This is a genomic window from Rodentibacter ratti, from assembly GCF_002000485.1.
Taxonomy (GTDB): Bacteria; Pseudomonadota; Gammaproteobacteria; order Enterobacterales; family Pasteurellaceae; genus Rodentibacter; species Rodentibacter ratti.
Genome location: NZ_MLAJ01000007.1, coordinates 57,672 through 115,342, shown reverse-complemented (window position 1 = coordinate 115,342; position 57,671 = coordinate 57,672). Strand labels below are relative to the sequence as shown.

56 protein-coding genes, 1 tRNA gene, 2 pseudogenes and 1 riboswitch (2 of these 60 cut by a window edge) are annotated in these 57,671 nt (G+C 40.5%); of the genes and pseudogenes, 33 read left to right on the top strand and 26 right to left on the bottom strand.

Annotated features, from left to right (window positions below):
- Both BKG94_RS07660 and BKG94_RS07655 read right to left on the bottom strand, forming a co-directional pair.
- On the bottom strand, positions 1-738 hold the 5' portion of the coding sequence (locus tag BKG94_RS07660) for an ABC transporter permease (RefSeq protein ID WP_077435896.1). 15 nt of this gene lie to the left of the window's left edge; 738 of the gene's 753 nt are visible here — the first part of the coding sequence; the start codon lies at positions 736-738; its stop codon lies off the left edge, out of view.
- Complete coding sequence (locus BKG94_RS07655; RefSeq protein ID WP_077435894.1) at positions 735-1,466, bottom strand: ABC transporter ATP-binding protein; 732 nt, start codon at positions 1,464-1,466, stop codon at positions 735-737. The genes BKG94_RS07660 and BKG94_RS07655 overlap by 4 nt, the downstream gene beginning before the upstream one ends.
- Before the next feature lie 79 nt (positions 1,467-1,545).
- Positions 1,546-1,636, bottom strand: a riboswitch (TPP riboswitch).
- 164 nt (positions 1,637-1,800) lie between these two features.
- Here BKG94_RS07655 and BKG94_RS07650 point away from each other — a divergent pair.
- From BKG94_RS07650 to BKG94_RS07640, 3 genes are all read left to right on the top strand, one after another.
- Positions 1,801-3,981: a TonB-dependent receptor gene (locus BKG94_RS07650; RefSeq protein ID WP_077435892.1), complete on the top strand. Its 2,181-nt coding sequence runs from the start codon at positions 1,801-1,803 to the stop codon at positions 3,979-3,981.
- 57 nt (positions 3,982-4,038) lie between these two features.
- Positions 4,039-5,799: an ABC transporter ATP-binding protein/permease gene (locus BKG94_RS07645; protein ID WP_077435890.1), complete on the top strand. Its 1,761-nt coding sequence runs from the start codon at positions 4,039-4,041 to the stop codon at positions 5,797-5,799.
- Between the two features lie 265 nt (positions 5,800-6,064).
- Complete coding sequence (locus tag BKG94_RS07640) at positions 6,065-6,505, top strand: nuclear transport factor 2 family protein (protein ID WP_077435888.1); 441 nt, start codon at positions 6,065-6,067, stop codon at positions 6,503-6,505.
- Positions 6,506-6,588: 83 nt separating this feature from the next.
- On the opposite strand, the gene BKG94_RS07635 is transcribed toward BKG94_RS07640, so the two are convergent.
- The 7 genes from BKG94_RS07635 to BKG94_RS07605 all read right to left on the bottom strand — a co-directional run bounded on the left by BKG94_RS07635 (position 6,589) and on the right by BKG94_RS07605 (position 15,153).
- Positions 6,589-7,077 carry an RHS repeat domain-containing protein gene (locus BKG94_RS07635; RefSeq protein WP_077435886.1) on the bottom strand — a complete coding sequence of 163 codons (489 nt, stop codon included), beginning with the start codon at positions 7,075-7,077 and terminating at the stop codon, positions 6,589-6,591.
- 109 nt (positions 7,078-7,186) lie between these two features.
- The gene (locus BKG94_RS07630; RefSeq protein WP_077435884.1) at positions 7,187-8,530 is read right to left on the bottom strand and encodes a replication-associated recombination protein A; all 1,344 of its coding nucleotides are present in this window, start codon (positions 8,528-8,530) and stop codon (positions 7,187-7,189) included.
- Positions 8,531-8,593: 63 nt separating this feature from the next.
- Complete coding sequence (lolA, locus tag BKG94_RS07625; protein WP_077435924.1) at positions 8,594-9,205, bottom strand: outer membrane lipoprotein periplasmic chaperone LolA; 612 nt, start codon at positions 9,203-9,205, stop codon at positions 8,594-8,596.
- A 117-nt stretch (positions 9,206-9,322) separates the two neighbouring features.
- Entirely contained in the window at positions 9,323-12,115 is a 2,793-nt protein-coding gene (locus BKG94_RS07620) for a DNA translocase FtsK (RefSeq protein WP_077435882.1), read from the bottom strand.
- A gap of 2 nt (positions 12,116-12,117) precedes the next feature.
- A complete protein-coding gene (lrp, locus tag BKG94_RS07615; protein ID WP_077435880.1) occupies positions 12,118-12,597 on the bottom strand; it encodes a leucine-responsive transcriptional regulator Lrp in 480 nt (159 codons plus the stop codon).
- 73 nt (positions 12,598-12,670) lie between these two features.
- Positions 12,671-14,047 carry a DNA repair protein RadA gene (gene radA, locus BKG94_RS07610; protein ID WP_077435878.1) on the bottom strand — a complete coding sequence of 459 codons (1,377 nt, stop codon included), beginning with the start codon at positions 14,045-14,047 and terminating at the stop codon, positions 12,671-12,673.
- Positions 14,048-14,079: 32 nt separating this feature from the next.
- The gene (locus tag BKG94_RS07605; RefSeq protein WP_077435876.1) at positions 14,080-15,153 is read right to left on the bottom strand and encodes a CYTH domain-containing protein; all 1,074 of its coding nucleotides are present in this window, start codon (positions 15,151-15,153) and stop codon (positions 14,080-14,082) included.
- A 346-nt stretch (positions 15,154-15,499) separates the two neighbouring features.
- Here BKG94_RS07605 and BKG94_RS07600 point away from each other — a divergent pair, with 346 nt between their 5' ends.
- The 16 genes from BKG94_RS07600 (at position 15,500) to BKG94_RS07525 (ending at position 30,976) form a co-directional block, all read left to right on the top strand.
- Complete coding sequence (locus tag BKG94_RS07600; RefSeq protein WP_077414975.1) at positions 15,500-16,180, top strand: TIGR00153 family protein; 681 nt, start codon at positions 15,500-15,502, stop codon at positions 16,178-16,180.
- 24 nt (positions 16,181-16,204) lie between these two features.
- Positions 16,205-17,467, top strand: coding sequence for an inorganic phosphate transporter (locus BKG94_RS07595; RefSeq protein ID WP_077435874.1), 1,263 nt, complete (start codon positions 16,205-16,207; stop codon positions 17,465-17,467).
- Positions 17,468-17,561: 94 nt separating this feature from the next.
- A complete protein-coding gene (locus BKG94_RS07590) occupies positions 17,562-18,173 on the top strand; it encodes a TIGR04211 family SH3 domain-containing protein (RefSeq protein ID WP_077435872.1) in 612 nt (203 codons plus the stop codon).
- Between the two features lie 49 nt (positions 18,174-18,222).
- Positions 18,223-19,473: a multifunctional CCA addition/repair protein gene (locus BKG94_RS07585; RefSeq protein WP_077435870.1), complete on the top strand. Its 1,251-nt coding sequence runs from the start codon at positions 18,223-18,225 to the stop codon at positions 19,471-19,473.
- A gap of 66 nt (positions 19,474-19,539) precedes the next feature.
- The gene (gene lolB / locus BKG94_RS07580) at positions 19,540-20,160 is read left to right on the top strand and encodes a lipoprotein insertase outer membrane protein LolB (protein WP_077435868.1); all 621 of its coding nucleotides are present in this window, start codon (positions 19,540-19,542) and stop codon (positions 20,158-20,160) included.
- Positions 20,160-21,077 carry a 4-(cytidine 5'-diphospho)-2-C-methyl-D-erythritol kinase gene (gene ispE, locus BKG94_RS07575; protein ID WP_077435866.1) on the top strand — a complete coding sequence of 306 codons (918 nt, stop codon included), beginning with the start codon at positions 20,160-20,162 and terminating at the stop codon, positions 21,075-21,077. The genes lolB and ispE overlap by 1 nt, the downstream gene beginning before the upstream one ends.
- A gap of 17 nt (positions 21,078-21,094) precedes the next feature.
- Positions 21,095-22,042 (top strand): ribose-phosphate pyrophosphokinase, encoded by a 948-nt coding sequence (locus BKG94_RS07570; protein ID WP_077435864.1) that lies wholly within the window; start codon positions 21,095-21,097, stop codon positions 22,040-22,042.
- Positions 22,043-22,203: 161 nt separating this feature from the next.
- On the top strand, positions 22,204-24,120 hold the full coding sequence (locus tag BKG94_RS07565; protein ID WP_077435862.1) for an FTR1 family iron permease: 1,917 nt from the start codon (positions 22,204-22,206) through the stop codon (positions 24,118-24,120).
- Position 24,121: 1 nt separating this feature from the next.
- Entirely contained in the window at positions 24,122-24,640 is a 519-nt protein-coding gene (locus tag BKG94_RS07560) for an iron transporter (RefSeq protein ID WP_077435860.1), read from the top strand.
- A gap of 229 nt (positions 24,641-24,869) precedes the next feature.
- Entirely contained in the window at positions 24,870-26,276 is a 1,407-nt protein-coding gene (locus tag BKG94_RS07555) for a Fe-S-containing protein (protein WP_077435858.1), read from the top strand.
- A gap of 2 nt (positions 26,277-26,278) precedes the next feature.
- On the top strand, positions 26,279-27,610 hold the full coding sequence (locus BKG94_RS07550) for an ABC transporter permease (RefSeq protein ID WP_077435856.1): 1,332 nt from the start codon (positions 26,279-26,281) through the stop codon (positions 27,608-27,610).
- A complete protein-coding gene (locus BKG94_RS07545; protein WP_077435854.1) occupies positions 27,597-28,730 on the top strand; it encodes an ABC transporter permease in 1,134 nt (377 codons plus the stop codon). The genes BKG94_RS07550 and BKG94_RS07545 overlap by 14 nt, the downstream gene beginning before the upstream one ends.
- A 47-nt stretch (positions 28,731-28,777) precedes the next feature.
- Positions 28,778-29,449: an ABC transporter ATP-binding protein gene (locus BKG94_RS07540; protein WP_077435852.1), complete on the top strand. Its 672-nt coding sequence runs from the start codon at positions 28,778-28,780 to the stop codon at positions 29,447-29,449.
- Positions 29,439-29,921, top strand: a complete 483-nt coding sequence (locus tag BKG94_RS07535) for a TlpA family protein disulfide reductase (protein ID WP_077435850.1) — start codon at positions 29,439-29,441, stop codon at positions 29,919-29,921. Before BKG94_RS07540 ends, BKG94_RS07535 begins: the two co-directional genes overlap by 11 nt.
- A 17-nt stretch (positions 29,922-29,938) precedes the next feature.
- Positions 29,939-30,247 carry a c-type cytochrome gene (locus BKG94_RS07530; RefSeq protein WP_077435849.1) on the top strand — a complete coding sequence of 103 codons (309 nt, stop codon included), beginning with the start codon at positions 29,939-29,941 and terminating at the stop codon, positions 30,245-30,247.
- A 105-nt stretch (positions 30,248-30,352) separates the two neighbouring features.
- Positions 30,353-30,976, top strand: coding sequence for a lipoprotein HlpB (locus BKG94_RS07525; protein WP_077435847.1), 624 nt, complete (start codon positions 30,353-30,355; stop codon positions 30,974-30,976).
- Between the two features lie 44 nt (positions 30,977-31,020).
- Here BKG94_RS07525 and BKG94_RS07520 read toward each other — a convergent pair whose 3' ends face one another.
- The 5 genes from BKG94_RS07520 to BKG94_RS07500 are packed head-to-tail and all read right to left on the bottom strand — an operon-like array spanning position 31,021 to position 35,815.
- Positions 31,021-32,127: a lytic murein transglycosylase gene (locus BKG94_RS07520; protein ID WP_077435845.1), complete on the bottom strand. Its 1,107-nt coding sequence runs from the start codon at positions 32,125-32,127 to the stop codon at positions 31,021-31,023.
- 25 nt (positions 32,128-32,152) lie between these two features.
- Complete coding sequence (locus BKG94_RS07515) at positions 32,153-32,956, bottom strand: glycosyltransferase family 2 protein (RefSeq protein WP_077435843.1); 804 nt, start codon at positions 32,954-32,956, stop codon at positions 32,153-32,155.
- A 14-nt stretch (positions 32,957-32,970) separates the two neighbouring features.
- Positions 32,971-33,852: a glycosyltransferase family 2 protein gene (locus tag BKG94_RS07510; RefSeq protein ID WP_077435792.1), complete on the bottom strand. Its 882-nt coding sequence runs from the start codon at positions 33,850-33,852 to the stop codon at positions 32,971-32,973.
- Positions 33,845-35,044: a hypothetical protein gene (locus BKG94_RS07505; protein ID WP_077435790.1), complete on the bottom strand. Its 1,200-nt coding sequence runs from the start codon at positions 35,042-35,044 to the stop codon at positions 33,845-33,847. Before BKG94_RS07505 ends, BKG94_RS07510 begins: the two co-directional genes overlap by 8 nt.
- Positions 35,045-35,815, bottom strand: coding sequence for a glycosyltransferase family 25 protein (locus BKG94_RS07500; RefSeq protein ID WP_077435788.1), 771 nt, complete (start codon positions 35,813-35,815; stop codon positions 35,045-35,047).
- Positions 35,816-35,942: 127 nt separating this feature from the next.
- Here BKG94_RS07500 and BKG94_RS07495 point away from each other — a divergent pair, with 127 nt between their 5' ends.
- The 12 genes and pseudogenes from BKG94_RS07495 (at position 35,943) to BKG94_RS07435 (ending at position 46,264) form a co-directional block, all read left to right on the top strand.
- Positions 35,943-37,466, top strand: a complete 1,524-nt coding sequence (locus BKG94_RS07495) for an MATE family efflux transporter (protein WP_077435786.1) — start codon at positions 35,943-35,945, stop codon at positions 37,464-37,466.
- Entirely contained in the window at positions 37,463-38,422 is a 960-nt protein-coding gene (locus BKG94_RS07490; RefSeq protein ID WP_077435784.1) for a polysaccharide pyruvyl transferase family protein, read from the top strand. Before BKG94_RS07495 ends, BKG94_RS07490 begins: the two co-directional genes overlap by 4 nt.
- On the top strand, positions 38,419-39,171 hold the full coding sequence (locus BKG94_RS07485; protein ID WP_077435782.1) for a YdcF family protein: 753 nt from the start codon (positions 38,419-38,421) through the stop codon (positions 39,169-39,171). The genes BKG94_RS07490 and BKG94_RS07485 overlap by 4 nt, the downstream gene beginning before the upstream one ends.
- 269 nt (positions 39,172-39,440) lie before the next feature.
- Positions 39,441-40,385: an RHS repeat domain-containing protein gene (locus BKG94_RS10125; RefSeq protein ID WP_341860670.1), complete on the top strand. Its 945-nt coding sequence runs from the start codon at positions 39,441-39,443 to the stop codon at positions 40,383-40,385.
- A 12-nt stretch (positions 40,386-40,397) separates the two neighbouring features.
- Positions 40,398-40,844: a tetratricopeptide repeat protein gene (locus BKG94_RS07470; protein ID WP_077435778.1), complete on the top strand. Its 447-nt coding sequence runs from the start codon at positions 40,398-40,400 to the stop codon at positions 40,842-40,844.
- 123 nt (positions 40,845-40,967) lie between these two features.
- On the top strand, positions 40,968-41,474 hold the full coding sequence (locus BKG94_RS07465) for a hypothetical protein (RefSeq protein WP_077435776.1): 507 nt from the start codon (positions 40,968-40,970) through the stop codon (positions 41,472-41,474).
- A gap of 26 nt (positions 41,475-41,500) precedes the next feature.
- Complete coding sequence (locus tag BKG94_RS10105; RefSeq protein WP_077435774.1) at positions 41,501-42,373, top strand: RHS repeat domain-containing protein; 873 nt, start codon at positions 41,501-41,503, stop codon at positions 42,371-42,373.
- A gap of 37 nt (positions 42,374-42,410) precedes the next feature.
- A complete protein-coding gene (locus BKG94_RS07455) occupies positions 42,411-42,737 on the top strand; it encodes a hypothetical protein (protein ID WP_077435772.1) in 327 nt (108 codons plus the stop codon).
- A gap of 469 nt (positions 42,738-43,206) precedes the next feature.
- Positions 43,207-43,728 (top strand): hypothetical protein, encoded by a 522-nt coding sequence (locus BKG94_RS07450; RefSeq protein WP_077435770.1) that lies wholly within the window; start codon positions 43,207-43,209, stop codon positions 43,726-43,728.
- 218 nt (positions 43,729-43,946) lie between these two features.
- Positions 43,947-45,272: an RHS repeat domain-containing protein gene (locus tag BKG94_RS07445; protein ID WP_077435768.1), complete on the top strand. Its 1,326-nt coding sequence runs from the start codon at positions 43,947-43,949 to the stop codon at positions 45,270-45,272.
- An 18-nt stretch (positions 45,273-45,290) separates the two neighbouring features.
- Positions 45,291-45,842, top strand: a pseudogene (locus tag BKG94_RS10135) (RHS repeat-associated core domain-containing protein); the annotation flags it as partial.
- Positions 45,843-45,850: 8 nt separating this feature from the next.
- Complete coding sequence (locus BKG94_RS07435; RefSeq protein ID WP_077435764.1) at positions 45,851-46,264, top strand: hypothetical protein; 414 nt, start codon at positions 45,851-45,853, stop codon at positions 46,262-46,264.
- A 271-nt stretch (positions 46,265-46,535) separates the two neighbouring features.
- Here BKG94_RS07435 and pgi read toward each other — a convergent pair whose 3' ends face one another.
- From pgi to pyk, 4 genes are all read right to left on the bottom strand, one after another.
- Entirely contained in the window at positions 46,536-48,185 is a 1,650-nt protein-coding gene (gene pgi, locus BKG94_RS07430) for a glucose-6-phosphate isomerase (RefSeq protein WP_077435762.1), read from the bottom strand.
- Between the two features lie 25 nt (positions 48,186-48,210).
- On the bottom strand, positions 48,211-49,293 hold the full coding sequence (alr, locus tag BKG94_RS07425) for an alanine racemase (RefSeq protein ID WP_077435760.1): 1,083 nt from the start codon (positions 49,291-49,293) through the stop codon (positions 48,211-48,213).
- Between the two features lie 9 nt (positions 49,294-49,302).
- The gene (locus tag BKG94_RS07420; RefSeq protein WP_077435758.1) at positions 49,303-50,709 is read right to left on the bottom strand and encodes a replicative DNA helicase; all 1,407 of its coding nucleotides are present in this window, start codon (positions 50,707-50,709) and stop codon (positions 49,303-49,305) included.
- Between the two features lie 252 nt (positions 50,710-50,961).
- Positions 50,962-52,398: a pyruvate kinase gene (gene pyk, locus BKG94_RS07415; protein ID WP_077435756.1), complete on the bottom strand. Its 1,437-nt coding sequence runs from the start codon at positions 52,396-52,398 to the stop codon at positions 50,962-50,964.
- A gap of 226 nt (positions 52,399-52,624) precedes the next feature.
- On the opposite strand from pyk, the gene BKG94_RS07410 reads away from it, so the two are divergent.
- Positions 52,625-52,701, top strand: a tRNA-Val gene (locus BKG94_RS07410).
- A gap of 191 nt (positions 52,702-52,892) precedes the next feature.
- Positions 52,893-54,111 (top strand): annotated as a pseudogene (locus BKG94_RS07405) (integrase arm-type DNA-binding domain-containing protein).
- A gap of 166 nt (positions 54,112-54,277) precedes the next feature.
- On the opposite strand, the gene BKG94_RS07400 reads toward BKG94_RS07405, so the two are convergent.
- The 8 genes in view from BKG94_RS07400 to BKG94_RS07365 are tightly spaced (at most 10 nt apart) and all read right to left on the bottom strand, a layout consistent with a single transcriptional unit that may run on beyond the window.
- The gene (locus BKG94_RS07400) at positions 54,278-56,053 is read right to left on the bottom strand and encodes a DNA primase family protein (RefSeq protein WP_077435754.1); all 1,776 of its coding nucleotides are present in this window, start codon (positions 56,051-56,053) and stop codon (positions 54,278-54,280) included.
- A complete protein-coding gene (locus BKG94_RS07395) occupies positions 56,037-56,456 on the bottom strand; it encodes a hypothetical protein (protein WP_077435752.1) in 420 nt (139 codons plus the stop codon). The genes BKG94_RS07400 and BKG94_RS07395 overlap by 17 nt, the downstream gene beginning before the upstream one ends.
- The gene (locus BKG94_RS07390) at positions 56,437-56,661 is read right to left on the bottom strand and encodes a hypothetical protein (protein ID WP_077435750.1); all 225 of its coding nucleotides are present in this window, start codon (positions 56,659-56,661) and stop codon (positions 56,437-56,439) included. Before BKG94_RS07390 ends, BKG94_RS07395 begins: the two co-directional genes overlap by 20 nt.
- The gene (locus BKG94_RS07385) at positions 56,658-56,873 is read right to left on the bottom strand and encodes a hypothetical protein (RefSeq protein ID WP_077435748.1); all 216 of its coding nucleotides are present in this window, start codon (positions 56,871-56,873) and stop codon (positions 56,658-56,660) included. The genes BKG94_RS07390 and BKG94_RS07385 overlap by 4 nt, the downstream gene beginning before the upstream one ends.
- Complete coding sequence (locus tag BKG94_RS07380; protein WP_077435746.1) at positions 56,860-57,039, bottom strand: hypothetical protein; 180 nt, start codon at positions 57,037-57,039, stop codon at positions 56,860-56,862. The genes BKG94_RS07385 and BKG94_RS07380 overlap by 14 nt, the downstream gene beginning before the upstream one ends.
- A gap of 10 nt (positions 57,040-57,049) precedes the next feature.
- Complete coding sequence (locus BKG94_RS07375; protein ID WP_077435744.1) at positions 57,050-57,232, bottom strand: hypothetical protein; 183 nt, start codon at positions 57,230-57,232, stop codon at positions 57,050-57,052.
- Positions 57,225-57,446, bottom strand: coding sequence for a hypothetical protein (locus tag BKG94_RS07370; RefSeq protein WP_077435742.1), 222 nt, complete (start codon positions 57,444-57,446; stop codon positions 57,225-57,227). Before BKG94_RS07370 ends, BKG94_RS07375 begins: the two co-directional genes overlap by 8 nt.
- A protein-coding gene (locus tag BKG94_RS07365) for an ash family protein (protein WP_077435740.1) crosses the window boundary here: on the bottom strand, positions 57,439-57,671 show its 3' portion. Its footprint extends 286 nt past the window's final position; the window shows 233 of its 519 coding nt (coding positions 287-519); the start codon falls outside the window, past its right edge; its stop codon occupies positions 57,439-57,441. The genes BKG94_RS07370 and BKG94_RS07365 overlap by 8 nt, the downstream gene beginning before the upstream one ends.

Sequence of the window (57,671 nt, the reverse complement as noted above, 5' to 3'; positions counted from 1 at the left end):
AGCGTTTCCCCAAGGAATAAATCGGCGTAATAGCCAATCAATACCAAAATACAAACAGAGGGATATGCCGACTAGAATCAGTAATGCCGCAAACATTAAATCGACCTGCATGCGCGCATTAGCATGAATCATTAAATAGCCCAAACCTTGTGAAGAGCCGATCCACTCTCCAACAACTGCTCCAATAGGCGCAACAGAAACGGCGATGCGAAATCCTGAGGCAAAAGCGGGTAATGCGGCAGGGAGCCGAACTTTAAGTAACAAGCGCAAGGGAGAAAGTTGGAAAGTATTGGCTAAATCCAGCCAAGTTTGTGGTGTATTGCGCAAACCATCGTAGCAGGCAGCGGTAACTGGAAAGTAAATAATCAATACGGACATCACAATTTTCGATGCCATTCCATAGCCAAACCACAACACCAACAATGGCGCAATAGCAAAAACGGGAATGGCTTGTGAAATCACCAAAATCGGTAACAATAACGTAGAAATTTTTCTTGAATATGCCAGCAGTAATGCCGAACTTAAACCACAAAAAAATCCCCCAAATAAACCTAACCCGATTTCAAGTAGTGTTATTTTTGTGTGTTGCCATAATAAATTAAGGTTAGAAATCAGTTGCAGCCCAACTGCTTGGGGTGAGGGTAAAACATAGTGGGGGAACGTGCCGATTACCACAATTAGTTGCCAGATCGATAACATAGCGATGCTAATCAGCATAGGTTTAAAGAGGCTTTTCATCTCTCCCCCTTAGCTGATAATGCTTGCAATAATTGTTGTTGCAATTCCCATAAATTTGCGTGATCAAATTCACGCGGTGCTTTTCCTGTGGGAATAAGCAGTTCAGACAAAGTTGCTGGCTGGTTCGGTTGTAATGAGCGTAAAACCAAAATACGCTGACTTAATCGTAAGGCTTCTTGTGGATCATGAGTAACCAACAACACCGTTTTTTCTTGCAACAATTCATACGCTAAATTTTGTAATTGATGGCGGTTAATAGCATCTAAGGCGGAAAAAGGTTCATCAAGTAAAATGAGATCGGCATTTTGCATTAAGGTACGTGCAAGTGCTACGCGTTGACGCTGCCCCCCCGAGAGCTGTGAACAAGCCTTATGCCGATGAGAAAACATTCCTACCTTATCTAGCAATAATTTGGCTTGTTCGGTCGTTTTTGCAGATTTTTGCCCAAATAAGACCGCGTGTAACTGCACGTTATCAACGATCGACAACCAAGGATAAAGTGTGTCTTTTTGTGGTAACCACGCTATGCGAACATTAGATTCAACATTGATCTGTCCTTGAGCCGAACCTTGAACATCAATACCAGCAATCAAACGCAACAACGTTGATTTACCCACGCCCGATGATCCCAATAAACTGACCCACTCTTTTTTATGAAGGGATAAATTAAGCCATTCAAATAATGTCTGATCACCAAAATTAAGGCTTAAATTCTGGATATGGAGCATCATTGCACCTCTCAAGCATTAACCAGAGATTTGCGCAGACAAAAATAAAAGAGAGAAAATAGAATGAGAAATGAAAGGATATTTTGGCATATTAGTTTCCTACGTCAGTGCTAACTGTTTCAGGTTCACGGGTATCATCTCAGCCACATGTGGCACCCCGACTAAATTTGATGAAAGTCTATACTGCTCTGGGAGAAAAAACAAGCAAAAGTGCGGTTATTTTTTGCAAAATCCCATTCAATGCCAAATGCAAATTATTTCTATTGAGCAAGGTAATTATTTTCGGTTATACTTGCGACTCTTTTTTATTATATTAATCTTAAGGAAAGCAAATATGATGTTTAGACACAACATTCTTTACACTGCGTTGTTTACTGGTGTATCTTTTTCAGCGTTGTCTGAAACGCAACCACAAACTGATGTCAGTTCTAATCCTACCGTTGTATTAGATCAAGTAAATGTTGTTACCGAGTTAGAAAAAGCCAAAGCCGCAGGTGAAAAACAAAAAGAAATTGTCAACCTTAGTTTGCTTGGTCGCCAAATCGCATTTACCGCGCCTATCTCAGTGGTTAATTACGATGAAAAAGCATTTGAAGATAAATCACCACGTAATGTTGTTGATGCTATTTCTAAAATCGATCCTTCGGTGATGAATTTTGGTGGTGAAACAAATACGCTTTCCGGTTTATATGTAAGAAATTTACAACTTGATATGCGTCAGGTTAGTGTGAATGGATTAGCCGGTTTATACTCAACTTATAACTCCCCGACTGCCGCTGTTTCTTCTGCCCAGTTAATTAAAGGCGCGTCTACAGCAACAACAGGAATGGATCCTGAAGGTTCTGCCGGAGCTTCAATGAATATCGAGACCAAGCGAGCAACTGATGATGCAATCAATAAGTTGGGTTTTGCTTGGTATAGTAACAATCGTTTAGAAGAAACTTTCGATTTCGGTCGCCGATTTGGTACGAATAACGAATGGGGTGTTCGAATAAATGGAAAATATCGTGATGGTGATACCCCACGTAGAGATTATGATGAACGTAATAAAGAATTTGCCATTGGTGCGGATTATCGCGGCGACAAACTACGGGTTGGCATAGATTATATGTATAGCAAACGGTCAACCCATGGTGGACGTGCACGTTTACAAGATATGCAAAACTTAACGTATAACATACCAAGTGCTCCTAGTGGTAAAACGAATTTAAATCCCCACTGGATTGGTCAAACCACCGAAGACCAAACTATCATGGGAACGTTTGAATATGACCTCCCTTACAATATGATGCTATCCGGTGGAATCGGTTATATGGAATCCCAATATTCAGGTGCTTTTGGTCAAATTACTCGAATTCAATCTAACGGTGATTTTGATATCACAGGTATCCGTGGAATTGATTTTCTCTCTCGTACAACGAGTGGTAACTTGAAATTACAAGGTGAATTAGAAACCGGCCCATTATTACATTCTTGGAATTTGGCATTTGATAATGTTATACGTGAACGAGATCATCATCAAAGCAGTCGCACAAACGGTAGAATATCAGGTGGGTCAATCTATCAACCTAGTTTTGGTGCATTGTCACCAAATAATCTCGATCTTACGGCAAATACCCAAGGAACGAATAATAAACTTACCGCTCGTAGCTTGGCTGTTTCCGATACCATGAGCATTTTTGATAATACTGTTCGTTTAACAATTGGTGGACGTTTCCAATGGATTAAACAATTAGATAAAACGACGGGAACAGAACTTAAATCGGATCGTTTCAGCCCAATGCTCGCATTAGCCTATGTGCCAAATCCAAATTTAGTCATTTACGGTAACTACTTGGAAGATCTTGAGCCGGGCAAAGCCGATCCAGATACCGGAGAAATGAATAGCCCTCGTGTGAGCCGCCAACTTGAATTAGGGGTTCGCAAAAATTGGAGCGAATTGCTAACCACCACATTAAGTATTTATGAAATCCGTCGTCCCGGCATTGTCCGTGGTCAAAAAAATTCGGCATTGGAAGCTATGTCCGGGAAAGAACAAGGTAAAGAACGCAACCGCGGTATTGAGTTCAATGCTTACGCAAACCTACTTGAAGGCACCTTACGACCATCACTTGGTTTCACCTATAACCAAGCAAAACTCATTAATTTTCCGACTTATGCGGACAAAATTGTCAACGGAATTCAGGTTACGAGTCCTCGCTGGATTGCAAAAGCTGCAATTGAATGGGATACCCCTTTCATTAAAAATTTAACACTAAATAGTGCTATTCAATACTATGGTAAGTCTTATCAGGATACTGCCGCAAACTACCGTTTACCTTCCTATACAACCGTGGACTTTGGTGCAAAATATATAGTGAAAGTCGGGGAAAAACAAAATGTAACCTTGCGAGCGGGTATTGAAAATGCCTTTAATAAACACTATTGGCAAGTACAACGTGGATTATATGATCGTAGCTTTGCGGTATTAGGTATGCCACGTACTTATTGGTTAAAAGCGGAATATTCATTCTAATTTACTACATATTATCAGGGCGAAACCATTTCGCCCTTTTTTCGTTTATGGAAATTTATGAACTGGCAAACCGAACTCAATAATAGTTTAAGCTGGATTTTGACCGCACTTTTCTGGGTGGTGATCTGTTTTACCCTCACGATGCTGGCACTCAAGCAAACCGCTTTCGGTAAGAAATTTTGGCGAATTACGGCACCGTCTATCACCAAGAAAAATCGAATTAAACTGATCGCCATACTGCTGTTGCTTTTCCTGATGATTTTGCTTGAAGTGCGTTTTAGTGTCCTAAATTCCTTTTTTTACAATGGCTTGTATAGCTCAATGCAAGAGCTGAATGCGGATAAATTTTGGTTCTTTGCGAAACTCAATGCCCTTTTAGTGCTTATTCAAGTATTACATGCCATTATTGATTATTTTTTGCGCCAAGTATTTGAAATTCGTTGGTTAGAAAGTCTTAATGGAATTTTAATCAAAGGTTGGCTGAAAAATAAAAACTATTACCGCCTCAAATACGAACGGGAACTCCCCGATAATATCGATCAGCGTATTGAACAAGATGCTCGGGAATTTATTACCAGCACCGTACAAATTGTGCGGGGAATGATAAATTCTGTGCTGACCACCATTGAATTTACCATTATTCTTTGGTCGCTTTCCGGTGTGTTAAACATCTTTGGCTTGAATATTGAAAAGGGCGTCGTGTTCTTTATTTATGCCTTTATTATTTTTGCCACCCTGATGTCCGTTTGGATTGGCTACCCACTGATAAAACTCAATTTTAACAAAGAAAAACTCCATGGTGATTATCGTTATTCCTTAATTCGTGTGCGTGATAATGCAGAAAGTATCGCCTTTTATCATGGCGAACCCAAAGAGCAAATTTTACTTAAAGGTAAATTCGCTCAAATTATTCATAACCGTTGGGCAATTGTACTCAAAATGCTGGGGTTAGATGGCTTTAATAACGGTGTAACCCGTTTTGCCAAACTCTTCCCCTTAATGCTACAAGCTCCACGCTTTTTTACTGGACAAATTAAACTGGGTGATATGCACCAAACGGTCCAAGCCTTTAATCGACTGATGACTGCTCTCTCTTTCTTCCGCTTGTTTTATGAAGAATTTACCCTCTACCAAGCACGCCTTAATCGTTTATATGGGTTTATCACAAAACTGGATGAATTAGATCACACCGAAATCAGCCAACCCTACCGATGTTCAAACCATGTGGCACTGAAAGATTTTGGTATAAAAGATGAACAAGGGCGTATTTTACTCAATAATATTAATATCACCCTAAAAAATGGTGATGCGTTGCTTATTCAAGGGGCATCAGGTACGGGTAAAACAACCCTACTCAAAGCCATTGCAGGAATCTATCCTTTCGAAACCATTGGCATTGCGGAACATCCTTGCATGGGAAGTCTATTCCTACCACAGCGACCTTATATGCCACAAGGTTCGTTACGTGAAGCCATTTGCTATCCGAATATTAATCCTCACCATTCTGAGCTGATTTCAACGATGACTGATTGCTGCTTAGAAAAATACATCAATGCCCTTGATGTAGAAAATGATTGGCAAGCGATTTTATCCCCCGGTGAATTACAACGTGTTGCATTCATTCGTATCCTGCTGACAAAACCCGATGTGGTGTTTTTAGATGAAACCACTTCGGCACTTGATGAAGACACTGAATATCAGCTTTATAAAACCATTAAAGAACGCTTGCCGAATATGATTATCCTCAGTATCGGACATCGCAACACCCTTCAACAATTCCACAATAAACAATTGAAATTGGAGGTTTGTATTGTATAGAGAAAAGTGCGGTTAAAATTGAAGATGTTTTAAAACATAAGCAAAATTAACCGCACTTACGCGTATAAAAAATTAAAAGGCACTCAATATGAATTAATCCGCCAACTCCATCATCTTTTGACGAATCCCCAACTCCCTTCAAATCCATTTCCAGCCTTTTATTATTTCACAATAAGAAAAAGTCTATTTCCAAATAACAGCCTAGTTTTAAGATATGGTTTCATTATAATGCAAAGCCTTTTTAATAGGATATGAAGGAATTTTTATGAAAAAAGCCATTTTAACAACCGCACTTTTCGCCTTTTCAACTACTTTATTTGCCTCAACACCGGAGCAAAACAAAGCGGCAGCACTTGATTTCTATGAAATGGTGTTTAACCAACATAAATTACAAGAAGCCAGTGATAAATATATCGGCAAAGAATATTTACAGCACAATCCAACCGTAGCAGATGGTAAACAAGCCTTTATTGACGCTTTTGCACCTTTTTTAAAAGCTCATCCAAAATCAAAAGCAACCGTAAAACGTGTATTGACTGACGGCGATCTGGTTGCCCTGCATGTGCATAGTCAGTTAAATGATGAAGATAGTGGTGAGGCGGTTGTAGATATTTTCCGTTTTGATAAAGAAGGCAAAATTGTGGAACATTGGGATGTGATTCAAGCCGTGCCGGAAAAAACGGAGAGCGGACGGAGTATGTTTTAAGAAAAATGCCTGGAGAGACAATCGCCCCTATCGCAAATTCTGTGTAAACACCTATTTCAACTTAACGGTGATCGTCTAGGCGATCACCAAAGCCAATCATAAATCGATTCATTGCCTATTTTATGCTCTATTTCCTGCACTAAATGCGAGCCGTCCCAAATAAATTCAACTTGGCTGTCCGCTAAAATCTTGCCATTTTCTAACCGCACTTTTGATGTTCGTCTGCCTAGAACATCATATTGATATTGCCATTCCTCTTTCATTTGATTTGGCTTTTGGATGATGGCTTTGATAAGTTGGTCCTTCACATCGTAGCGGTACGTCTGTATTTCCCCATTCTCCAATCTCCGTTCACTTAAATTGCCAAATTCATCATAGCGATAATGATTGCCTTGATATTCCGTGAGTTGGTTGTTTTCAATCCGTTGTGTTTCTTTCTCAATAAGGTTATGTGCCGGGTCAAAGTGGAATAATTCCTGTCCTGCAAGCTGTATTTGACCCAACTTGTCATAACGATAAGATGTTTTCCCTGTGCGTAAATCTTCGGTTTCAGTCAGGTTGCCTACCCGCATTTGATAAATACGTAGAACACCGGGATGTGATTCAAGCTATCCCAGAAAAAACAGAAAGTGGACGGAGTATGTTTTAAGAAAAATGCGTGGAAAACCAACCACACATTTTCTATTTATACCGTTTTTTCACCGCACTTTTATCTGCCTCACGCAATCGTTCCAGTTTTTCTTTAATTTGAATTTCCATTCCCCGATTTGTTGGGAAATAATACTGCGTATCCTTCAATTCTTCAGGGAAATAATTTTCACCGGCGGCATAAGCATTGGGTTCATCATGGGCATAACGATATTGTGCACCAAACCCAAGCTCTTTCATCAGATGAGTCGGTGCGTTGCGTAAATGAAGCGGCACATCGTAATCAGGCAAACTTTTGGCTTGTGCTTTTGCGGTATTGAACGCGGTATAAACCGCATTACTTTTAGGGGCAACGGCAAGATAAATAATGGCTTGAGCAATGGCACGCTCCCCTTCATAAGCCCCTACTCGGGTAAAACAATCCCAAGCCGCCAGTGCTACTTGCATGGCTCGGGGATCGGCATTTCCAATATCTTCCGAGGCAATGGCTAATAGCCGTCTTGCCACATAAAGCGGATCACCCCCTGCTGTTAAAATACGGGCGTACCAATACAATGCGGCATCCGGTGCTGATCCTCGGACAGACTTATGCAAGGCGGAAATCAGATCATAAAAGCGATCGCCCTGTTTATCAAAACGGGCTTGACGCTCGCCCAGTACGGTTTTGAGTAAAGTGCGGTCAATTTTCTTGCCGTTTTCCGTTTCATCTGCCATATCCACCATGAGTTCGAGGCAATTTAAAGCGAAACGGGCATCACCATTGGCATATTCGGCGAGAACCTGTAATAAATTCTCTTCTAAAATTAACCGCTCTTTTGCCAACCCTCGCAGCGGATCTTGTAATGCTTGCTTGAGCACTGATTCAATTTCATCAACGGTTAAAGATTTCAATACATACACCCTAGCACGGGAAAGCAAGGCGTTATTGAGTTCAAAAGAGGGATTCTCCGTTGTCGCACCGATAAAAATAATAGTGCCGTCTTCAATATGAGGGAGAAAGGCATCTTGCTGACTTTTGTTGAAGCGGTGAACTTCATCCACAAATAAAATAGTTTTTCGGGCAGCGAGACGATTTTGTTTGGCACGATCAATGGCATCACGTATTTCTTTTATTCCACCGGTCACCGCTGAAATACGTTCGACATCCGCATTAATTTGATTGGCTATAATTTCTGCTAATGTGGTTTTACCGGTACCGGGCGGCCCCCAAAAAATCATAGAATGAATATGCCCTGCTTGAATCACTTTGCGTAGCGGTTTACCTTCACCGATAAGATGTGATTGACCAAAATATTGATCGAGATTCGTCGGACGCATTCTGGCTGCAAGAGGACGAAAATCATTTTCCGAAAAATCAAAATCAAGATTATTAGCCATAAGTGGATTCCATTAGCGAATTTTAAAATAAAAATTGAGGGCGTAATCAATACGCCCTAAGCATTACTTTTTACGTTGATCGTCTAACTCAACGCCTTTTGGAGGACTAAATTGGAACAAATTATTCGGCAAACTTTGGTTGGTAATATTACGTAATACATAAAGGTTGGTTTGCCCGTCTTTTTCTGTGGTGCTGAAATTTCGCAATACACCATTGGCATCCACACGAATATCAAATTGTTTAATATTACTTTTTGTCGATTTAGGCTTTAATACAAAAGTATCTGCCTGTTGGCTCACCGAATATTGATTCCAATGGCTTTTATCATCACTGGTTAACAAAACAAAAGGCGTGTTATTTACCGCATCTTTCACCCATTGTGCCGTCACTTGTTGTACAAATGGATCGTAATACCAAAGGGTTTTGCCGTCTGCAATAATCTGGGTTTCTTGTGGCGATTTGGTATCCATTCTGAATAAATTCGGGCGTTTAATTTGAATTTTGCCGCTGCCCTGTTGAACATTTTTTCCCCCTGCCGAGGTGACGGTCTGGGAAAAATCGGCACTTAATACATTCACTTGGCTTAAACGTGATTGTAACTCGCTTGCTGCATCGGCAAACGCCGTATTGCTAAAGCCAATTAACCCCAATCCAAGTGCGGTCACAAAAAACATTGTTTTTTGAACGTTGGCTTTGCCAACGGCCTCATGAGAGGTGAACAAACGAGCGAGCGAGTTTGTGAATAATTTTAACGATGTTTTTTTCATTTTACTTTCCTTTTAAAGTAGAAATTAATAATCCGGTCGGCGTGCAAGAATTTCACGTTTACCATTTTGCATGGCACTTACAATGCCTTGTTCTTCCATTTGATCCATAATTCTGGCGGCGCGATTAAAGCCTACGCTAAATTTCCGTTGCAGGGCTGAAACGGAAGTCGTCCCGGTGGTTAATACAAATTCCATCACTTCATCAAACAATGGATCCAATTCTCCGCTGCTTCCGGCGGATTTTTCTGCATTTTCCTCTTCATCAGCGCCTTCCAAAATACCATCAATATAATCCGGTTTTCCACGGGCACGCCAATCATCGGCAATACGCACCACTTCATCATCACTCATAAATGCACCATGTACACGAATCAGATCAGATGATCCTTGCCCTGAATAAAGCATATCACCACGCCCTAATAAGGCTTCGGCACCACCCTGATCCAAAATCGTACGGGAATCAATTTTACTTGCCACGGTAAAGGCAATACGGCTCGGCACATTGGCTTTAATAAGACCGGTAATCACGTCAACAGACGGACGTTGGGTCGCTAAGATCAAATGAATCCCAATCGCCCGTGCTTTTTGAGCAAGGCGGGCAATAAATTCTTCGATTTGTTTCCCTGCCACCATCATGAGATCGGCAAATTCATCCACGATCACCACAATATAGCTTAATTTTTGCAATGCCGGCGGCATTTGATCCATGGTATCGCCCGGTTTCCAAATCGGATTCGGAATCGGCATCCCCATCTTTTCATACTCATCAATTTTTTCGTTAAACCCTTCAATATTCCGTACACGAAGAGCAGAAAGTAGCTGATAACGGCGTTCCATTTCATCCACACACCAACGTAACGCATTCGCCGCTTTTTTCATATCGGTGACAACCGGTGTGAGCAAATGCGGAATATCGTTATAAACGGAAAGCTCTACAACTTTCGGGTCGATCATAATAAATTTCACTTCTTCCGGTTGAACACGGAAAAGCAAACTAAGAATCATGGTATTCACGCCCACGGATTTACCGGAACCTGTTGAACCCGCCACCAGTAAATGAGGCATTTTTGCCAAATCCACCACAACAGGTTTACCGCTAATGTCTTTCCCCAATGCCATAGGTAAAAGTGCTTGAGAATCACGGAATTCATTACTGTCCAACACATCACGTAACGGCACAATTTGACGATGTGCATTCGGTGTTTCAATACCGATGTAAGGTTTGCCCGGGATCACTTCCGCCACACGAATAGAGCGGAACATCAAGGCACGAGCCAAATCCGTGTCAATATTTGTCACTTTTGAGGCTTTTACCCCTGGTTGTAATTCCAGTTCATAACGAGTGACCACCGGCCCCACAAGAACATCTTTTACTGTGGCTTTGACATTAAAATTACGAAGCTGTTGCTCAATGCGCTGTGAGGTTTCATGAATTTCCTCTCGGGTAATCTCTTGCGCTTGAGTCGGACGATATTCCAATAACGCCAAACTTGGTAATGGCGTGCTTGGTTTCTCACGTTTTGTGCTCGGTTGCTGGAATGCCGGATGAATCAGTGAATCACCATAAGGTTTATAAATCGGTGCCGCCTCTTTCTTCTCTTGAATGTCTTGAACGACTGTTTGCGGCTCTGTCAAAATAACTTTTAGTGCGTCTTCCGCATTTAAGGCTTTCGCTCGGGCTTCCATTTCTGCAAGACGCTGTTGCTCTTGTTCGGCAAATTGACGTGCCAAGTCATCCATGTCATCGTCTGTCTCGTCAGAAAGCACGGTCGATTTTTGCGAGGCAAGGGTTACTGTTGGCATTGTCGGTTCGTTTAATTCGGAAACAGTAGAAAAATCAACCGCACTTTGCTGTTCTTTAATATGATTTTGTTGGCGTGCCCCCTCCCAAGCCGGAATGCTTGTGTGAGTTGAAGTTTCGCCGTAAGTAGCAATGCTGACTTTTGGTAATTCATCGAAGGTTTCTGTTTTGAACGTATCAAAATTTTTGTTAAATTCAGATAGCGTTTGTTGACTATCTGAAGGCTTCTTCACCGATGGTGATAAACCACTGATATTGATCAGGGTTTCAGGTTGAACAAGAGGATTTGCAACTTCTTCATTTGTTGTTGAATGTATCTCTTCATTTTGAACCGATTCTTTCGTGCTATCCTTTTCCTTCATTACTAAAGGTTGCGGTTTTTGGATTACTATTTGTTCGAGATCTTCAACAGACTCTGTGGATTCTTCTATCTCTTGTTGAGCATCATTTTTCATAGTGAGCCAATTGTAAAAACGCATAATTAATCGAATCAGCGAGGCTCCCGAGCAGAAAATAAAACCAATAATAGCTAATCCCAAACCTGCAAGAATGCAACCGAACTTTCCTAAAGTCGGATAAAGAGAAATCACCAGGCTGCCGCCCAGTACACCACCGGATAAATAGTAATTGGTATTAGAAAGCAGCAAAGTTGCCATGATGCTTAGGCCAATTAATAATGTAATAAAGCCAAAACTACGCAAGGCAACTTTAGTTAGGGATAGAGAACGAACCGCTTTTGTTTTTAATAAAAATATAGGAACGAGAAAAATCAGAAAAGGCAGTAAATGTCCCACATATCCCAAAAAAACAAAGAAAGCATCAATTATCCATGCACCTAAAGCGCCGGCTTTATTAATCGTTTCACTTTGAAAACTGGCCGTTGACCAAGAATTATCTAAAGGTGTGTAACTAGACCATGCGACAATCAGGTATAGCCCCAAAAGTGTCGTTAAAGCTAAAATTAATTCACCGAGATATTGTTTCGGTGTAAATCGTTCAGTAATTCGTTTAATCATTTTTATTTTAAAACAAGATAATTGGTTTGTTTGACTTCTTCCATCACAACGTAGGTGCGCGTATCATTCACGCCGGGTAAACGTAGCAACGTTGTTCCTAAGAGTTTTCGATAAGCCGCCATATCCGCCACTCGGGTTTTCAATAAATAATCAAAATCACCGGAAACAAGGTGGCATTCTTGAATTTCATCAAGAGCCTGAATCGCCGCATTAAATTCTTCAAATACATCGGGTTTTCCACGCACAAGGGTAATTTCAACAATCACTAAAAGCGGCGCATCAAGTAACTCAGGATTAAGTAAGGCACGATACCCCATAATCACGCCTTGCTTTTCCAAACGTTTTACCCGTTCTAAACAAGGCGTTGGTGATAAACCGACTTTTTTGGAAAGATCAATATTTGAAATTTTACCATTACGTTGTAATTCATTCAGAATTTTAATATCAATCGCATCCAAGGCTTTATTTAATTTCTTTTCCATTTTATTCGCTGTCCTTTTTACACTGACATATTTTAGCGAATTTTGCCGAAGTTTTCAGTATGACAAAAAATTTCTAAAAATTATCCAAAACATCCAATGCGTCTGCTAATTTTTTCACCGTAAAAACCTGCATATTTTCAACCGCACTTTTCGGTTTATTGCCAAAGGGGACAATGGCACGTTTAAAACCATGTTTTGCCGCTTCGCTAATCCGTTCTTGCCCACTCGGTACAGGACGAATTTCACCGGCAAGCCCTACCTCACCAAAGATCACTAAATCTTGTGGCAAAGGACGATTACGAAAACTGGAAATCAGCGCCAGCAATAAAGCAAGATCCGCACTGGTTTCGGTGACTTTCACGCCACCCACCACATTGACAAATACATCTTGATCCGCCATTTGCAACCCACCATGACGATGTAACACCGCCAGCAATAATGCCAAACGGTTTTGTTCCAACCCCACTGCCACACGGCGTGGGTTTGATAGCATCGAATAATCCACCAAGGCTTGAATTTCCACTAAAAGCGGGCGTGTGCCTTCCCATAGCACCATCACCGAGCTGCCCGAGGTTTGCTCATCGCCACGGCTGAGAAAGATGGCGGAGGGATTTTTCACCTCACGCAAACCTTGTTCCGTCATTCCAAATACCCCTAATTCATTCACAGCGCCAAAGCGATTTTTATGGCTACGTAGGGTACGATAACGAGAGTCTGCCTCCCCCTCTAAAAGCAAGGAACAGTCAATGGCGTGCTCTAATACTTTAGGACCAGCAAGCGTGCCGTCTTTAGTAACATGCCCTACCATAATAATCGCCACTTGACGGGTTTTCGCATAACGTGTTAGGAAAGAAGCACATTCCCGCACTTGTGCGACACTCCCCGGGGAAGATTGAATATCCGCTAAATGCATCACTTGAATAGAGTCAATCACAATAATTTGTGGCTTTAACTGATCCGCAAGATTACAAATCTGCTCTACCGACGTTTCAGAAAGCATATTGAGTTGATCGTTCGGCAACCCCAGACGATTTGCCCGCATCGCAACCTGTTGTAAGGATTCTTCCCCTGTCACATAAAGTGCGGTCATTTTTTGTGCCAAACCACACATCACTTGCAATAATAAGGTACTTTTTCCTGCACCGGGATGACCGCCGATCAAAATTGCACTTCCCGGTACAATTCCCCCACCTAACACGCGATCAAGCTCTTTAAATCCACTGGTAAAGCGTGGCGTTTCTTGCAAACTGATTTCCGATAAGGTCTGAATTTTTGCTTGTGTTTCACCGGCATAACCACTGAAACGATCATTTTTGCTTTTTACCGCAGAAATCAATCGCACTTCGCTAATCGTATTCCAAGCCTTACAAGCGGAACATTGCCCTTGCCAACGGGAGAATTCCGCACCACAATCGTTACATACATAAGCCGTTTTAGGGGCTTTCGCCATGTTATTTCTCCATAAAATAAAATTGTTTCAAACTAATGATATACGCTTGATTTGTCTGATACCGCTAAACGCATTAATTTAATCATTCGTTCAAAATACAAACGTGTCGTAAAAAGTGCGGTTAATTTTTCAATGGTTTTTTCATTGTCTTTGGTTTCACTGTGAAAGCGAATCAATGCCTGAATTTTATTAAGAAAAGTTTGATTGCTTTCGAGCAATTGCGGCAATATGTCATCTCCTATTGCGCTTCCGCTTCTCTGTTCCAGAATCTGCTCAAACAATGCCTTATTTTCATCATAATAATGATACAAATTGAAAAATGCCCCGACCCTTTCCACGGTTTTCATAAAATCCTGACTAAAAAGCGAACTTGGCAAAGAGAGGGTTTCTTCCACCAATGCTTGCTCCATTTTTAAAATTCTATGAAATTTTGCGTTAAAATCTACCGCACTTTCTTCTCGATCTTTGTTCAAGAAATCACGCCATTTATTTAGCCAATCCGTTAAAACTACGGGGCGACTAAGTTGATAGCCACGCTGCGCCTTGCTTGCACTGCTAAAATAAATATCGGTCAAAACGGGCAATTCTTCCACAAAACAGAAAAGATCGCTGACTTTCCCTTCCTTTAATTCAAACTCAATTTCACAAATAGGCTGTGAACGCTCGCCGCTCACAATCTCCCCTTGATCAAAGGCAACTTCAATTTTGGCATCTCGAAATTTAACTAACCCAAAAGTGCGGTTAAAATCCGTGGAGAAAATTGATTTTAGCGGTGTCATCGGCAATTGCTCAAAAGGATATAAAGCGCGTAATTGCTCGTTCGTCGGCACGTCTTTTTTATCTAGCGGTAAATGATATTCAGGTCGATGATGCAAGCCGCCAACGACTTCTCCATTCGTTTTTAGGGTTAAGGTAAACGTTTGATTTTCTTGACGAATACGCAAGCCCATTTTTTGCTTGGCGAGAAAATGATCGGGATAATCATAATAAGTATTACCCAAACAAATGCTTTTACACTCTAAAGGGTTGAATTGTTGGAGGTGCTTTTCAAGTAAGTGGAATGTTTCCGGTGAAACGGCAAGTTTGAGTTCGATTTCATTGATCATGGGATAAATCCTTATTAATTCAACTGGTTAAATATACAAGTAAATACAAATAAATCAAGGTTTTTGTGCTTTGTCACTTTTTTAAACAAAAGATGATAAGATTTATAAAGGCTAACTAACTTTTTGATTTATTGAGTAAATAATAAATTTTTCTCCCATTACCAATCATTCCACATATTCATCCGGGAAACTAAGCGTGACTGTATTTTTGCCGAACTACAATCGTATAAGAATTAAGCTTTAAGAGGTAACACTATAGTTGTTATCAGCAAAATTAATTCTATTCCGAGTAAAAATCAGGTAATATGCGCACGAATTTTAACCCCTTATATGGAGTAAATGAGATATGGCAATGAATAATATCCTTGGATTATTTGCCCACTCGCCTTTAAAGCCCTTGCAAAAGCATTCCGACAAAGTCACTGAATGTTGCGATCTTTTAATTCCTTTTTTTGAAAAAACCTTCTCAAAGGATTGGGAAAATGCGGAAAATATGCGTTTAGAAATTTCCCAGCGCGAGCGTGAAGCAGATAGCCTTAAACGTGAAATTCGTTTGAAATTGCCACGCGGTTTATTCTTACCAATCGACCGCACCGATTTACTTGAATTGGTGACACAACAAGACAAACTCGCCAACTTCGCCAAAGATATTGCCGGTCGTATGATTGGCCGTCAGTTTGGTATCCCTGAAGAAATGCAGGAAGATTTTTTAAGCTATGTTCGCCGCAGTTTAGATTCCATTCATCAAGCGCATTTAGTCATTGCGGAAATGGATAAACTTTTGGAAACCGGTTTTAAAGGCCGTGAATTACAATTAGTGAATAATATGATTCAAGAATTGGACAGCATTGAAGACGATACGGATCAAATGCAAATTAAGTTGCGTAAAATGCTTTACACCATTGAAAGCCGTTACAACCCAATTGATGTGATGTTCTTATATAAAATCATTGAATGGGTGGGCGTCCTTGCCGACCAAGCACAACGTGTCGGTTCACGTATTGAGTTAATGTTAGCGCGTTCATAAAACAAATACACATAGGAAAATACTATGGAAATAATTAATCAATATGGTACATGGTTGGTATTGATCACCGCTGTGTTCGGTTTTTTTATGGCGTTTGGTATTGGCGCCAATGATGTGTCAAATTCTATGGGAACCTCTGTGGGCTCGGGCACTATTACAGTAAAACAAGCAATTATTATCGCATTAATTTTTGAATCTGCCGGTGCTTATCTTGCCGGGGGGGAAGTTACGGAAACCATTAAAAGTGGTGTCATCGATCCAATGCAGTTTGTCGATACACCGGAAATTCTCGCTCTCGGGATGATTTCAGCACTTTTTGCTTCTGGTGTTTGGTTATTTATCGCCACTAAAATGGGCTGGCCAGTTTCCGGTACGCATACCATTATCGGTGCGATTGTTGGCTTTGCCTGTGTGACTATCGGCCCAGGTTCGGTGGACTGGTCAACAATTGGTAGCATTGTAGGAAGCTGGTTTGTGACCCCGGTGATTGCAGGGATTCTAGCTTACGCTATTTTTGCCAGCACACAAAAACTCATTTTTGATACCGATCAGCCTCTTAAAAATTCACAAAAATACGGTCCTTACTACATGGGCATCACTATTTTTGTGCTTTGTATCGTAACCATGAAAAAAGGTTTGAAACACGTTGGACTGCACCTTTCTAACGCTGAAACTCTATCAATTTCATTAGCTATCAGCCTTGTTGGTATGATTTTCTTCCATTTTTACTTCCGCAGCAAAACTTTCGCTCAATCAGCAACAAAAGGCACTTTTGGTGCAGTGGAAAAAGTATTTAGTATTTTAATGCTTTTAACCGCTTGTGCGATGGCATTTGCTCACGGATCTAACGATGTAGCCAATGCGATTGGTCCGCTTTCAGCAGTAGTATCTATTGTTGATGAAGGGGGAAAAATTGTTGCGGGCGGCACATTAGCTTGGTGGATTCTCCCATTGGGTGCATTAGGTATTGCAGTGGGATTAATCAGTATGGGAAAAAAAGTGATGGCAACAGTGGGATCCGGTATCACCGATTTAACGCCAAGCCGTGGTTTCGCTGCGCAATTTGCTACGGCAATGACCGTGGTTGTGGCTTCCGGTACCGGTTTACCGATCTCCACTACGCAAACGCTTGTCGGTGCGATTTTAGGTATCGGCTTTGCACGTGGTATCGCCGCCCTAAATTTAACGGTAATCCGCAACATCATTAGTTCGTGGATCGTCACGCTACCGGCCGGAGCGTTCTTTGCCATCATCATTTTTTATATCTTGCGAGCAATTTTTCATTAATTAAAAAATGCGGTTAAATTTAACCGCACTTTCTTTCTAAATTGAGGTCTGTTAATAGGATCTAAAAAATTAAGAGCGAATTATGCCAAAGACTATGTTAAAACTTATCAAGCTTTTATTCCCTAGTGTTTTACTCGTTTCAACAGCCAACATCGCTTATGCAGAAACCCAATACGTGACAGAAAACCTCAATACTTATCTTCGTCGCGGTGCGGGTGACCAATTTAAAATTGCCGGCGCAATTCAAGCAGGTGATCAAGTGAATGTGTTGGAGCGACAAGGTAAGTACAGTCTCATTCGTGACAGTAAAAACCGTGAAGCTTGGATTTTAACTTCTGAGCTGAGTAATACACCAAGCAGTAAGCTAGAAAATCCTAAATTAAAAGCACAAATTCAGGAATTGACATTAAAACTCAATCATTTAGACAGCGATTGGCAGCAACGCACAGTAGAAATGCAGCGTCGTACCAAACAGTCTGAACAACAAAGTAGCGAATTATTGGAACAGAATTCCCAGCTCAAACGCGAGTTAGAAATTACTAAAAATAAAAATCGCGACTTAGAAGCCATGCTTGATGTCAGCAAACGTGAAATTGCGATCCAATGGTTTATTTACGGCGGTTCGGTACTGGGTGTCGGATTGTTACTTGGCTTAATTATTCCGCATATTTTACCAAGACGTAAACGCCGTGACGGCTGGGCATAATCAAATTACACCGAGCAAATGTTCGGTGTTTCTTTTTTAAGGAAGAACCATGGAAATTTATTTGGTTGGCGGAGCGGTGCGAGATCAATTATTAGGGTTACCGGTAAAAGATCGCGACTGGGTTGTTGTTGGAGCAGACGCTGAAAGTCTATTGTCTAAAGGCTATCAACAAGTCGGCAAAGATTTTCCTGTTTTTCTTAGCCCCAATACCAAAGAAGAATATGCTCTCGCCCGTACAGAACGTAAATCCGGCAAGGGTTATACAGGTTTCATTTGTGATTTTTCTCCAAACATTACATTAGAACAAGATCTTATTCGTCGTGATCTCACAATCAATGCCATGGCTATTGATGATCAAGGTAATCTTCAAGATCCCTATCATGGTAAAAGGGATTTAGATAATCGAATTTTACGCCATGTATCCCCTGCTTTTTCAGAAGATCCCTTACGGGTTCTACGGGTTGCCCGTTTTGCCGCCCGTTTCCATCATTTGGGATTTAACATCGCACCGGAAACCCTTCAATTAATGAAAAATCTGACACAAAGCGGCGAACTCTCACATTTAACGGCAGAACGGGTCTGGCTTGAAACGGAAAAAGCGTTAAATGAAAAACACCCTGAAATTTATTTTGAGGTGCTACGTCAAACTGATGCCTTGAAAATCCTTTTTCCGGAGCTTGATGCCCTTTACGGCGTGCCAAATCCTCCACAACATCATCCGGAAATTGATAGCTTTGTGCATACCATGTTGGTGTTGCAACAAGCGGTTAAACTCACAGAACATCATCCCGAACTCAATCAAAGTGCGGTACGTTTTGCTGCAATTTGTCATGATCTTGGCAAAGCCCTCACACCCAAGGAAATTCTTCCCCATCATTATGGGCATGAACAAGCGGGCATAAAACCGACCCGCCATCTTTGTAAACGCTTAAAAGTACCGAGTTATTATCAAGAATTGGCTGAACTCACCTGTGAATACCACACCCATATTCACAAAGCCTTTGAACTTCGTCCGGAAACCGTGATGAAACTCTTTAACCGCTTCGACGTATGGCGCAAACCGAAACGTTTCCAAGAATTTTTGTTAGTTTGCCTTGCCGATACACGAGGGAGAACCGGTTTTGAGATGCGGGAATACCCACAACGGGATTATATCAACGCCTTATTAAAAGCCGCTGAAAAAGCGGATGTTCAACAAGTCATCGCAGAGGGATTTGAAAAACAAGCGATTCGGGACGAGTTAAATCGTCGTAGAATCAAGTTAATCAGTGAGATGAAAAAAGCCTATCAAGCTCAATGAAAACAAGCTTTACTAAATAGAGGCGAGCTCTTACAATAACCGCAATTTTTTGGCTAGGCATAACCTATGAAAACATTAAAATTTTTAACCGCACTTTTTATTACGGCTGTTCTTACCGCCTGTACATTGGATGCAGATCGTCCAACCAATGTGCAATACCTTGATAAAACCGATGCCGCTTGGCAGCAACATTTGAAAAAAATTGAAAAAATCCAGCAATATCGTGCCAAAGGGCAAATCGGTTACATAAGCCCGACAGAGCGTTTTTCCAGCCGTTTTGAATGGCAATATCAAAATCCACAATCTTATACGCTTAAACTCTATTCTCTTATCAGTAAATCCACCTTACTGATTGAAATGCAGCCACAAGGTATGACGATTTCAGATAACAATGGGAATCGACAGTCTGCACGCAATGCAAAATTATTGCTACAAGAGATGATTGGTATGGATATTCCCTTAGAACATCTTGCTTATTGGCTGAAAGGGCAACCAGCGGTCAATTCTGATTATAAAGTCGGAATGAATCATTTACTCGGCACCTTCAATTATCCCCTTGAGGGTTCAACTTGGACGGCGGATTATTTAACTTATCACGTAGAAAATTCCATGCCGGAAAATATTTTACTGAAAAACCAAAACACCGCCCAAACCCTAAAAATCCGCGTGGATGAGTGGGTATTTTAATGAAAACACATCAATTTTCGACCGCACTTTCTTCACCGCTTTTACTTGGAAAACCTCATCGTTTTCCAAGTCCTGCAAAACTTAATTTATTCCTTTATATCAATGGAAAATTGCCAAACGGCTACCATGAATTACAAACGCTCTTCCAATTTCTTGATTTTGGCGATTGGCTTGATATTGAAGTTTGTGAACAAAACAGTGACATTATTATCACACCGGAGATTCCCCATTTAAAACCCGAAGATAATTTAATTTACCGGGCAGCAAAACGTTTACAAGAAGAAGCTGGCATCACAAAGGGTGCCACTATTCATTTAGATAAAATTCTTCCGATGGGAGGCGGTGTCGGCGGTGGTTCTTCCAATGCAGCAACCACACTGGTTGCCTTAAATTATCTTTGGGGTGCCAATTTATCCCTTGATGAACTGGCTGAAATAGGATTGAACTTGGGGGCAGATGTGCCTATTTTTGTCCATGGTCACGCCGCTTTTGCTGAAGGCGTAGGAGAAAAAATCACTTACTGTGCCCCGGCAGAAAAATGGTTTGTGGTATTAAAACCGGAAAGTTCAATTCCTACCGCGGTCATTTTTAGTGATCCGGATCTACCGCGTAACACGCCAAAAAAAACATTAGATCAGCTACTTCACTCGCCTTACGAAAACGATTGCCAAAAAATTGTGCTAAATCATTATTCAGACGTTGAAAAAGCCCTAAACTGGTTGCTACAATATGCGCCGGCAAGATTAACCGGAACCGGTGCTTGCGTCTTTGCAGAATTTGATAACGAAGCAAATGCCCAAGCATGCTTTCAACAAAAACCCAAAGAATTATTCGGTTTTGTTGCAAAAGGACTTAATGTTTCGCCTTTACACCAACTGTTGAAACGCCACAATCTCCCTAATTCATCTACAATCTAACCTGAGGTTATAAACTAATGCCAGACATTAAACTCTTCGCGGGAAATGCAACACCTGAACTTGCAAAACGTATTTCCGAACGTTTATATATTTCCCTTGGTGATGCGACAGTAGGTCGTTTCAGTGATGGTGAAATTCAAGTTCAAATTAACGAAAATGTACGTGGTGCAGATGTATTTATTATTCAATCTACCTGTGCACCAACTAACGATAACCTAATGGAATTAGTCGTTATGGTGGATGCTTTACGCCGTGCATCAGCCGGTCGTATTACCGCCGTGATTCCTTATTTCGGCTATGCACGCCAAGATCGCCGCGTACGTTCCGCCCGTGTACCAATCACCGCTAAAGTCGTTGCCGATATGCTTTCCACCGTAGGTATCGATCGCGTCCTCACCTGCGATTTACACGCAGAACAAATCCAAGGTTTCTTTGATGTCCCGGTAGATAACGTATTCGGTTCACCGGTACTCATTCACGATATTTTGAAAAAAACCGATCTTGAAAATCCGATTGTTGTCTCTCCGGATATCGGCGGTGTAGTACGTGCTCGTGCAGTAGCAAAATTATTAAACGACACCGATATGGCGATTATTGATAAACGCCGCCCACACGCCAATGTGGCACAAGTTATGCATATTATTGGTGATGTTGCAGGACGTGATTGTATTCTTGTTGATGATATGATCGACACTGGCGGCACATTATGCAAAGCAGCAGAAGCCCTAAAAGAGCGTGGCGCAAAACGTGTATTTGCTTACGCAACCCATGCGGTTTTCTCCGGTGCGGCAGCAAAAAACCTTGCAAGCAACTCAATTGATGAAATTGTAGTCACTGATACGATTCCTCTTTCAGCCGAAATGAAAGCGCTTGGCAAAGTGCGTATCCTTACTCTTTCTTCTATGTTAGCCGAATCTATTCGCCGTATCAGTAACGAAGAATCTATTTCTGCAATGTTTAACTAATTATCTATTTAAAGTGCGGTCAAATTTGACCGCATTTTTTTTCGCTTTCCTTTTCCCCCAAAACTTGACCTACATCACAAAATAATAAACTCACAGTTGAGATTTTTTCTCATTAGAGGATAATACGCAGAAATAAGAATAAATTGCATTTGGAGAGTTCAATGTTGCGTATTGTGCGTTATGGCGCAGTATTATTTGCTTTTTTCTTTTCTCAACTCGTTTTAGCACAAGATAACTATCAACAATGGGTCGCAGATATTACAACAAGGTTAGACAAAACCACCTCACTCCTTCAACAAAATAATCCTGATGATGCCCGCACTGAAGTGCAGATGGCATATTTTGAAGTCTTTGAGAATTTAGAAGGTCCTATCCGTATTAATTTTTCAGCACAAAAAAGCTATCAAATGGAAGCAACCTTTGGTGAAATCCGTAAGATGATTGGGGAAGGAAGATCCCTTGATGAAATTCAAGCCAAAATTAATGGCTTAAAACAGGCATTACAAGACGTATTGCCTGCCTTAAAAGAAGGTCATCAACTCAATGCGGACGGGCAACACAGCGTCTATCAAAATGATCAAATTTTACCTTACTGGCAACAAAGTTTTAAAACCATTGATGATTTAGTGGCACAAGCCATTGAGGCTTATGAGCAAGGAGATTTTGCCAAAGCCAAGCAATCATTCCAACAAGCACAATATGACGGCTATAAAAATTCAGAAATGGAAATGGCAGTGCGTACTCACCGTTCCTCCGAACAATCCGCCGCCATCAATCAACAATTCTACAATTTAATTCGCTTAAGCGAACAAGCGGATCAAATGACGGAAATCGCCTATCAAAGTACCAATCTTCTACAAGATATTGAGGAATTATTACCGGCATTACCAACCACCCGTGAAGAACAAAATCAACAAAATGCTACGGCGCAATCGGTGGAAAATAGACAACAAGATTGGCAAAACATTGCCGATCAAGTCAATCAAGGCATTCAACAAGCCATTTCACTTTATGAGAAAGGCAAACAGAAAAAAGCTATTCTTGCCGTGCAAGACACCTATTTTGATGTGTTTGAAAACAGTGGCATGGAAAATAAAATCGGCTCTCGTGATAGTAACTTCAAAGCAGAAATTGAAGGCTATTTCACCCGAATGGTCAGCCTGATGAAAGCCAACCAAGGGGAGCAATTACAAGCTCAAGCGGAAGGATTAGCCCAGAATTTATCAAAAGCCGTCGGAATGTTACAGGGTGGTGAACAAAGTGATTGGTCGCTGTTCTTATACAGTTTATTAATCATTCTACGGGAAGGCTTGGAAGCCTTACTCATTGTTGCCGCCATTGTGGCATATCTTGTTAAAAATAATCATCAAGATAAATTGCCAACCATTCGTCAATCTGTTTATGTCGCCTTGGTGGCAAGTGTGATCACCGCCTTTATTTTCCAACTGATTTTTGAAAATTCCGGTCAGAATCGAGAATTGTTGGAAGGGTTCACTATGATAATTGCCGTTGTCATGCTTTTTATGATGAGTTACTGGCTGCTTTCAAAAGTGGAAGCACAAAATTGGAAACGTTATTTAGAAGGCAAACTCTCCACAGCATTAACCGCAGGCTCTTTAGCCGGGCTATGGCTCACCAGTTTTTTAGCGGTTTATCGTGAAGGGGCAGAAACCGTCTTGTTCTATTATGCACTGGCAAGTGATGCCAAAAGTGCGGTCGGTTTGGCTTATCTTTTTGCCGGTTTTGTTGTCGGCGTATTGCTATTGGCGATTTGCTACTTCATTATGCGATATAGTGTAGTGAAACTGCCTCTTAAACCATTTTTTATGTTCACTGGCACCTTTATGTATGTCATGGCATTTGTCTTTGCCGGTAAATCCGTCTTGGAACTGATTGAAGGAAAATTATTTGAACCAACCTTAATTAACGGCATACCGGAAATTTCGTGGCTGGGGGTTTACCCTTATCTGGAAACACTCGTTCCACAAGGCATTTTAATCATCGCTGCCCTTTTTGCTTTAGCCGTGATGAAATATCAAAGCAAAAAACAGCATTACCTTAAATCTCAGGAGATCTAATATGAAAAAAGCACTTATTGCGACCGCACTTAGCGCCGGTTTATTCGCCGCAAGCGCACAAGCCTTTACCGAATACCCGATCGGCGAAGCCGTGACGATGAATGATATGGAAATTGCCGCCGTTTATCTGAAACCCATTGATATGGAACCTCGTGGTATGGGTTTACCGGCAGCCAAATCCGACATTCACCTAGAAGCGGATATTCACGCAGTGAAAGGCAATAAAAATGGCTTTGGCGATGGCGAATGGATGCCTTACCTCACCATCAATTACACCTTAGTCAATACCGATACCGGCGAAAAACAAGAAGGCACATTTATGCCAATGGTCGCCGGTGACGGTCCGCATTATGGTGCAAACGTAAAAATGATGGGCGTGGGTAACTACAAATTAACCTATCATATCGATCCGCCATCAAAAGCAGGTTTACACCGTCATACTGATGAAGAAACCGGCGTTGGTCGTTGGTGGAAACCTTTTGATGTAAACTATGAATTCAAATTCACCGGAATTAAATAATGCTTTACAATGTGTGTGAATACATTGGATTCAAGCACAAAATTTAGGGTTTATTTGTAGGGACACACTGAGTGTGTCCGTTTTCCACATATTGAAATAATTTATTTTTACGGCGGACACACGCAGTGTGTCCCTACTTTTGTGTATTTGCTACATAATATCGGCGTAAACGCTTAACAAAACAACATATTGTGCCAATATATGTTATCACGATGATATTTTTTGACTTATGACTTACTTTTTCGTTTTTCTGCTTCAATCGCTCTTACCCATTTCAATTTTACTCGGTGCCTCTTGGGCAATAAAACCAACGCCCCCCTCTGTAAAAACGATCATTTGGCTGAGTCTTTTCGGATTAATAAGCGGCGTTATACTGCGTCTTGGGTTGCCAAATAGCCAAGTGGCAAATCTTGTTCTTACCCTCATTTTTCTAAGCGCATTTTTACTTTTTGCCCTCAGTCTATGGACAAGATCCACCCAGTTAGCCCTATTTTGGCAATTTATTTTAATGCTCATTGCCGGGGCGACTTGGGCGAAAGATCCCAATATCACCGCCCTCACTAACACGGATATTATTAATACCGATTTTATTTTGAATCTCAGTGCGGTCATTTTTGGTGTCATTTTATGTTTTGCCGTATCAATATGGCTCTACTTTTTAATGAAACAACAGCAAAAAACAAGCGGAAAATCGACCGCACTTTTTGCCCTAACATCGCTACTTTGGTTCATTTTAGTGATACCGCTTGTGGGCGAATTATTCCTTATTTTGATGAAATTACAGCTCATTGAACTCACCAAAGTGCGGTTAAGTTTTGTGGCAAAATCGGGGGCGATGACCCGTTGGCTCAATATCATCTGCCTTGCGGTGATGTTCATCAATTTAGGGATTTTCACCTTTCAAACGCACCTTAAACGCACGTTACAAGCCAAAGCCGAACAAGATCCTATCGAAAAACGCAAAAAATTAGCCTCGGTGCAAATCTCAAAACGTCTGATTAATTGGGGTGCATTGGCAATGATTTTTATTGGTGCAAGCCAACTTTACTGGGAACAGGTTGCTTCACGCCCGCCACAACTGTCGGAAGCCATTCCCGTTACACTTGATCAAGGACAGCAAGTGCGTATTCCTATTGAGCAAGTGAAAAACGGAAAACTCCATCGTTTTGTCTGGATTGCCGATGACGGCAAAGCCGTACGCTTTTTTATTATTAATCGTCAACCGAATAAACTCAGTCTTGCCGCAGTCTTTGATGCGTGCTTATTATGTGGTGATCAAGGCTATGTGATGCAAGGAAATCAAGTGGTTTGCGTGGGTTGCGGTGTCCATATGTTTATTCCGTCCATTGGCAAACCGGGTGGCTGTAATCCTGTGCCGATTGAAGATTGGCAACAAACCCCAAATGAGCTGATTATTCCCCGCAATTCGTTGGAGGACGGACTGAATTTATTCAGCACCATTGTGGAAATTGAGGTGCAAGATCCTATTAGCGGTAAAAAATTAAAAAACACTCAAACAGAGCATAAATACAGCTTTGAGAACCGCACTTATTTCTTTGAAAATGAAGCAAACCTTGAACAATTCCGCAATGATCCTGAAAAATATTTGAACCGCGGAAATGAAAAAGAGGAATAACAATGTTAGCGAGAATGTTATTTCAATCTTGGCGTTTTGGTATCAAACGTAAATTATTAGCCATTGTGACCATTTTTTTGGCAGCTGGTCTGGTTTCCGCCTTGCTTGCGGTTTCCATTGACATTGGCGATAAAATGGCAAAAGAACTGAAATCTTATGGCGCTAACATTTTGATTGAACCGGCAAGTAATGCGGCATTACCCGATGAACTCAATACGAATATTTCCCTTTCCGGTCAAGATTTTATTGATGAAAAAGAGCTCCCCAATATTAAAGATATTTTCTGGCGTAATAATATTGTCGGCTTTGCCCCCCAATTAACGGCAAAAGTCAATGTGACCAAAACTTCAGAAAAAACAACCGCTCTTCCGCAATCCGTCACGATTTTGGGGACATTTTTCGATCATCGCATCGCGATCCCCGATGAAGAAGATTATCACACCGGACAACGCATTATCAGCCCCTATTGGCAGGTGCAAGGTGATTGGGTGAATGATGAAAATGACCAGTGGGGGGAAGAGATTCCCGTGCTTGTAGGGGCGCAACTTGCCAAACTGAACGGCTGGAAAATTGGCGATACACTCAATTTAAGCCATCAAGACAAGGATTTTTCCGCTCAAAGTGCGGTCAAAATTCAAGGTATTTTAACCACCGGTGGCACAGAAGATAATCAGATTGTGATGCCGTTAAGTGCAGCCCAAGCCTTATTGGGTTTGGAAGGCAAAGTGCAATCGGTAAAAGTATCCGCACTAACCGTGCCGGAAAATGCCCTCTCCCGTAAAGCACGAAGTAATACCGATGCCCTTGATGCGGAAGAATACGACCGCTGGTATTGCACCGCCTATGTATCTTCAATATCACACCAACTGGAAGAAGCCATTTCCGGTGCCATTGTGCGCCCTATTTGGCAAGTTGCCGCCTCTGAAGGGGTGGTCATCAGCAAAATTCAATTATTACTCTCGGTCGTTACCGTAGCTGCACTCATTGCAGCGGCAATGGGCATCGCCTCGCTCATGAGTTCCAGCATCATTGAACGAAGCAAAGAAATCGGCTTAATGAAAGCATTGGGGGCTTATCAATGGCAGATCGTTTTGCTGTTCTATTGCGAAGCCCTATTGAGTGCATTAATTGGTGGGATATTAGGCTGTTTAGCCGGCTGGGGCTTGGCAAAATTTATTGGCATGACCCTTTTTGGTACTGCTCTCAGTTTTGCTTGGATTGTCGTTCCTTGCGTGCTTATGCTTTCAATCCTGATTGCCCTGATTGGCACTTGGTTCCCGGCTCATCGCATTGCCAAACTTTATCCTGTTGAGGTGCTGTATGGCAGACAATAAAAGTATGTTTTGGCGACTTATTTTCCTTGCGCTCCGTCTGCGTTTACAACGGGTGATGATTATTTTCACAGCTTTAACGGTGGGGGCAAGCATTGTTACCGCTATGGCGGCAGTCTATTTCGACATTAACACTAAAATGAGCCAAGAACTTCGTACCTTTGGTGCCAATTTCTATATTGGTTCGAGCACAGGCGAAATGATTTCAGTCAGCCAAGTTGATGAGATTTTACAACAAGCCCCTGAGGGATTAATCACTGCCGCCAGTCCCTATCTTTATGGCGTTGCACGCAGCGAATTGGAAAAAATCGTCATTATGGGCGTTCGTTTTGCTGATATGCGGGTTTTAGCGCCCTATTGGCAAATTAGTGGCTCGGCGATTAATGTGAATTTTGATGATCGCAATGCAATGATTGGTAAAACCCTTGCCGAACGCCTCAATTTAAAAATCGGCGATAAACTTCAGCTCTCCAAAAATGCCGTGGAAAAACACCAATTTACCATTAAAGCCATAGTAGAAGCCGGTGATGCCACCGACAATATGCTCATCGTTAATTTTGATTTTGCACAGAATTGGTTGGAAAAAGAAGGGCTTGCCAACAATGCGTTACTCAATGTCAGAAATGAACTGGGTCTGGTGGATCAGTTCGCTGAAAAGATTATGCAGCAATATCCGGATCTCACCGCCCACCCTATTCGTAAAGTTTCCGCTTCTGAAGGACAAATTTTAGACAAAATAAAAGGATTAATGGGATTAATTTCGTTGGTGATTTTAGTATTAGCCACCCTTTGTGTGAATACTACCTTGATCGCCATCGTCGGTGAACGAGCCAAAGAATTTGCCCTACAAAAAGCATTAGGAGCAAAACAATCGGATATTATTAAACAAATTTGTACAGAAATTCTGATTATCGCAGTTTGTGCAATTTTAGTCGGATTTGTACTGGGCTACTTACTTGCACAGGTTTTAGGTTTAACCGTATTTAAATCTTATATTGATATGCGTTTACCGGTCTTCCCGATCACCCTCGTGCTCTCCTTGTTGGTCGCATTTGTCGCCGTCGTTATTCCAACACGTCGAGCATTAAATATTCAAACGGCGAATGTATTAAAAGGTGAATAAATATCGTAAATCAAGCCCAATCCGCTTAGAAAATAAAAGAGAAAGTTATGACTCAATTTGTTATCGAAACAGAACACTTATACAAACGATTCGGTCAAGTCACCGCACTTGAAGACATTAATATTCAAATTAAACAAGGCGAATTTGTTGCCATTATGGGGGCATCCGGCTCAGGAAAAACCACCTTGATGAATATTCTCACCGGTCTGGATACCGCCAGTGAAGGAAAAGTCATTTTAGACGGGATTGATGCCGCTCAATTGGATGAAGTCGGCCGACAACGTTTTCGTGCGGAAAAAATCGGTTTAGTGTTCCAGCAATTCCACTTAATCCCCTATTTAACCGCCCTTGAAAATGTCATGCTCGCTCAACATTATCACAGCGTCATTGATGAAACGGCGGCAAAAGGCGTATTAGAACAAGTGGGATTAGGACATCGTATCGATCACCGCCCAAGCCAGCTTTCCGGCGGAGAACAACAGCGTGTTTGTATTGCTCGCGCCCTTGTCAATCAGCCTCCTGTGATTTTCGCCGATGAACCCACCGGGAATTTAGATGAAAAAAATGAGGCATTAATCTTAGATTTATTGCAACAATTAAACCACCAAGGGAGAACCATTGTGATGGTGACTCATAATCCGGAATTGGGCGAACTCACCGATCGCACCATTTATCTTCAACACGGTAAATTTTTAAGAGAAGAACGAAATGAACATTAAACTTTTACTCAAATCACTCTGCTTAAGTGCGGTCATTTTTAGCACCGTTTCCTGCAAAGAAGAAAAAGCGACACTCGGTCATATTGCCCCGGAACTCGCTGCCTATGATCTGCAAGGCAAACAAGTGAACTTAAAAGATTGGCAAGGCACCCGATTGCTCACCTTTTGGTCGGAAACCTGCGGTCATTGTATGGCGGAGCTCAAAACTTTTGAACAACTGAATGAAGCTTATCCAAATAAGGTTCGGCTTATTGCCATTAATGTTGATGGTGAAAACATGGACACCAACGCCGTCGTAGCCAAACATCAACTCACCCAATCGGTGATTAAAGATCAAATGAAAATCACCGCCGAGCGCTATCAATTAGTGGGTACGCCCACCTCTTTTATTATTGATGACAAGGGCTATATTCAAGCGAAATTTGAAGGTAAAATTCCGCAGCAAGAATTAGAGAAATTATTTACAAAGTAAATCATTAAGGATCCTCAATGAAAGCATTGCGTTTATTTCTTGGCTGCCTATTTTGTCTTCCTGTTTTGACTCAGGCTGAAAATTCTGACTTCATCAAAGCAGAAAAGATTTACAAACGTTCCTGTGCCACTTGTCACGGAAAGAAAGGTGAAAAACCGGCAATGGGTGAATCAAAAATCATTAATCAATTAAAAACAGAAGAAATTTCAACCGCACTTTTTGAGCGTAAAAAGGGAAATATTGTCAGTGCCGGTAATCCTGCCAAACAACGTTTAACCGAAGAGGAAATCAAAGCCTTGTCTGAGTTCGTGCCAACATTAAAATAAATTTCTTGCAAAAATTTTAAACTAATCTGAAAATAGGCGGTCTCAGGGAAACGTGGATTTAATCGTCCAAGAAGTACTTTTTAATTTCAACTTAAAGGATTATTCATGAACAAATTGACAAAAATTACTGCAACTGCATTATTTACTTTATTCTTAACTGCTTGCGATAAAGCGGCAGACAAAACGGCAGATGCGGCTAAACCTGAAACAACCCAACAGTCTGAAGCAGCTAAACCGGCTGAAACAGCAGCTCCGGCAATGACAGCAGAGGCACAAGAAAAAGCAGATTACGAAAAATTAATCGCTTGGAATCAAGAACAAGGTGCGGTGCAAGCTCAAAATCAGCAAAAATTACAGCAAGCATTAAATTCTGCAATGGAAGCAAAAGACGAAAATAAAGTAAAAGCAGCGGTTGAAGAATTTAATAAAAATGTTCAAACCAGTATTGCAAGTTTAGATGCACTTGATGTGAAATCTGATTTAATCGGCAATGCGAAGAACAAAACAAAAGAAGTACTAACCCTTGCAAGTGAATTATTAGTTGCTCAAGCCAACCTGAAAACGGAAGAAGATCAAAAAGCTTACGCTGAGAAAGCAATGAAATTACAAGGTGAAATGCAATCTTTAGCTGAACTTGGTGCACAAATTGAAGCTAAATTTAACCCTGCTCCAGCTCAATCAGCTACCCCTAGCACAGAACAACCGGCTCAAGCACCGGCTGCAAAATAATTTAATTCATCGAACAAAAAAAGCGGTCATTTGACCGCTTTTTTTTATAATCCCACCCGTTCCTTAATTCGGTCGGCAAACATTCCGATACTCACGGCAAAATAATTAGATTTATTCCAATCTAAAATCGTGCGGAAATTATTGGATACTAAAAATGCTCTCCCAACCTGTTTATCCGGGCGTACAAGCCAAAGATCAGCATGAGAAAGTGCGGTCAATTTTTCTTGATCTTGCGCACTAAAACCCAATGGCATCACCCCTTGGGCTTGCCAATCACGTAAAGAACGGGCTTTATTTTTCTCAATACCGGAAAGGGATAAATCAAGAGACTGGGTTAGTGTCACTTCGATACCCCAAGGCAATTTGTTGTCCCAGCCGACAGTATGTAAATAGTTCGCAATAGAGGCAAAAGCATCGAACTGGTTTGTCCAAATATCTTTCACGCCATCACCATTACCATCCGCTGCATAATTTAAGAATGCACTTGGCATAAATTGGGTTTGCCCCATTGCGCCTGCCCAAGATCCCAACATTCTAGGACGTTGAATATGATCACGTTCCAACATCTTCATTGCATTAACGAATTCTTTGCTAAACAAGGCTTCACGTCTGCCGTCAAAGGCAAGGGTCGCCAAGGCGGATAATACATCATAACTCCCTTGGTAATGCCCGAAACTACTTTCCATACCCCATAGCGCAAGAATATATTCTTGTTGTACGCCATAACGCTGACTTGCCTTTTGAAGCGGTACTTGAACTTCCCAATAACGATCCTCTGCCACATTCACTTTATTATTGGTGAGGACTTTATTGAGATAATTGGTTGTGCCGTTTGGATTCAATACAGGAGGTTGGCTTGGATCACGTTTAACCGCTCTTCCTGCCTGTGCCCGATCTAAAGCAACGGCTTTTTCTACATAACGAATATTATGTTGTGCATTTAAAGTCGCAAGAGAAACGCCTTCCGCGGCGGCTTTGCCTTTTAAAAATTGCACATAATCATGAAAGTTATCCAATGTACGGGGTTTGGAATAAACCGCATTACGGCTAACTGTCGGGATCTTATTCGCTGATGCGGTTTGACTGTTGCCTGAACAGCCTGCCAGTAAACAAGATAAAAGTGCGGTTGATAATAAAGAGATTTTTTTCATTTACTTTCCTTCTTTTAACATGATTTTATTTTCTTAAAAATTGATGATAAGCCGTCTTTAACAATGAAGTCGGCAATAAACGGGAAGCCGAACGCAAAATAAAAATCAGCATTCCCGATCCAAAACTTTGTATGCCTAAACGATATTTGAGTTTGAATAACCGCCACTCCGCTTTAGCCTGATTCAAACCACGTCGCCGCCCGACCATGCCATTGCCAACCCGGGCATAAACCAAAATATCCGGTAAATTTGCCACCGCTTGACCTTGTGCCACCAGTTTAATCCATAAGTAATAATCTTCTTGCAGATCTTCATAACCGCCGCAATTTATCACCGCAGTTTTCTGATACGCCACCGTCATATGGTTAAAAGGACAACGTTTTTGGGTAAATTTCACAATATCCGCCGCTTCTGTCGGCACACGACGATAGGCGACAATATCATTGACGTTCTCGCCAAACTCGGCAATTTGTCCACCAAAAATAATGGTGTCGGGGTGTTGTTCAATAAATGCCACTTGTTTGGCAAAACGCTCCGGTACGCAAATATCATCGGTATCCATACGGAAAACCCACTGGTGAGTACAGTGTTTTAGTCCTTCATTTAAGGCATTTCCTAATCCCCGATTTTGCGGTAATTTCACTAATTTTAGCGGTAACTGTGTTTCAAACTCCGCCACTACCGCTTCTAATTCTTCGGTAACCGCACCATCAAATATCAATACGATTTCATCCGCCTGATGGGTTTGTGCCACTAAGCTTTCAAAACATTCCCGTAAAAATTGTGGATTTTCCTTAATATATAAAGACATTAAAACTGAAAATTTCATTATAACCCTTTTTATTAGATAAACCGTTTCAAATTCAGTGCCAGTTTCGGCGAAATCAGCACAACTATCGCAATCACAAATTGTTTAATACTTTTGGTTTGTTTAAAAATATCAAAATAATAATACGCCGCCTTGCGTGATAAATTCATGATGTGTGGATAAGCCAAAATATAGCTGGCGTTAATGTTGAAATTATGTGCTTGCTCTTGTGTTTCCACATAATGCTCACGAATATAATCAATGGCTTTTTCCGTATTAGTAGTATCCGTTGACACACTGGAACGTTTGGTATGGAAAGTGCAATAGGTCAAAGGCTCATCCATTCTATAAGGTTTAAAAGTAGGATCTTTAATTAATTTCAACAAAAAATCATAGTCTTCTAAGGAACGAAGTGCGGTCGATAATCCGCCAATTTTTAAGAAAAGATCTTTTTTCACTGCCACCATCGGCATACCGCCAATTTTATTGGCAAGCAAAATCCGTTCCACACTAATTTCTTGTGGTGGAATCGGTTTGGTCACATAGCTGAACCCTTCATTCACCATTTCGCATTTGGCGGGGTGGTAAATAAAATTAATATCGGGATGTTGGTTAATCACCTCTGCCAATCGCTCGCATTTATTCTCAGCAAAACGATCATCATCATCTAAAAATAGCAACCACTCGCCCAATGCCGCACACGCACCGACATTTCGACTTTCCGCTGCCCCTTGATTGGCTTCATTACGAATCACGTTCACCTTAAAGGGATAAGGCTTCTCCACCACAACAGGCTCTTTCGAGTGATCATCAACAATCACTACCTCAAACCCTTTGTAGGTTTGCTGAGTTAAACTTTCCAATAAAGCGAGAATTTCCGATTTTCGATTGTAAGACGGAACAATAATACTAAACATTTTTTCCCTCATTCTGTGCTAAGAAAATGCGTTGTTTGCCGTGAGAGCCAAATAATGACAAAAACATTAACATCACAAACATAATGCCCGGAAAGGCAAAGGTATCGGCTTTAATATTGCAAGCAGCAAGAATGACAAAAGCGGAAAGAATGAATTTCCAACTGCCATCAAACCAATTTAATGCCACTTTGCGAACAAAATAAAAGGTGACGAAGAAACAAACCAACATATACGCCACACCACCGTATAAAATCTGGCGTAAAAAACCGGAGTCCGTATTGCCATAATAACGTCCTGTTTCTAACTGCCCTGTCATATACATACCATCACCGCTGATAAATTGTTTCAAAGTCGGCATAAATAGATGATTTTTAACGAGAGTATCCGTAGAAGAACTGGCAAAACCCGCACCGTGCAATAAATTAATAACCGGTTCTAAGGCATGAGCGACATAAGGATTTTTCGGCATAAAATAAGCCAAACCCAGCACCAAGAGCAAAAATGCAATCAATGAAGGCACATATCGCCATTTAAAATACACCGCAATACTCACCACGGAAAGTAACAAAAAGGTTCTGCCGGAAATCAACCCGATACAGAGCATCAAAAACACCAAAATACTCGGTATGCTGTTATGTTTTACATTATAGGCTAATAAAAAATGGAACAGCATTAAGTAAAATAAACTCAGCTGAAAAAAAGCGGTGGCCGTGATGTTATACAGACGGTATTCCTGTTCCGAACCATAAAATCGCGCGGGCAAAACCGCATTGGTTGAAAGCAAAAAATCCACTAAAAAGGAGACGCCAAACAACGCTAATATACCAAACACAAATTGCACCACCACCCCGATTTTCAAATCCCGTACAAGCCGTTGTTGCCCATTTGGTATCCCATAAAAAGCGTTATAAAACCCAATACCGAAAATAAATAAAATCAGGGATTTCACATACATGATGATCACTGAAAAATCCCTTGTGCCATTAATCAGCAAAGGCACGACACTTAATAAAATAAGCCCTAACAATACAGCTAAACTATCCATTGGCACCACAATGCCTTGGATGTTTTGTTTTTTCACATAGCGATAAATTAAAACGCCAAATGCGATGCCCCCCACCACAACAGACATACGCACCACATGGAAAAACCACGGATCATAAATATAGAAAAGATTAAAAAGTGCGGTCATTTATTTTCCTAAATTTTTCTGAATCGCCATTATTTTTTTCAACGGATATTTCATCAATTTTTTCGCAAGATTATTGGCTTGTGAACCTCGAATCGCCTCAAGATTACTCACTAATTGGGGATTTTCAATCACCATTAACGGACGAACCACTTGATTTGGCAAAGTCAGTTGTGTTTCAAATAACAAAAAGTCGTCGGCAAGCCAAAACGGTTTTCCTTGTTCAAGCCGTTTGAGAAAAACCCGTGCGGCTGATTTTTTGATCAAATAGCCCACAGTGCCGGCAAAATAGCTTTTATAAGGATAGGCATAAGCCACCGCCCCGGCTTTATGACACAAAAATGAAAAGGTCGTCGGATAATTAATTTCCAGCTCTGCATCATTAAAGCGAGCAATTTTGGATTGCCCGATAAGCACAATCGGCATGGCATTATTTTGCTTTAAAAGTGCGGTCAAATTCTGTTGGAAATTTGCTGCAAACAAGGCATCGTCTTCGCATACCAAGGCATAATCATCCTCTGCCACCGTCTCATCTTCTACCATCAAACGATACACCGCAAGATGACTAAGCGTACAACCGATTTCGCCTTTGGTCACTTTACGCCCGTAACGCTGCTCAAATTGTGCCAAATCAAACTGTTGTGCCAGTTCTTCCCATTCCAGTTGCATGGTATTGATTGCAGAAAATACACAAAAATCCGCCGTATCGGGTTGCGCAAAGAAAAGCGCACGACGTTGTTCATCTTTATCTAGGGAAATCAAATATTTATTCATTATTCTCTCAACTAAAACAGTATCGTCTATTTGATTAATCAAATGGCAAATAGTTGCATAAAAGATTGCTGATTATACTAAAGAAATCTATAATTCCCCACCAATTTTAAGGCAAAAATCAGTCACCATGTCGAACAAAACCATTGCTAAAAATACCCTGTTTCTTTATATCCGCATGCTCTTTAACATGGGGGCAATGCTTTACATTTCCCGTGTTGTATTACGTGTGTTAGGGGTGGAAGATTTCGGGATTTATAACATTGTCATGGGCGTGGTGATTTTGTTTTCATTTTTTAACGGTACGATGACGGCGACCACACAACGTTTTATTAATGTGGAAAAAGCCTCTAATGATTCAAGCCGAGTCAATATTATTTTTAATATCAGCCTGTTAAATCATCTCTTTATTATGTTTGTGGTAGCCGTGTTGGCGGAAACCATAGGGCTTTGGTTTTTAAACCATAAACTCAATATTCCGACAGAAAGAATGTACGCTGCCAATATTGTGTATCAGATTGCCCTGCTTATTGCCTTAATTGAAATTATTAAAGTGCCTTTTAATGCCATGATTGTCGCCCATGAGCGAATGGCATTTTATGCTTGGCTTGGTTTAAGTGAAAGCGCATTAAAACTCTCGGCTATCTTCATTTTAATGCAGATTGAGCAATACGATAAACTCATCAGTTATAGCCTATTATTACTGGCTGTCAGCTTGCTTGTTTTTTTGCTTTATTTTAATTTTACCCGCCGTACCTTTTACAGTGAAACCCGCTTTCGTTTCTACAAAGATTTAAATAAAACAAAAGAAATGGCGAGTTTTTCCGGGTGGATGTTACTCGGGCAAACCGCTTATGTCGCCTCAACACAAGGGTTAAATATGGTCATCAACCTGTTTTTTGGCGTCACCGTGAATGCCGCAGTAGGGATCGCCACCCAAGTGGATACCGCAATTTATAGCTTTGTGAATAACTTTCAGGTCGCCTTTAACCCGCAACTTGTGCAATCTTATGCGGCAAAAGATGAGGAACGCAATAAGATACTGATTCTCGGCACATCAAAGTATTCCTTTTACCTTATTGCGATTTTATCTGCGCCGGTACTCTATTTTCCCCACACCTTGCTGACCTTTTGGCTAGGCGATCATTTACCCCTATATGTACAGCAATTAGTACAAATTACCCTACTATGTTCGCTGATTAGTGCCATGGCAGGATCATTTTGGATGACGGCACTGGCTATCGGTACAAACAAAATTAAGCAATACAATATTATGATTGCAATGATTGATCTTTGTACCGTGCCACTCGCTTATTATTTATTTACACTCGGTTATAGTCCGATCTATGCTTTTATCGGCAGGTTTTCCACCGCACTTTTCATGCAAATTTACCGCTTTTATTTTATTAATAAAAAAATTAAATTTAACCGCAAAGCGTTTGTCACATACTTATCTAATATCGGCATTGTATTTGTTCTCCTAATCGGGCTTATTTACTTGTCGGATACACAGCGTATTTATACGTTCTCGGAATTTATCACTCAGTCCATATTATTAGAATTTGGGCTGATTGCCGTGATTTTATTATTCGGCTTAAATCGCACAGAAAAAGCCTTCTTATTTGGCTATATTTTGAAAAAGGTAAAAAAATGAATTCAACATTAGTTTCTCTAAAGCAACAACTCGATCCCATTGCGGGTTTAATCAAAGATAAAAACGATGTGTTTTACTTTGACTACCCATTACATTTGAATGTGGGTGATTTATTGATCTATCACGGAACGGAACAATTTTTTAAAGATCATCATATTAATGTGACATTAAAACGTTGTGAGTTTGATCTGGATATTAATGAGGTAAAACAAAAGATTACCCCAAATACCACCATTTTGTTACACGGTGGGGGTAACTTTGGGGATCTCTATCCGCAACACCAAAAAATTCGTGAGGCAATGGTTCAGTATTTCCCAAATAATCGCATCATTGTCTTGCCACAAACGCTGTATTTTAAAGATCAAAAAAATCTCGAAAAATCAGCCGCACTTTTCAATCAACATTCGGATTGCCACTTACTTGCCCGTGATGAACGCACGGCGGAAAGTTTCCAACAATTTTCCTCAAAGGTAAGATTATCACCGGATATGGCACACCAGCTTTACGGCACCTTACCCACCAAACAAGGCAACACAGGCAAACAACTTTATTTTTTACGCAAAGATATTGAAGCCAGTGAAGTGGAAAAAAATATCCTTGCCACCCTACCGGCAAATTCAAATGTGAGAGATTGGGAGGATATTCTGACTCGCTTAGACAGTATTGTTTTAGCGCTCAGTTGGCGTATGAGTAAATTTGCTCATCAACAAAATTGGGCTTGGCTGAAAAATCTTTTCCACCAATTTTGGTTTGCTTACACCAAACGTATTGTGAAACGTGTCGCAGCGGTATTTTTACAAAATGATCGGATCACCACCACCCGTTTACACGGCCATATTTTCTCCTGCTTACTGGAAATTCCAAACCGAGTATGCGACAACGCTTACGGTAAAAATTCCGGTTATGCCAATTTATGGACGAAAAATATTGATTTTGTGGAAATTGATAAAAAATGATGGAACTCAAAAAACTTATCACCGCCATGATACTCCCGCCATTTAATATTTTAATTTTATGGCTATTGGCATTAATTTTGGCAAGGTTCAATTTCAAAAAACTGAGCCGAATTTCCACCGCACTTGGGATTACCCTACTCTATATATTGAGTATTCCTTTTACCGCTCAAACCTTAAAAGATAGTTTAGTGACGGAAGATCATTTAACCCTCAATGACTACAAAAACGCCCAAGCCATTGTGTTATTGGGCGGAGGATTACGGGATAGCAAAGAGCTTTATGCCCCTCTCGCTTCTACTGCGATTCAGCTTGAACGCTTACGTTATGCGGCGTATTTACAAAAAGAAACGGATTTACCGCTTCTTATCACAGGGAGAAGCCCGACGGGTGCAATCGAAGCGAAAGTGGCGGCGGAAGAATTACAACAGTTCTTTCATGTGCCAACAAAATGGATAGAACCTCACGCCTTAACCACCAAGGAAAACGCACAATTTACCAAGCAAATATTGGAAAAAGAACAGATCAACAAAATTATTCTGGTAACCAATGAATGGCATATGCAACGTGCCAGATTACTTTTCCAACAACAGGGATTTGAAGTCTTACCCGCCAGTGTCGGTGAAGGCATTACACCCAAAGAGTACGGCTTGAATCTCATGCATTTTATTCCGCAAGGTGGGGCGATGGCGAAAAATATGCAGCTATTAAAAGAATGGATCGGCTATTGGAAAGAAAAGTCATCCCTTTAACGAGAAGCGATTAATCCTTTGTATTTAATTCACACAAGCATTAATTAAGGCTGGGAGCCATTAAATAGTTCATATCCTAGAAATAAAAAATGAAGTGATGTTCTATGAGTAAAGTTTATTTTTTATCTGCTAGGTGATGAGTACTGTTCTTTTATTGAAATTATTCAGAAGTTGAATTATCTTAATTCATTAAAATAGAGATTCATTATTCGCTCTTTAACAATTCCGCTCTATAAAATCAGGATTACCGCTGGAACGGCAAAAACGAACTGGTCGGCATCACTACGCCAAAAGGTGAAGTCTGGCACTATAAATACGATGCCTTAGGCAGACGGATTTCAAAAGAATGTCCGCAACAACATCTACGCATTGAATACCTGTGGGACGGCGACCAGCTTGCCTACACCCAAACCTTTAAAAACGATGAAATTGTCAGTGAACGGCACAGTATTTTTAATGGCTTTGAGTTAATCGCTCAACAAGACCACTATCAACAGCTTAAGCAAACCATTGATGGCAATGTTGTAGAGTGGAAATTTGAAACCAATTATGCGATTGTTCAACCAAACGGCAAGGTATTAGGACTACTTGCCCCTAATGGTAAATTAAGTTGGAGAGCACAGAATAAAAGCCTATGGGGACTGACTTTTAGCAACTATAACCGAAATTCACCATTAGAGCCTAATCTATTATTTGCAGGGCAGTATTTTGATGAAGAAAGTGGGCTAGCATATAACAGGTTTAGATATTACGATCCTGAAAGTGGGAATTACCTCAGTTCAGACCCGATAGGATTATTGGGAGGGGAAACACCTTATTCTTATGTTCATAATGTTTTAGATTTTCTTGATCCATTTGGGTTGGCAGGTTGTTCTAGAAGATTACAATATATGGGTAAAACACCAGGAAAAAATAGTAAAGCAGGTAAAAACGTAATTGACCGAATGCGTAAACAGGGAAAAATAAAAGGTTATGGAAAAAATATGGAATTTAAAGCTGGTGATGGGCAATGGTATCCAATATCGCAGGCTGATATGGCTCACAGAACTGATGCAGTAAAATGGTGGAATAAAAAAGGTCGACAATACGGAGCTAAAGCTCCAGAAGTACGGAAATGGATGAAAGATTCCAGAAACTATTATTTAGAACATTATTCAATCAATCGTTCCCAAGGAGCAAAACTTGGAATTGAATATCTTCCTCCACTAAAATAACAGGAGTATTTAATGTTGTTAACAGAAAATGAGTTAAAACCTTTTAATAAAAAAATTGAGAAAGGAAATAAACTGGATGAAAAAGGAAAACACCAAGAAGCAATAAAAATCTATTTAGAAGCCTGGAATGATCTACCAGAACCTAAATTAGATCAGCCAGAAAGAATAGCAAATTGGTTAATGAATAGTATCGTCAATTGTTATATAGATCAGAACGACTTTCTAAATGCTAAAATGTGGGCTAAAAAAACTCTCGAAACAGAGAGAGCTAAAGATCCAATAAATTTTTATGAACATTTTCAAATGGGAGCTATTTATTTTGAATTAAATGAATACGATAATGCTCTAGGTTTTTTTGAAACCGTATATCAACGGGCTCAAAAAAGGGGATTTCAAGAATTTGATAAAAAATACTGGGAATTCTACTCTAAAAACAAAAAAATAAATTTCGCTCTTTAAAAATATATTTCTCCTTCAACAAGCGGTCAAAAAAACCAACTGTTTTTCCAATACGACCAAAACGGCAATGAAACCGACCGCACTTCCCCACAAGGGTTTATTCTCAAACAACATTTTGATGCGATGGACTGCCTCATTCAACAACGGGCAGGTTGGGAGCCGACACAGTTTTTTGACAAAGACGAACTGCGAGCCACCGGGATTGATGCCCCAAGTTTTGCGGAGGTCAATCAACATTACCGCTATGACAAGGCACTGAACACCCTTGAAACCAAAGATAAAGGCGAACAGCTTTATTTTACCCTCAACCGAAACAACCAAATCACCGCCGTTCACAACCAAAACCGTGAACAAGAACGCTATGCCTATGATGAATGTGGCTACCTCACCCAACGCCACGTAGGACATGAAAATTATGGCTTAATTCAAAACCCACATCACCCCGAATTTCACAATCAGCGGCAAATCATCCAACATCAGGATATTTACCAAAAAGGACATAAACTCCACCGCTTAAACGAAAACTACTACGAATATGACAAAGCCGGGCGGTTGGTCACCAAGGTTGAAAAACGGGACGGCTTTAGAAAACAGGAAACCGACTACCGCTGGAACGGCAAAACGAACTGATTGGCATCACTACGCCAAAAGGTGATGTGTGGCACTATAAATACGATGCTCTAGGCAGACGGATTGCAAAAGAATCTCCGCAACAACATCTACGCATTGAATACCTGTGGGACGGCGACCAGCTTGCCTACACTCGAACTTTCAAAAATGATGAACTTGTCAGTGAACGGCACTCCGTATTTAACGGCTTTGAACTAATTGCCCAACAGGATAACTATCAAACCCTCAAGCAAACCATTGATGGTAACTTCATCGAATGGAAGCAGGAAACTGGCTATGCCATCTGCCAACCGAATGGACAAGTCCTCGCCCTACTCAACCCCAAAGGCAGAACCCTTTGGCGAAAAGAGAAACAAACACTTTGGGGTTTATACTTTGCCAATGAATATAGGCAGTCAAATCCACTCAATCCACAAATGTTGTTTGCTGGGCAATGGCTCGATGAAGAAAGTGGGTTAGCGTATAACCGTTTTCGATATTATGACCCGAATACAGCGTGTTATCTAAACTCTGATCCAATCGGATTGGAGGGAGGTAGCACGCCGTATTTTTATGTCCAAAATCCTTTAGATTTTCTTGATCCATTTGGCCTAAAATGTATTAAAAATAAAGTAGATGGATTGGCAAGGGAAGATAGAGCAAGAAGAATTTTAGAGAAGCGTTATGGTAAAGAAAATGTATTAGGTGAAAAGATTTTAAGAGATGCCAATGGAAAAAAAGTTGTTGATCCACGAACTAATAGTGGTCGTAGGGTTGATTTTGTAGTCAAAGGGAAAGATGGTTCTTGGAAACCTGTAGAAATAACAAGTAGAACAGCAGATAAAACTCTTCAAATAGAAAAAGAGAGACGCATACAGGCTTTAGGTGGACGATTTATTCGTCATCCTCAAACAAAATGAAATTGAAGGTATTTCTAAAATAATAAGGGCAAAATGAATGAAAATTGATCTTCCTCTATATGATTATCAAGTATTTTTGAATGCAAATAAAAGCAAAGAATATCAAGAAAGAGTTTATTTAAGGACTAAGATCTTGGTAGATTTTTTATATAAAAATAATTTATTAGTTAACTTACTCCCTTACGATAAAAATGGTGATGTGAAATTGGATTTAATTATATATGAATCTAATGTTACGCCTGAAGGAGATAAATTATTTATGAAAACAATACCAAATTGGTATAAAGCCCACGATAGAGGTACACCTATTGAAAAAATTTCTATTTTAGAAAAAGGATTAAAAAAAATTAGAGAAAGTAAATAATATTGTTAATAGGTAGATTGTATTAAAAGGTTGGGTTGAAACCCCAACATTTTCAGAATCTTAAAACTCTGACGGCTTTCCAATCCGACCTACGGTAATATCTGCCTCCAACCCAACCTAACTTTTAGATGGAATTTTGTTTTCAAAACGCATTGCCTTTTGTTCTTTAAAAATTAACTCAATAGTACGCCGTGCAAGCGGTCGAATTTCCCTGAAAATTTGCAAAAATTAGATAAATCTGACCACTTGCTCTCTCCGTTATCAATAGTCAATTGCCAAGAAACCAAGCTAGAAGTATAGAACAAGCTGTTATCAATGCAAGAAAAGGTGCTACAAATAACACATTTACCAATATACAAAATAGTATTTCTCCAAATAGGTCACATTATGACGCAGCCGTAAAATGGGGAGAAAATTGGCTAAAAGAAAATGGCTACGGTCATTTATTAAATTCATAGGAGTTAATTATATGAAAAACGAAATAAAATCAGATGAAATCGTATCTTTAATTGTGAAAGGTAAGCGGAATTATAAAAGACCACAAGTTGGGGATCTCTTTAGCTTTGAAATTAAAGGCGTTGGATTTATTCATGGTCTTGTAGCTAAAAATGATCTAGTATGGAAAGAAGATAGCCCACCTGAATTTAGTATTGTGTACATCTATAAAGATGTTACTAGCGAACTTAGTTCTGACATTAATTTGAGCAAAGAGAATTTCCTCATCGAGCCAACTATTGTGAACGATATGCAATGGAGGAGTGGATATTTTCAAACATATAAAAATCTAACAAAAGATGAATATTCTAAATTAATTTTTGAAAACCATTGCTTATTTAACGATTTGAAAAATGATAACTATCAATATACAAATCAAGAAAATCAGCCCTGTGAAGAATTTTATCCTTTAGTTTCTAGATGGCTTGGTAGTGTTTTTACTATTGCTATAAAAAGTTATATTAAGTTATATCCTGATATAAAAATAACAGATTAGGGCTTCCCACGATGGCGCTCGTCTGTGGCGGATGATAAATGTTAAAAAAACGGTACTTGTTACAAAAGAGTACCATCATTGTTCTTTAAAAATTAACTTGATAACATGTTGTTCAAGCGGTCGAGTTTTCCTAAAATTTTGCAAAAATTAGATAAATCTGACCGCTTGCTCTCTCCGCTATCGATAGCCGTTGGCGTTATACCTACAACGAAAACGGCTTGCTCAAAAGCCTAACCGATGGCGAGGGGAACGTTACCCATTATGACTACGACCCAGGTTATCGCCTAATTCGCCTTATCACAACTGACGACAGCTATTTTTACGAATACGATAACCTCGGCAGAGTTATCGCGATTCAAAGCCTGTATAGCCGACAAACCTTTGACTACGACCTTAACGACCGTATTATCAAAGAAACCCAAAACGGCCACCGAATTGAGCGCACTTATGATGATGAAGCCCAAACCCTCACGAGAACGCTCTATATTGAGGGGAAAGATGAGACTATCATCACGCAATTTAAGTACAATAGTCTCGGTGAGTTAATTGAACTCAACTTGCCGGATACAAGCGGTCAAAAACACGCCTTATTTTTCCAATACGACCAAAACGGCAATGAAACCGACCGCACTTCCCCACAAGGGTTTATTCTCAAACAACGCTATGATGAAATGGATTGCCTCACCCAACAACGGGCAGGTTGGGAGCCGACACAGTTTTTTGACAAAGACGAACTGCGAGCCACCGGCATTGATGCCCCAAGTTTTGCTGAGGTCAATCAACATTACCGCTATGACAAGGCGCTGAACCCCCTTGAAACCAAGGACAAAGGCGAACAGCACTTTTTCACCCTAAACCGAAATAACCAAATCACCCAAATTCACAACCAAAACCGTGAACAAGAACGCTATGCCTATGATGAATGTGGCTACCTTACCCAACGCCAGGTAGGACATGAAAATTACGGCTTAATTCAAAACCCATACCACCCGGAGTATCAGGCACAGCGGCAAATTATCCCACATCAGGATATTTACCAAAAGGGGCATAAACTCCACCGCTTAAATGAAAACTACTACGAATATGACAAAGCGGGGCGGTTAGTCACCAAGGTTGAAAAACGGGACGGCTTTAGAAAACAAGAAACCAACTACCGCTGGAACGGCAAAAACGAACTGATTGGTATCACCACACCAAAAGGTGAGGTGTGGCATTATAAATATGACGCCTTGGGCAGACGGATTTCAAAAGCATGTCCGAAACAACATCTACGCATTGAATACCTGTGGGACAGCGACCAACTCGCCTACACTCGAACTTTCAAAAACGATGAACTCATTAGCGAACGGCACTCCGTATTTAACGGATTTGAATTAATCGCTCAACAGGATAACTATCAGCAACTTAAACAAACGATTGACGGTAACTTCATCGAATGGAAGCAGGAAACAGGTTATGCCATTTGCCAACCGAATGGACAAGTTATTGCTCTTCTTAATCCGCAAGGTAGAACCCTATGGCGAAAAGAAAAGCATAGCCTGTAGGGGTTACCATTTAGCAACTACAACCGAAACTCATCATTAGATCCTAATCTGTTATTTGCAGGGCAATACTACGATGAAGAATCGGGATTGGCATATAATCGTTTCCGTTACTATGATCCTGAAACATCAAATTACCTTTCATCAGACCCGATTGGACTAGACGGAGGGGAAACACCGTATTCCTACGTTCAAAACTCTATTGATTTTATCGATTCGTTTGGTCTCGCTTCTTGTCGTAGAAAATATATGGGCAATACACCAAGTAAAAATAGCCGAACTGGGCGGAAAGTCATTGAGAGAATGAGAAAAGAAGGAAGAATTCAAACTTTAGGCGGAAGAACTTTGTTCAAAGATTCAAAAGGAACATGGAGACCACTGTCTGAAGCTGATATGTCTCATAAAATTGATGCTGTAAAATGGTGGAACTCAACAGGTAAAAAATATGGAGCTAGATCACCCGAAGTTCGTAAATGGATGCGAGACCCTAATAACTATGAATTAGATTACTATAAAATAAATCGCTCAAATGGAGGAAAACTCTCTGACCGATATTTACCACCAATAAAATAGGAAAAATTATGATTTTAACAATTGAACAAGTGCATGACATTTTTAGAAAAATGAGTTCTTTTGGAAAAAGAACTCAAGAAGAAGAACTTAATTTTTTACTCAGCCTATGGAATGATCTACCTGAACCTAAAAATAAGCAGCCCGAGCAAATTTCTAACTGGATTATTGATTGTATATTTAATAATCTTTTTGATAACAAATACTACATTCAAGCTAAAGAATGGGCTCTTAGAGCTTTAAATAATGATACAGCTCAAGAGGGTGCTTATGAATATTTTCAAATGGGTCGAGTTTGTTATGAACTAGAAGAATATGATGAAGCCATGAAATATTTTTCTATTGCTTATGATCGAGGAAAAAAACGGGCTTTCAAAGAGTTTGATAAAAAATACTGGGAATTTTATTCCAAAAACAAAAAGTAAATTTCGCTCTTTAAAAATATATTTCTCCCTCAACAAGCGGTAAATATCATCAACTGTTTTTCCAATACGACCAAAACGGCAATGAAACCGACCGCACTTCCCCACAAGGGTTTATCCTCAAACAACGCTATGATGCGATGGATTGCCTCATTCAACAACGGGCAGGTTGGGAGCCAACACAGTTTTTTGACAATAGATCGGCTATTAAAAAAATAATTTCTTGCATAAAAAAATGCGGTCAAAACCGACCGCACTTTTCACTCAGATTTATTTATCGCCAGGCTTTAAATTGATTGATTAGCCCGTTTGTTGAACTGTCGTGGCTTGATACTTTTTCGCTACCCGCTAATTCCGGTAGGATACGGTTAGCCAGTTGTTTACCCAATTCCACTCCCCATTGGTCAAAGCTGAAAATATTAAAAATCACGCCTTGAACAAAAATTTTATGCTCATACATGGCGATCAATGCTCCTAAAGTGAACGGTGTGATTTTTTGAACCAAAATAGAATTAGTCGGTTTGTTACCGGTAAACACTTTAAACGGAACAATATCTTTCACTTCATCTAAAGATTTACCCGCTTTCACAAATTCGGCTTCCACTTCTTCTTTTGTTTTTCCGAATGCTAAGGCTTCCGTTTGCGCAAAGAAGTTAGACAGTAATTTGTTATGATGATCCGCTAATGGATTATGACTTTGTGCCGGCGCAATAAAATCACAAGGAATTAAAGTTGTGCCTTGGTGAATTAATTGATAAAAGGCATGCTGACCGTTTGTACCCGGTTCTCCCCAGATGATTGGGCCGGTTTGATAGTTATCGATGGTATTGCCATTGCGATCCACATATTTACCGTTTGATTCCATATTGCCTTGTTGGAAATAAGCGGCAAAACGATGTAAATATTGATCATAAGGTAAAATCGCTTCCGTTTGTGCACCTAAGAAATTGGTGTTCCACAATCCCACAAGGGCTAAAGTGGTAGGAATATTTTGTTCGATTGGTGCGGTGCGGAAATGTTGATCCATTTCGTGCGCACCGCTCAGTAATTGCTCGAAGTTCTCGAAACCAATGGAAAGCGCAATTGATAAACCAATGGCTGACCATAGGGAATAACGTCCGCCTACCCAATCCCAAAACTCAAACATATTATTGGTATCAATGCCAAACTCTGCGACTGCTTTGCCATTGGTGGAAAGGGCTGCAAAGTGTTTTGCTACCGCACTTTTATCTTTGGCGGAAGATAATAACCAATCACGAGCACTCTCAGCATTCGTCATGGTTTCTTGGGTGGTGAAAGTTTTAGAGGCAACTAAGAAAAGCGTGGTTTCCGGGTTCACTTTTTTCAAAGTTTCTGCGATATGTGTGCCGTCCACATTAGAAACAAAGTGCATCGTGAGATGATTTTTATAAGGGCGTAACGCTTCAGTGACCATATAAGGGCCTAAATCAGATCCGCCAATCCCGATATTTACCACATCGGTGATGGCTTTTCCGGTATAGCCTTTCCATTCACCGGAAATCACTCGCTGACAAAAATCCTTCATTTTTGCTAAAACCGTATTCACTTCCGGCATAACATCTTTGCCATCGACTATCACCGGGGAATTCGTCCGATTGCGAAGTGCGGTGTGTAATACGGCACGATTTTCAGTACGGTTAATTTTTTCACCGTTGAACATTGCTTCTTTTGCACTATCCAGCGAACATTCTTGCGCCAGTTGGCGAAGCAGCGAAAGCGTTTGTTGATTAATATTATTTTTTGAGAAATCTACTAAGATTTGATCCTTAAAGGTTAAGGAATAATCCTTAAAGCGATCCTTTTCTTGTTGGAATAAATCTTGGATTGTGATATTTGCCAACTCGGTTTGGTGAATATCTAATGCTTTCCAAGCATTAGTCGTAGTCGGATTGATATTTTTCATACTATTTCCTTCTATTAATTAAAAGCTAATCCACATACTCGGTTATAACACGTGGCGTTAATTTGGTAATCAATTCATAGCTCAGAATACCGGTAAATTTAGCGACGGTTTCAATCGGTAATTCTTTACCCCATAAAATCACTTCATCACCCACCTGATCTTGGCTATCCGCACCTAAATCTACAGTGAGCATATCCATGGAAACACGCCCTACAATCGGCACAATGCGTCCATTCAAATAAACCGGTGTACCTTCCGGTACATCGCGCGGATAACCATCACCGTAACCAATCGCCACCACCCCGATTTTAGTATCGCAAGGGCTTGTCCAAATACCGCCATAACCGACCGGTTCTCCTTTTTTATGATGACGTACGGCAATAAGAGAGGAAGTCAGATTCATAACGGGAGTTAAATTAAATTCAGCCCCCACCGTATCCGTTGGGGAAATACCGTACATAATAATACCGGGACGAATCCAATCCAGATGGGATTCTTGCCAAAACAAAATCCCCCCTGATGCGGCAATACTACGCTCTCCCTGTTTATCTTGGGTCACAGATAAAAAGCGATTAATTTGAAGTTGCGTATAATCAGATTCGAGCTCATCAGCCCGACTAAAATGGCTGACAAAACCTAAGTGCGGTTGAATTTGAGGGAGTTTTTTCAATTCTTGGTAAAATTCCTCCACTTCATCAAGGGCAACTCCTAAACGGTGCATTCCGGTGTCAATTTTAACCCACACTTTAATTGGGCTCGGCAGAATTGCTCGTTTTAATGCCTCGAGCTGCTCATGATTATGAACAATGGTCTCAATATTATTCACCGCCAAAATAGGCAAATCTTTTTCAGCAAAAAATCCTTCCAATAACAAAATAGGTTTGGTGATACCGTTTGAACGTAGTGCAAGTGCCTCTTCCAAACGTGCTACACCAAAACAATCAACATCGTTCTCTAAAGTTGATGCGACAAATACTACGCCATGCCCATAAGCATTGGCTTTCACTACAGCAATAATTTTACTATTCGGTGCTTTTTGTTTAATCACCGCTAAATTATGTTTTAAGGCTTGTGAACTAATTTTTGCTGTTGCCGGTTTTACGTTCATTCTTTTTCCTTAATAGTCATCATGATATTCTCGCTGTTCCGCAAGATTATCGAAACGTGAAAATTGCCCGTTAAATTTCAAACGTACACGACCGATCGGACCATTCCTTTGTTTACCGATGATGATTTCCGCTACGCCTTTATCTTCAGAATTATCGTTATAGACTTCATCACGATAAATAAACATGATCAAATCGGCATCTTGTTCTATCGAGCCTGATTCACGTAAATCCGAGTTTACCGGACGTTTATCAGCCCGTTGTTCTAAGGTTCGGTTTAACTGAGAAAGTGCGATGACAGGGACTTCCAGCTCTTTCGCTAAGGCTTTTAATGAACGTGAAATTTCCGCAATTTCCAAAGTACGGTTATCGGAAAATGCCGGTGCACGCATAAGTTGCAAATAATCCACCATGATAAGGCTCAGTCCGCCATTTTCACGATAAACACGCCGTGCACGCGAGCGCACTTCCGTTGGCGTTAAGGCAGAAGAATCATCAATATAAAGGTTGTTCTTCTGTTTAAACATACCGAATACGCTACTAATTTTATTCCATTCAATCTCATCCAGCCCTTGACCGGTACGAATTTTAGTTTGATCCACTCGGGCAAGGGAGGCGATCATACGCATCATAATTTGTTCCGCCGGCATTTCTAAACTAAACACTAACACGGGTTTATCACTTGCCATCGCTGCATTTTCACACAGGTTCATGGCAAAGGTGGTTTTTCCCATGGAAGGACGGGCTGCAACAATAATTAAATCGGAAGGTTGAAGCCCTGCCGTTTTTCTATCAAGATCCGTAAAGCCTGTTGTTACACCGGTCACCCCAGAATGGTTTTTCACTTTACTCAAGGTATCAATGCGTTCAATCGTGTTCTGTAATACCGCAATGACATTTTGCGGACCTTCGCTGGAAGAACTACGTTTTTCTGCAATGGCAAAAACTTCCCTTTCGGCCTCGTCTAAAATGAGTTTGATATCCTGTCCTTTTGGTGAATAGCTTTTCTCTGCAATGCGATTTCCCACGGAAATTAATTCCCGCAAGATCGCTTTTTCCCGAACGATATCCGCATACGCCAAAATATTGATGGCATTCGGCGTATTATTCGACAGCTCGGCAAGATAAGCAAAACCGCCGACTTCTTCACTGATACCTTTATTCTTTAATGCTTGATCAAGGGTAATCAAATCAATGGGCGATTGATTTCGGATGAGATCTTCCATTGTTTGAAAAATTGCACGATGTGCAAAGGTATAAAAATCATCTGAAATCACACGTTCAGCAATGCTATCCCAATGTTGATTACTCAACATAATACCGCCCAATACGGCTTGTTCGGCTTCAAGGGAATGAGGTGGAATACTAACTTGTGCGGTTTGTTTATCTGATGAGGTAATTTGCGGTTTCGAGGCCATAGATAGTTTGAAATACAAAAAGGATTGGTGTTTATGATACCGCAAATAGAGGGGAGGTTTAAGAAAAAAGTGCGGTCAGAAAAAACAAAGTTTTTTGAAGGTTGGCTTTGTCAACGGCTCCGAAGAGGCGAGTAAATCACTTTAACGATTTATAAATAATTTTCGAGGCGCTTTCCACGACTATTTTTATCTCGAAAGGAAAAATAAAAAACGGTGGGAAATCCCACCGCTCTTTTGATTCTAACTCGTCTATTACTCAACGATTAAAGTACGACATACGTTAGTATGTTTCATTAACTCATCACCTTGAGTTAATAACACTAAATCGCCGGAGTTTAAGTAGCCTTTTTCTTTTAATAAGGCAATTGCCGTTTGTGCGCCGTTTGAGCTACGAGATTCAGCATCGCTGAATACCGGGGTCACACCACGATATAACGCACAAAGGTTTAAGGTTTCCTGATTACGAGATAAGGCAAAAATAGGTAAACCTGAGCTAATACGAGACATTAATAAGGCAGTACGACCGGAATGGGTTAAAGTAATGATTGCCGCAACACCTTTCATATGGTTTGCTGAATACATTGCAGACATGGCAACGGCTTCTTCAATATCATCAAACTCTTTATCCATACGATGACGAGACACGTTTATGCTAGGCATTTTTTCCGCCCCTAAACAAACACGGGCCATTGCTGCGACAGTTTCTGACGGATATTGTCCCGCAGCCGTTTCTGCTGAAAGCATGACCGCATCAGTACCGTCTAATACTGCATTCGCAACGTCCATGACTTCCGCACGGGTCGGCATAGGATTACTAATCATGGATTCCATCATTTGTGTAGCGGTAATTACTGCACGATTTAATTGACGTGAACGGCGAATTAATTTTTTCTGAACACCCACTAATTCAGGATCACCGATTTCAACACCCAAGTCACCGCGAGCAACCATGATAACATCAGACGCTAAAATAATATCATCCATTGCTTCGTCACTTGCTACACTTTCAGCTCGTTCAACTTTAGCAACAATTTTCGCATTTAACCCTGCCTGTTTAGCAAGCTCACGTGCATAATTTAAATCTGCACTTGAACGAGGGAAAGAAACCGCTAAGAAATCAACACCAATACGTGCCGCAGTAATAATGTCTGCTTTATCTTTTTCAGTTAATGCATCTGCAGATAAACCGCCGCCTAATTTGTTAATCCCTTTATTGTTTGATAATGGACCACCAACAGTCACTTCAGTGAATACTTTAGCGCCTTCGGTTGATAGTACTTTTAGTTGAACACGCCCGTCATCTAATAAAAGAATATCACCGGGAACGACATCTTGAGGAAGGGTTTTATAGTCTAAACCTACCGATTCTTGATTACCTTCACCTTTTGGTAATTCCGCATCAAGAATGAATTTATCGCCCACATTTAAGAAAATTTTGCCATCTTTAAAAGTAGAAACACGAATTTTAGGCCCTTGTAGATCTCCTAAAATCGCGACTGTCTTACCTAATTTTTTCGCAATAGAACGAACACGTTCAGCACGTTCAATATGATCTTCAGGGGTACCGTGAGAGAAGTTCATACGAACGACGTTTGCACCCGCTGCAATAATTTTTTCAAGATTGTTATCGCGATCAGTTGCTGGACCCATAGTACATACAATCTTCGTTCTTCTTAGCCTTCTAGACATCATTCTACTCCGTAAATATTTTGCTAACTTTAAATAAACCATTCACCCAAATATTTTTTGAGCAATATAAATCGGCGCGCATTATACGCCTAAAAGAAGCCAAAATCAAAAAAGACTTCCCTACACGCTCTCCTCCTTTTGGTTATTTTTTTATCATTTAAAATAGTCACTAAAGAAAATTACTTGTCTTCATAAAAAAAACTGTTTATTATCCACCGCATTCAATGCGACTATAGCTCAGTTGGTTAGAGCACCACCTTGACATGGTGGGGGTCACTGGTTCGAGTCCAGCTAGTCGCACCATATACCCCTTTCATAGCCCTGCGGAACTTAACGTGGGGCTTTGTTTTATCCAGTGTTTACAAGGCTTTTCCGCACTTTCTCTTATCGTAACTTTTCGTATTTAATTGTCTCTAATCACGGTTTTTAGTAACAAGTTTAGTAACAAGGTGCTAAACTCCTCTAAAATCTTGTTACTACAAATAGGAAAAACTATGCCACGCATTACTAAACCCCTTACAAATACAGAAGTTGATAAAGCAAAACCAAAGAAGACAGAATACAATTTGAGTGATGGGAACCGGCTCTATTTGCGTGTAAAACCTACTGGAGCTAAAGCATGGATCTTCAATTATTATCACCCTGTGACAAATAAAAGAACATCGCTTACTATTGGAACGTATCCGTCCGTTTCTCTTGCTCAAGCTCGCCAAAAACGAGAAGAATATAATGCTCTGCTCGCTCAAGGAATTTCACCTAAAGAATATGAAGAAGAACAAGAAAAACTAAAAAGCGGTCAAAATGAAAATAGTTTCTTGAATGTGGCTCTATTGTGGAAAGAAAAAAGAAGTAAAGAAATTGAACCGCTAACTATGGAGAAAAACTGGGCGAGATTAGAAAAATATATCTTCCCTGAAATAGGTCACTATCCTATTGATGAAATTACCTCACCACGATTAATTAAAGCCGTAAAACCACTGAATGAAAAAGGATTTAATGATACTTTGCATCGTCTTTTAAACCTTGCCAATCAAATTTTAAACTACGCCGTCACACTGGGCTTAATCCCCTTCAATTCTTGTATTAAAGCCTCTGATGCGTATCACAAAGAACCACAAAAGAATCACCCGGCAATTAAACCGGAACAACTTCCAAAACTCTTAAAAGATTTCCGTGATTCTAATCGAGATTTCCTCACTAAAGTTTTATTCAGATGGCAATTACTTTCAATGGTTCGCCCTGCTGAGGCCGTTTCGGTTGAATGGTCTGAAATTGATTTTAGTAAACAATTATGGACGATTCCGGCAATAAAAATGAAGAAAACAAGACAAGGACAATTTCCCCACACTGTTCCGCTCTCGTCTTTAATGCTTGAAATTTTGGAAGAATTAAAACCTATCACCGGGTATAACAAATTCGTTTTTTCTCACTATAGCAAACCGAATTCAATCTGCCAGTAAAGAATTAATCGCTAATGCGTTGAGAAAGATCGGTTATAAAGGGATTCAAGATAGTCATGGTTTAAGATCGATTGCCCGCACCTATTTAGAAAATCAAGCAGTGGATTTTAGACTGGCTGAAAGTTGTCTTGCACACAGAATCGGGGATAAAACAAGCCAAGCGTATAACCGTTATGATTATGTAGAATTGCGCCGCCCGGTTATGCAATTATGGAGTGATTTTGTGGAGCGTTGTGAAAAAGAAAACGTGTAAAACGTATAATAGTAAAAAATATTTTTAAAAGGTATTCACTTGTTCACTTTGGCTATTTTTAGTTTAAAATCATATAGTTACATAGTGAATAGTGAAGACAAGTATTCACTTTAGGTGTTCACTTTTGGGTTAATTTCATAAGAAAAGGGGCTTTCGCCCCTTCGTTTCATCTTTGCTTGATATAGTTGTTTTCAAATTCTGAGTAGTCTTTGTAGTGAACATTGGAGCGAAATTTCCCTCCTGTTGAACGTGCTGCACTATACTCAACATTATTTTTATGTTGGGATAGCCCTTGTTTCAATGAGCTTGAAAAGTTGTTTAAACTTAATGCATTTTTAATATTACTTGCTTCAGCAAATAACAAGTAGGCTGGATAAAGATGTGTTCTTTCATTTCCCATCATTCTAGCATTCCCAATCCATAATCCATTTCTTTCTTTGGTTGTGTAGAAATAACCACAAAATTCTGTCATATGGTCGGTTTGAATTTTTATATTTAATGCTTCCTCGCTCACTTGTTGAGATTCAAGAGCTTTCTTTGCCGTTTCCGGCTGTTCAAAAGTATGAATCAGCTTAAAGATAACTCCCCCTATTTCACGTTCGATTTTTTCCATAAGGTTCGGATCACGTTCATTTTCCGGTACGACTTTATCAAAGTGAAATATTACCCGCCGTCTTTCAATCCCGCCGCTTCGTTCCGTAAATCGGGTTGCTTCATTGTTTACAATTAGCACGACTGCCGGAATCACGGCTTTAAATTTAGAACGGTGTTTAGGGTCAATATTTACCGGATCGCCTCCAGTGATACTTTTTAATCCGCCACCGTCACCACCATAGCGAGATTGTTCAGGGCAAATAATCAAGGTTTTCCCGACAAAACTCTCCCGCCCCCGTGGTTCGTCTAAATCAATTAATCGACCGCTTTCGGTGTTTTGATCACCGGCAAGCATTGTAGCAATATTGGCAAACACTGATTTACCGCTACCGCCATCGCCTGTTATCTCAAAGAATAATTGCCAGTCGTGGCGATTGGTGAGAATAGCGTAAAGTGCGCTCAAAATCGCATTCATTTTTTCAGTCTTCCCACCGCTGACAAATGCCAACCATTTATCAAAATGAGGGGTATCTTGCGCTTGATTGAGATAATCATGCGGAATATAAGAAGTCAGCCAATTCTCCCTACAATGGGGCAGAAATTCCAATGTGGCCCGATTAAATGTGCCGTTATTGAATGCAATCAGCTCTTTAACCTGTGTTCCCATTTTAGGCGATTGGATCTTAATCGTATCAATAATGCTTTCAATGGTGCGTGCACTGTAGTTAAAATCTTGTTCATCAAAGAATGTCACCGCTTTATCAACAAGCTCATATTCTTCCACCATCTGCCATCTTATGCCGTCATAGTGGTAAAGTTTGCGATCTTGCGTGCTTAAGGCTAAATCCATGTTCAACCATTTACTTAAAGCACGGGCTTTTTTATTCGTGCCGTCTTTCTCTTTCAGTTTTTCCGGTGCAATTTTATCTGCCAAATCGACCGCACTTTTATCTGTGCGTAAGCGTTGGATATAGCCGCTTAAATCTTCAATCTGCTGTGCGGCTGAATCAAAAAGTTTCACGTCTATTGCATCAGTATTTTTCGCAAGATTGCGGCAAATAGCCGTGATTTCTTCTTTGGTTAATTCACCATACTGAAAGAATTTAATGAGCTGTTGATCTGCCCTTGCAATGCGAACAGAAGAGATATTTTCAAGCTGTTCTCGCCCAATAATCACTGGCTTTTGACCGGGTTCTAATCCATAAATCAACGTGCATAATAAGAGCCACTCTTCCCCTTTACCATTATTCCACGCTTGCCAGGCTTTACGCCCGGCAAGAATAATTAAATCGGAGTAAGGTTCATGCGGTTGATCGGCTAAATGAGGTGCATTAATTAATCGTGCCATTGTATCCTCCCATGATTTCAAGCCCATTTTTTGAGATGGTCATTAATCGCATATCTGCCGCATTTTGTAGTGTAGCCAATATGTCAAGAATGCTTTCGGCTGCGGCAATCGTTAGCCCTACTTTTACCATTTCTTCATCGCTTAATGGTTTTTCCGCTAAGCGTGCTTTTATTGCTTCATCTTTCAATTCAGTAAAATGAAGTCGGAGGAAAAGCAGCTCATTTCTTGTCTTCGTCAATTCGTTGCGTTGTGCTTCCGGCATTGTATTAAAGACGACTGAAAGCTCTTCTATGCACGACATAACATAAGGAATCGGGCTGACATTTTCGCCGTTAAGCTGTCTTATTCTTGCTGTCAGTGCGGTTACTTCCGTTTCGTTGAGGTTATTCATATCTATGTTCATTTTGTGCCACCTTTTTAATTTGTTTGAAAGTTTGTTCGATACATTGTGAATGATGAAGGCATACGATAATTTGATGCCGTAGTACATCGTCTTGAATGTTTTCCGGCTCACCGGCTATCGCCAATATCTGATTATTTAAAATCATCTGGTCATATAGCCCACGTTCACAAATAGCGGTGAGTTTGTCGCTTGTTTTACTGTTCATCGTCCACCACCTACCACTGTTCTCGGCTTTCTAATCGTTGCCGCTTTCTTAATTTGCTCGATTGAATTTACCAACCCGTTATAATGGCCGTTATGCAAATAATCTTCGGCAAAGGCTAAAAACTGCTTAATGCGTTTCACCGATTTTTCTAACTGCTCCGGCGTTGGGGTATAGGGTGTTTTAAAAGGTTTCACGGTTTTAGACTTTTTCATCATTTCCCCCTGTGTACTGAATTTCTACCCGCTCCACGTTGCGATAGCTAAAATCATCGTTATTTGATTCAATGTAGGCTTTGATTTCTTCTGCCCGTGCAAGGGTTACGCCTTCTGCACAAATAAACGTGCGCCCGTCTTGGTAGTGTAGGATTACGTTATTCATCATCGCCCCCTTATAGCTCTTCTTCTAACGTCATCAAGGCTTCTAAGGTTAAGCGAGCAATGCCACGGCAAGCGGTTTCATACTTATAAACCTCAATTTTTTCGCTCTCACCGTCAATCTTGCTAATTAATTCGGCGATATGATGTGCTTCCCATAGGGTGATAAGTGCATTTTTTATAGCTTCGTTACGCATTATCCACCTCCGGCAAGTCATTTAATCCGTTACTCATTAATTCAACCGCACCTTGTAAAGCTGATAGCAAAGTCGGCATATCGTCGTTGCTTAGGTCAGTGCCATTGACTAATAAATCCATAATGCTGTAAGCCTGCCATAAGGCTGTATTTGCACGTTTAAACCGTGCTTGGGCTTTTTCATCTAGGGTGTATGGTGTGGTAACTTTAGGCATGAGCCCCCCCCTTAATTCTTGATACTAAAACAGGGCGTTGATTGGCTTTTGGTAAGCGTGCTAAAGCTTCATTAAGTGAATTGGCATAAACGGCAATGCGAAAGCGTGAGCCGGTAAAGAGGAATTTGTAGATCATTGATGAAAACTCCGTGTAAAGATTTTGACAATCTACCGCAAGTTTCCACGCTTGGCGGTAGAACGTATCGGGGTGGAAAACTACCATAC

Coding starts and splice junctions, on each gene's coding strand:
- radA (WP_077435878.1), bottom strand. CDS start 14,047: ATGGCGAAAGCCCCTAAAACGGCTTATGTATGTAACGATTGTGGTGCG.
- BKG94_RS07535 (WP_077435850.1), top strand. CDS start 29,439: ATGAACATTAAACTTTTACTCAAATCACTCTGCTTAAGTGCGGTCATT.
- pgi (WP_077435762.1), bottom strand. CDS start 48,185: ATGAAAAATATCAATCCGACTACGACTAATGCTTGGAAAGCATTAGAT.
- BKG94_RS07510 (WP_077435792.1), bottom strand. CDS start 33,852: ATGTTTAGTATTATTGTTCCGTCTTACAATCGAAAATCGGAAATTCTC.
- alr (WP_077435760.1), bottom strand. CDS start 49,293: ATGAACGTAAAACCGGCAACAGCAAAAATTAGTTCACAAGCCTTAAAA.
- BKG94_RS07385 (WP_077435748.1), bottom strand. CDS start 56,873: ATGAAAAAGTCTAAAACCGTGAAACCTTTTAAAACACCCTATACCCCA.
- BKG94_RS07650 (WP_077435892.1), top strand. CDS start 1,801: ATGATGTTTAGACACAACATTCTTTACACTGCGTTGTTTACTGGTGTA.
- BKG94_RS07530 (WP_077435849.1), top strand. CDS start 29,939: ATGAAAGCATTGCGTTTATTTCTTGGCTGCCTATTTTGTCTTCCTGTT.
- BKG94_RS07490 (WP_077435784.1), top strand. CDS start 37,463: ATGAATTCAACATTAGTTTCTCTAAAGCAACAACTCGATCCCATTGCG.
- BKG94_RS07375 (WP_077435744.1), bottom strand. CDS start 57,232: ATGCGTAACGAAGCTATAAAAAATGCACTTATCACCCTATGGGAAGCA.
- BKG94_RS07620 (WP_077435882.1), bottom strand. CDS start 12,115: ATGATTAAACGAATTACTGAACGATTTACACCGAAACAATATCTCGGT.
- BKG94_RS07645 (WP_077435890.1), top strand. CDS start 4,039: ATGAACTGGCAAACCGAACTCAATAATAGTTTAAGCTGGATTTTGACC.
- BKG94_RS07520 (WP_077435845.1), bottom strand. CDS start 32,127: ATGAAAAAAATCTCTTTATTATCAACCGCACTTTTATCTTGTTTACTG.
- BKG94_RS07500 (WP_077435788.1), bottom strand. CDS start 35,815: ATGAATAAATATTTGATTTCCCTAGATAAAGATGAACAACGTCGTGCG.
- BKG94_RS07595 (WP_077435874.1), top strand. CDS start 16,205: ATGGAAATAATTAATCAATATGGTACATGGTTGGTATTGATCACCGCT.
- BKG94_RS07370 (WP_077435742.1), bottom strand. CDS start 57,446: ATGCCTAAAGTTACCACACCATACACCCTAGATGAAAAAGCCCAAGCA.
- BKG94_RS07540 (WP_077435852.1), top strand. CDS start 28,778: ATGACTCAATTTGTTATCGAAACAGAACACTTATACAAACGATTCGGT.
- BKG94_RS07455 (WP_077435772.1), top strand. CDS start 42,411: ATGAAAATTGATCTTCCTCTATATGATTATCAAGTATTTTTGAATGCA.
- BKG94_RS07515 (WP_077435843.1), bottom strand. CDS start 32,956: ATGAAATTTTCAGTTTTAATGTCTTTATATATTAAGGAAAATCCACAA.
- ispE (WP_077435866.1), top strand. CDS start 20,160: ATGAAAACACATCAATTTTCGACCGCACTTTCTTCACCGCTTTTACTT.
- BKG94_RS07450 (WP_077435770.1), top strand. CDS start 43,207: ATGAAAAACGAAATAAAATCAGATGAAATCGTATCTTTAATTGTGAAA.
- BKG94_RS07470 (WP_077435778.1), top strand. CDS start 40,398: ATGTTGTTAACAGAAAATGAGTTAAAACCTTTTAATAAAAAAATTGAG.
- BKG94_RS07420 (WP_077435758.1), bottom strand. CDS start 50,709: ATGGCCTCGAAACCGCAAATTACCTCATCAGATAAACAAACCGCACAA.
- BKG94_RS07555 (WP_077435858.1), top strand. CDS start 24,870: ATGACTTACTTTTTCGTTTTTCTGCTTCAATCGCTCTTACCCATTTCA.
- BKG94_RS07560 (WP_077435860.1), top strand. CDS start 24,122: ATGAAAAAAGCACTTATTGCGACCGCACTTAGCGCCGGTTTATTCGCC.
- BKG94_RS07630 (WP_077435884.1), bottom strand. CDS start 8,530: ATGGCTAATAATCTTGATTTTGATTTTTCGGAAAATGATTTTCGTCCT.
- BKG94_RS07605 (WP_077435876.1), bottom strand. CDS start 15,153: ATGATCAATGAAATCGAACTCAAACTTGCCGTTTCACCGGAAACATTC.
- BKG94_RS07525 (WP_077435847.1), top strand. CDS start 30,353: ATGAACAAATTGACAAAAATTACTGCAACTGCATTATTTACTTTATTC.
- BKG94_RS07505 (WP_077435790.1), bottom strand. CDS start 35,044: ATGACCGCACTTTTTAATCTTTTCTATATTTATGATCCGTGGTTTTTC.
- BKG94_RS07600 (WP_077414975.1), top strand. CDS start 15,500: ATGGCAATGAATAATATCCTTGGATTATTTGCCCACTCGCCTTTAAAG.
- BKG94_RS07585 (WP_077435870.1), top strand. CDS start 18,223: ATGGAAATTTATTTGGTTGGCGGAGCGGTGCGAGATCAATTATTAGGG.
- BKG94_RS07435 (WP_077435764.1), top strand. CDS start 45,851: ATGATTTTAACAATTGAACAAGTGCATGACATTTTTAGAAAAATGAGT.
- pyk (WP_077435756.1), bottom strand. CDS start 52,398: ATGTCTAGAAGGCTAAGAAGAACGAAGATTGTATGTACTATGGGTCCA.
- BKG94_RS07635 (WP_077435886.1), bottom strand. CDS start 7,077: ATGCGGGTAGGCAACCTGACTGAAACCGAAGATTTACGCACAGGGAAA.
- lrp (WP_077435880.1), bottom strand. CDS start 12,597: ATGGAAAAGAAATTAAATAAAGCCTTGGATGCGATTGATATTAAAATT.
- lolA (WP_077435924.1), bottom strand. CDS start 9,205: ATGTTTTTTGTGACCGCACTTGGATTGGGGTTAATTGGCTTTAGCAAT.
- BKG94_RS07485 (WP_077435782.1), top strand. CDS start 38,419: ATGATGGAACTCAAAAAACTTATCACCGCCATGATACTCCCGCCATTT.
- BKG94_RS07590 (WP_077435872.1), top strand. CDS start 17,562: ATGTTAAAACTTATCAAGCTTTTATTCCCTAGTGTTTTACTCGTTTCA.
- BKG94_RS07655 (WP_077435894.1), bottom strand. CDS start 1,466: ATGCTCCATATCCAGAATTTAAGCCTTAATTTTGGTGATCAGACATTA.
- BKG94_RS07565 (WP_077435862.1), top strand. CDS start 22,204: ATGTTGCGTATTGTGCGTTATGGCGCAGTATTATTTGCTTTTTTCTTT.
- BKG94_RS07495 (WP_077435786.1), top strand. CDS start 35,943: ATGTCGAACAAAACCATTGCTAAAAATACCCTGTTTCTTTATATCCGC.
- BKG94_RS07550 (WP_077435856.1), top strand. CDS start 26,279: ATGTTAGCGAGAATGTTATTTCAATCTTGGCGTTTTGGTATCAAACGT.
- BKG94_RS07395 (WP_077435752.1), bottom strand. CDS start 56,456: ATGAACATAGATATGAATAACCTCAACGAAACGGAAGTAACCGCACTG.
- BKG94_RS07390 (WP_077435750.1), bottom strand. CDS start 56,661: ATGAACAGTAAAACAAGCGACAAACTCACCGCTATTTGTGAACGTGGG.
- BKG94_RS07465 (WP_077435776.1), top strand. CDS start 40,968: ATGGACTGCCTCATTCAACAACGGGCAGGTTGGGAGCCGACACAGTTT.
- BKG94_RS07570 (WP_077435864.1), top strand. CDS start 21,095: ATGCCAGACATTAAACTCTTCGCGGGAAATGCAACACCTGAACTTGCA.
- BKG94_RS07400 (WP_077435754.1), bottom strand. CDS start 56,053: ATGGCACGATTAATTAATGCACCTCATTTAGCCGATCAACCGCATGAA.
- lolB (WP_077435868.1), top strand. CDS start 19,540: ATGAAAACATTAAAATTTTTAACCGCACTTTTTATTACGGCTGTTCTT.
- BKG94_RS07640 (WP_077435888.1), top strand. CDS start 6,065: ATGAAAAAAGCCATTTTAACAACCGCACTTTTCGCCTTTTCAACTACT.
- BKG94_RS07380 (WP_077435746.1), bottom strand. CDS start 57,039: ATGAATAACGTAATCCTACACTACCAAGACGGGCGCACGTTTATTTGT.
- BKG94_RS07545 (WP_077435854.1), top strand. CDS start 27,597: ATGGCAGACAATAAAAGTATGTTTTGGCGACTTATTTTCCTTGCGCTC.